The following is a 57,671-nucleotide window of genomic DNA, read 5'->3' as shown; positions in this document are numbered from 1 at the left end:
GTGCGGACGGCACTGCGCGGTCGCCCACAGCTCCTTGCCGTCCATCGCCTCGGTGACGGTCGTCGACAGCACGCCGTCGTACGAGGTGATCTTGCCGTCGGTGATCTGGAGCAGCTCGGTGGACATCCCGAACTTGTGCGCGAGGGGCTGCAGCAGCTGCGTACGGACCATCTTGGCGGCCCGTTCGACGGCGCCGCCCGACACCCAGGTGTGCCGGCCGCGGGCGCTGGGGCCCGCGGGGGGCTGGTCGGTGTCCACGGAGGCCACGTGGACCTCTTCGATGCCGAGCGTCTCCTGGACGATCTGCCGGGCCAGCGTGGTGAAACCCTGGCCGGTCTCCACGGCCGCGCAGAGCACGGTGGCGATGCCGTCGTGGACCTTCACGGTGGCCGTCGAGACCTCGTCGGTGCCCTCGGCGCCGAGCATGTGGACCATGCCCAGGGCGTAGCCGACGCCGCGCCGCACGGCGCCCGGTTCGCCGGCGCCCTCGGGGCCGCCCGGGAGCAGCCACTCGTCCTCGGGGGTGTCCTTGGGGAGGGCGGGCAGCGGGAAGTCCTGGACGGCTTGGAGCAGTTCGGCGACGGGGGCCGGGCAGGTGACCGTCTGGCCGGTGGGAAGCACGTCCCCCGTAGCCAGCACATTGCGCAGGCGCAGCTCGGCCGGGTCGACGCCGAGCTTCTTCGCCAGCTTGTCCATCTGGGCCTCGTAGGCGGCGCACACCTGCATGGCGCCCTCGCCGCGCACGTGCCCGGAGGGCGGGTTGTTGGTGCGCACGGCCCAGCCCTCGATGAAGGCGTTCGGGACGACGTACGGGCCGCAGGCGAAGGAGACGGCGGCGGCGAGCGCCTCCGAGGAGGTGTCCGCGTACGCGCCCGCGTCGAGGAGGATCTGCGCCTCGACCTTGATCAGTCTGCCCTCGGCGTCCGCGTGGTGGCGGTAGCGCAGCAGCGTGGGGTGCCGGTGGACGTGTCCGAGGAAGGATTCTTCGCGCGTCGCGGTCAGTTTGACCGGACATCCCGTCTTCAGGGCGAGCAGGCCCAGGGGGAGCTGGAAGCCCTGGTCCTCGCGGTCGGCGGTGGCGCCGGGCACGCCGGTGACGACGACCTTCACGCGTTCGGGTTCCAGGCCGTAGCAGGCGGCGGCCGTGTCCCGGTCGGTGTGCGGGTCGGTGGACGCCACGTAGAGCTCGACGCCGCCGTCGGGGCGGGGCACGGCGAGTCCGGCCTCGGCGCCGATCGGGGCCGGGTCCTGGCGGCCGATGCGGTACAGGCCCTCGACGACGATGTCACCGGCCGCGTCCGGGTCGCCGTGGCGCAGCGGGATGTGGCGGATGAGGTTGCCGTCCGGGTGCAGGGGTTCGGCCTCGAACGCCTGCTCCGGGTCGGTCACCGGGTCGAGGACCTCGTACTCGACGATGACGGCGGCGGCGGCCATGCGCGCGGTGTCGGGGTGGTCAGCGGCGACGGCCGCGATGGCCTCTCCGTGGTGGCGTACGACCTCGGAGGCGAACACCGGACGGTCGGGCCTGCCGCGGCCCAGGAGCGCGGTTCCGGGCACGTCCTCGTGGGTGATGACGGCCCGTACGCCGGGCATCTCGCGCGCGTGGGTGGTGTCGACGGACAGGATGCGCGCGTGCGGGTGCGGCGATCTCAGGACGGCCGCCCACAGCAGTCCCTCGGCCCACAGGTCCGCCGCGTACGGGAAGGTGCCCTCCGTCTTGGCGCGGGCCTCCGCGGACGGCAGGGACACGCCGAGGCCGTGCGGGGGCGGCTCCGGAGCGGCACCGGGCTGCGCGGTGGTCGCGGTGGCGGTGTCGTTGCTCACGCCTGGCCTCCGTCCTGGCCGTACGGCTGCTCGTGGGGCTGGTGGGGCTCGAACGCGGACGGATTGACGCCTCCGGCGCCGGGGCCCGCCTGGTGCGGGATACGGGCCTCGTCGCCGTCCCCGGCGCTCTCCGCGGCCGTGTGGGCCTCGCGCTCGGCCACGACGTCGCGTACGGCGTCCAGGACGCCCCGGTAGCCGGAGCAGCGGCACAGGTTGCCGCACAGCGCCTGGCGGGTCTCCAGCTCGGTCGGTGCCGGATTGCCCTCAAGGAGGTCGTGGACGGTCATGGCCATGCCGGGGACGCAGAAGCCGCACTGGACGGCGCCGCACTTGGCGAGCGCCCGCTGGACGTCCGAGGGCTGCCCGTCGGCGGCGAGCCCTTCGACGGTGCGGACCTCGCTGCCGGCCGCGGTCACGCCGGGCACCAGGCAGGACGCCACGAGCCGCCCGTCCACCTGCACGTTGCAGGCGCCGCACTCGCCCTGCGAGCAGCCGTCCTTGGCGCCCGCGAGGCCGAGCCGCTCGCGCAGTACGTACAGCAGGGATTCACCGATCCAGGCGTCGGTCACGGGCCGTTCGACGCCGTTCACCCGCAGGACGTACGAGGCGAGGGGGTGGTCGTTGTGCGGCGGGACGCCCTGGGAGTCGTCGGCGGGTTCCCCGTCGGCGCCGGTGTCCGTGGCGTCCGCGCCCTGTTCGTCCGGCTCCTGCGAAGCGGCCGCTTCCGGCGCGTCCTCGGAGCCGTCCGCGAACTCCCCGCGGCCTTGCTCCTGGTGGTCGTGGCGGGCCGGGGCCGGCTCGTCGTGCCCCGGATCGCGCTCCACGGAGACGGCGATCTCGTCGGCGTGCTCTCCGGAGACGTCGATGATCTCGGCGGCGCCGTGTCCCGCGGAGGGCTGCCCGGGGCCGCCGTGCCCGTCCCGGGGCGCGGTCCCGTCGGCGGGCTGCTGGGCCCAGGGCTCGTCGGCCCAGGGCGCCGCCGCCCCGCCCGGCAGCGTGGCGGGCGGGTTCCCGCCGCCCCACTGCTCGACCAGCGCGGACGTGGTGAACTCGCCGGACTCGTCCGGCAGGTCCCCGTCGGCGACCGGAATGGACCACTGCCCGGTCACGTCGTGTCCGGGCGCGCCCTGACCGCCCTGGCCGTCCTGTGCGGGCTGGTCGAAGGTCCACTGGCCCGTGGTGCCCGGCCGGTACGCGAAGGAGTCCTGGGCGGGCTCCCGGTGCTCCTCGGGCAGGGCGTTCGGGTCGGGCCACCGCACGTCTCCCGGCTGCCCGGGGCCGGCCGCCTCGGGCGGCAGGGCCCAGGAGCCGGTGGACGGGTCGGTGTCGGCGCCCGGGGCGGGCGTCACCGTGATCTGCGGCGGTACGTAGCCGTGGCCGGGCGCGGCGAGCGGTGAGTCCGCGAGGAGGGCGTCGATGCCGCCTTCGGGGAGCTCGACGAAGGCGGTGGCGCCGTCGTCGTAGTCGCCCTGGGGCAGCGGGTCCCAGCGGCTCCCCGCCTGGGGCGTGCCCTCTCCGTGCTGGTCGTCGGTCACGACAGTGCCCTCCCCAGTGCTCGTCGGGCCAGCGCGGCGACGGTGCGCCGCAGGTGCAGTACGGCGGGCGGCAGCGGCGGTACGGAGCCGTCCTCGGCGGGGGCCGGATCGGGGATGCAGGCCGCGGCGACGTACTCCCCGAAGGCGGCCAGCGCCTCGGGCACGATCGCGCGGTTGTTGTCCCAGTCGATCAGCGAGGCGACCCACTGCTCGGCGTCCAGGGGCCGCAGCGGCATGGGCGCTATGGCACCCACGGCGCACCGCACTCCGCGCCGGGCGGGGTCCAGGACGAGCGACACGGACGCGATGGCGCGCCCGGGGCCGGTCCGTCCGGTCGCCTTCAGGAAGACCTGCGGCGCGTGCAGCAGCGGCACGCGCACGTAGCCGATGAGTTCACCGCCGCGGAGCATCTCCATGCCCGCGAGCAGGTGCGAGACGGGGATCTCGCGGCGGGCGCCGCCCGGGCCTGCGACGATGAGGGTCGCCTCCAGGGCGGCCAGCACCGGAAGCGCGTCCCCGGTGGGGCTCGCCGAGGCGATGTTGCCGCCCAGGGTGCCCGCGTTGCGGATCTGCGGTGGTCCCGCGGCCCGCGCGGCGGCCGCGAGGGCGGGGATGAGCGCGGCGAAGTCGGGACGCCCCATACGGGCGTGCGTGAGGCCCGCGCCGAGGAGCGCGTGGCCGTCCTGGTACTGCCAGCCGCGGATCTCGCTGATCCGGCCGAGGCCGACGAGCGCGGCGGGCCTGAGCTGCCCGGAGTTGACGGCGGCCATGAGGTCGGTGCCGCCGGCCACGGGAACGGCGGCGGGCATGGCGGCCAGCGCCGCCACGGCCTCGTCGAGTGAGGCGGGCAGCGTCACGGCCTGCGCCGCCTGCGGTGCGTGCGTGGTCAAACCGGCTGCCCCTTCCCGCTGCCCCACCTGGTCCCACCTGTGTTGCCGTACGGTACGTGCTGACAGGGCGGACGTGGCAACTCTGGCACATCTTCCCCGTTCCCCGACGCGGGGGTCCGCTAGGAGGCATTCCTACCCGCCATCAGCGGATGGTCCGTTTTCGCACCACATCGCCCGTCAGCGTGAATTGACAGTTTTCGATGTCCATTGGGGTCCTTTCTCCGCAGGGGCCACCGTCCCAGCCGGCCGCGTCGGGCGACACCCTCCGAGAGCGGCCTCACACGTTCGGGGGCGGTCCCTCGATCGGGCGTCCGAGCACTCCGGGGCGCCGCTGCCACGGCAACGGCCCGGCGGGTGGCCGGTAGGCGACCCCCAGGGCGTCAAGTCGCGGGTAGTGGGCGGTCATCCGCCGCTCGAAGTCGGCGAAGTCGCGTTCCGCGGGCGCCGGCAGGGTGCTCCAGGCGACCTCCGCGAGGGCCACGAGCCGCGGGAACGCCTGGTAGTCCACGCGGGCCCGGTCCTCCATCACCTCGGTCCACAGGTTGGCCTGGGTACCGAGCACGTGCCGCGCCTGAGCGGGCGTCAACTCCGGGGGTACGGGCTCGAAACGGTAGACGTCCTCCAGGGTCCGCACGAAACCGATGGGCACCGGCTCGTCCGGGCCGTCGGCCTGGCGGTGGTCCAGGTAGACCTGCTGCTCGGGGCACATGACGACGTCGTGGCCCGCCCGCGCGGCCGTGATGCCGCCCCGGTAGCCGCGCCACGAGGAGACGGCGGCGCCGGGGGCGAGCCCGCCCTCCAGGATCTCGTCCCAGCCGATCAGCCTGCGTCCTCGCGCGGTGAGCCAGTGGTCGAAGTGGCGGATGAACCAGGACTGCAGCCCGTCCTCGTCCGCGAGGCCCAGTTCGCTGATCCGTGCCTGTGCGGAGGGGGACGCCTGCCACTGGTCCTTGGCGCACTCGTCGCCGCCGACGTGGATGAACTCCGAGGGGAACAGGCCGAGGAGTTCCTCGAAGACGCCCTCGTAGAAACGGAGGGCGTTGTCAGTGGGGGCGAGTACGTTTTTCGAGACGCCCCAGGTGTCCCAGACGGAGAGGGAGAGCGTGTCGACGACATCGGCGTTGCCGAGTTCCGGATATGCGGCGATGGCCGCCTGCGAGTGCCCTGGGATGTCGATTTCGGGGACGACCGAGATATGCCGCTCGGCGGCGTACGCGACGATCTCGCGGATGTCGTCCTGCGTGTAGAAGCCCCCGTGCGGCTTCTCCTCCCACAACGGCGAGGCCCGATGGCCGAATTTGGTGCGCGCCCGCCATGACCCGGTCTCCGTGAGCTTCGGATACCGCTTGATCTCGATGCGCCAGCCCTGGTCGTCCGTGAGGTGGAAGTGGAAGACGTTCAGCTTGTGCGCGGCCATCAGGTCGAGATGGCGCAGGACGCCGTCCTTCGGCATGAAGTGCCGCGAGACGTCGAGCATGCAGCCGCGCCAGCCGAATCGGGGGGCGTCCTCGATGGTCAGGTGCGGGACGGTGTGGGTGGCTCCCGGGCGGACGGGAGCGCGCCGGAAGGCGTCCGGGCCAATGAGCTGACGCAGTGTCTGCGCGCCCCAGAACACTCCGGCCGGGTCACCGCCCCTGATCTCGACGCCCCGTTCGGCGTCGGCGTCGAGTACGTACGCCTCCGGCCGCAGGGACTCGTCGATGAGCAGCCGCACGCGGTCCGGGGTGTTCCGCGCGCCCCGCGCCCTGTCGGCGCCCGGTGGCAGCGGAAGTCCGAGGGCGGGGCCGAGGGTGTGGCGCAGCCAGCGTTCGGCGGTGCCCGTGCCGGGCCCGCCCCACAGGGTGGTGTCCGCGCCGAGCGGGACGCCCGGGCGCGCGGACTCCCGTACGGAGCGGGGCGCCGGGATCACGCCGGGCGACGCCGGGCTCTCACGTGTCGCGTCGTTCACGTCAGTCCTTCACCGCGCCGCCCAGTCCGGAGACCAGGCGCCGCTGCACGAGTACGAAGAAGATCAGCACCGGGATCGTCATCACCGTGGATCCGGCCATCACGCCGCCCCAGTCCGGGTCGTCGGGCTTGTAGAAGACGAGGAGGGCCATCGGCAGCGTCGACTGCGAGGTGTCGCTGATGATGAAGGACTTGGCGAACAGGAAGTCGTTCCAGGCGGAGATGAAGGAGAACACGCTGGTGGCGACGAGTCCCGGAAGGACCAGCGGGAAAAGGATCTGCCACAGGAACCGGGTGCGGCTCGCCCCGTCGATGTAGGCGGCTTCCTCCAGCGCCTCGGGAACGGCCTTCACGAATCCCCGCAACATCCAGATCGCGAAGGGCAGCGAGAAGGCGATGTGGGGCAGGATCAGCGCGCCCAGGGTGTTGAGCTGCCCGAAGTCCCGCATCTGGAAGAAGAGGGGAATCGTCAGCGCCTCGATGGGCACCATCTGCGCGATCAGGAACATGATCAGCAGGGTGGTGCGGAAACGGAAGCGGAATCGGGTCACGGCGGTCGCCGCGAGAAACGCGATGAGCGCCGAGACGGCGACCACGGTGACCGCCACGATCAGGCTGTTGAGAAAGTACCGGCCGAATTCCTGCTGCCCGAAGACGCGCCGGAAGGAATCCAGTGAGGGGGAGAGCGTCCAGGGCCGCGGGCTGGTCGACTCGATCTCCCCGGCCGGTTTGAAGGCGCTGAGCACCATCCAGTAGAGGGGAAATGCGACGACCGCCGCCACCAGCAGCGCCGAGATCTCCGCGGCGAGCCGCCAGGGCCGCCGCACGGAACGGCGTACGAGATGTCGTACGAATCCCGGGGGCCGGGTGGAGCGTGCGGGAGAAGGGGTTTTCGCGGAACTCGCCGCTGTCACGGAATGACCGGACGTCACCGAACTCACAGTTCTTCCCCCTGCCTTCGCAGCAGCCTCAGATAGACGAGCGTGACCGCCAGCAGGATCAGCAGCATCACCACTCCGATCGCCGACCCGAGGCTGTACTGGGAGGACGCGAAGGCTTTTTGGTAGGCGTACACGTTCAGGACGAGGTTCTGGCCGGCGATACCGCCGCCGTTCGTCATCACGTAGATCTGCGTGAAGACCTTGAAGTCCCAGATCACCGACTGGATGGTGACGACGACGAGGATCGGGCGGAGCATCGGCGCCAGCACCGAGCGCCAGATCCGCCACTGGGAGGCGCCGTCGAGGGAGGCGGCCTCCAGGACCTCGGAGGGCACGGCGCGGATACCGGCGTACACCGTGACCATCACGAACGGGAAGGAGCACCACACCACTTCGAGCAGGACCAGGGCGAAGGCGCTGAAGCGGTCGTACGTCCAGGAGTGGTCGCCGAGTCCCAGGACCCGGTTGACCGGCCCGAAGTCGGGGTCGAACAGCAGCAGCCACACCGTCGACCCGGTGACCGCGGGGGTCGCCCACGCGCCGAGCGCGGCCAGCATCAGGGCGAGTCGCGGCACGGCACGGACACGTGTCAGGAGGACGGCGAGCGCGCAGCCGACCGCCAGGGTCGACACGACACACGCCGCCGCGAACACCACGGTGGCCAGCAGCACCTGCCAGAACTGCTCGTCCCGGAAGAGCGTCGCGTAGTTCCCGAAGCCCTGGAAGGTCGTCGGCTCCCCGCCGCTGACCTGGGCCTGCGTGTACTCCAGGAAGGAGATCAGCCCGAGCTGGTAGACGGGGTAGACGAGCAGCCCGCCAATGACGACGAGCGCGGGGGCGAGGTAGAGCCAGGGCGTCCAGCCGCCGCGGGCGAGCGGGGACCTGCGCCCCGGCCCGCCGCCACCGCGGCCCGCCCGGGGCCCTTGACGTGCGGCCCCGGACGTCGCGCTCTTCACCGGCTCGGTCCCGGCGGCCGGCCGTCCCGCCGCCGCAACCGACAAGGCCACCCCGGGAACAGCCGGTCCAGAGACACCGGGTCCAGTGGCACCCGGTCCAGAGACACCGGGTCCACTGGCACCCGGTCCGGGGACAGCCAGCCCTGAGACACCCGGCCCGGGAACAGCCGCCCCAGAGACAGCCGACCCAGAGACGCCCGGTCCGGGAGCAGCCGGCCCAGAGGCACCCGGCTCGGGAGCAGCCGGCCCAGGGGCACCCGGCCAGGACGCGGCGGCCGGCCCGGAGGCGGCACCCGGTCCGGAGGCGGTGGCCTGGTCGGATTCCGGGAGGCCGGGCGGTGTTCCCGCCATCCCGGGCCGGCCGGCCGCCGCGGGTGTCCGCTCGGCGCCGGGCGGCGGGACGGGTCCCGGCAGGCCACGGTTCGTCATCCGGCTCATCCTGCGGAGCACCCCGCTCATCCCGCGGAGCTGAACGCGGCGTTCATCTTCTTGGCCGCGTCCTTGGAGGCGGCCGCCACGTTCTTGCGTCCGCTGACGACCTCCTGGAACATCGTCGGCAGGACCAGGGACGCGTCGATCTGCGACCAGGCGGGCGAGGCCGGGACGAACTTGGCGCCGGCGCCGAGGGTCTTCACGAAGGGCTCGACGAACGGCTCACGCTTCGCCACGTCCTGGCGCACGTCCGTGAACGTCGGCAGGAAGCCCATCGCGTCGAACAGCGCCCCCTGTGTCTTCTTCCCCGCGAGCTGCTCCATCAGGTCGACGGCGAGCGTGCGGTGCGAAGTGCTGTTCAGTACGCCGAGGTTGTTGCCGCCCGCGAACGCGGGAGCGATGTCACCCGACTTCACCCCCGGCAGCGGTACGACGGCGTACTTGCCCTTGACCTTGCCCGCCTCGATCGCCGCGTGGCTGAAGTCGCCGCCGATGGCCATGCCGGCCTTGCCGGAGGCGAACGCCGTGACGGTGTCGTTGCCGCCCATGCCCGCGCACTTGTCGGCCGGACAGTTGTCGTCGCCGAAGAGCGAGGTGTACGCCTTGATGCCCTTCTGGGCCTGCGGCGCGTCGATCGTCGAGGCGTACGAGCCGCCCTTGCCCTGGGCTATCTCGCCGCCGTTGGCCCAGATGAACGGCATCGCGCCGTAGGTGTACGCGCCGCCGACCGCGAGGCCGTACAGGTCCGGCTTGGCCTGCCGGATCTCCTTGGCCGTGCTGATCAGCTCGTCCTGCGTCTTCGGTACGTCGAGGCCCAGCTCGTCGAAGATGTCGGTGCGGTAGTAGAGGGCGCGGACGCCGACGAAGTACGGGGCGCCATAGATCTTGCCGTCGACCGTGACGGACTGCTTGGCGGTCGGGTCGGTGTCCTTGGACTCGCTCCAGTCCGTGAACTCCTCGGTGACGTCCGCGAGCCCGCCGTCCTTGACGTAGCCGGCGGTGTCCGTGTTGCCGTACTCGATGAGGTCGGGCGCGCTCTTGGGGTCGTTGAAGGCGGCCTTGATCTTCTCGGCGCGGGTCTCGACGGGGATGTACTGGACGTCGACCTTCGTGCCCTCGTGGGACTTCTCGAAGGCGGTGACGACCCGGTCGACGACCTTCTCCTTCGGCGCGTTGCCGACCTCCTGGAAGAGCCACACGCGCAGGGTGCCGCTCTTCTCGTCCTTGCCACCGGAGTTGTCGGAGGACTCCGGTGCGCAGGCGGTCGCCGTGAGTCCGGCGACGACGAGCGCGGCGATCGGGGCGGCCATTCGGGCAGAGAGCTGGGCGAGCTTCATGAGGGCGTCCTCCGGGGGCGCGTTGCAGCACGTGCAATGGTGGTTTTGCGCTGCACAACACACGGGAGGCTATGGAGTACATGAACATGCCCACAAGAGGTCTCAACCAGTCTGTGACCGGCTGAAGCACTCCATGCAACGGCCCGTCGGGACAAAGGCCCCGGATACGGCGAGAGCGCACACGACTCGGCCGCGGCACCCCGCACCGGGGCACCGCGGCCGTCCTGCGTCCACGCGGCGCACCGCACCCCCACGGCGTCGCGGGGCGCGGCGGGCCCGTGAGGCCACCGGGGACGCTACTTGTCGCCGCCCTTGCCCTTGCCGTCGTCGCCGCCGGAGCCCATGGACTCGTAGATCTCCTTGCACATGGGACACACGGGGTACTTCTTCGGGTCCCGGCCCGGGACCCACACCTTGCCGCAGAGCGCGACGACGGGCGTGCCGTCGAGCGCGCTCGCCATGATCTTGTCCTTCTGGACGTAATGGGCGAAGCGCTCGTGGTCCCCGTCGCCGTGCGACGTCTGCGGCGTCGGCTCTACGAGGGTCCCCGTCCCAGTGCCTCGCTGGGGCTGGGTCTCAGGCTCAAGAGTGCTCATAAACGCAAGAGTACTGAAGGTGGGGGGCATCAGTTGAGCGAAGGGTCGTCCGGGTACGTGGCCACCATCGCCAGCTCGTTGCGCTGACGGCGCAGCACCTCGCGCCACAGCCGTTCCGGAGCGGGCGAGGACACGTCACCGGGCTCGGACTCGACGACGTACCAGGCGCCCTCGACGAGTTCGTCCTCGAGTTGACCGGGGCCCCAGCCGGCGTACCCCGCGAAGATCCTGAGCGAGCCGAGCGCCGAGGCCAGCAGCTCCGGCGGCGCCTCCAGGTCCACGAGCCCTATCGCGCCGTGCACCCGGCGCCAGCCGAGCGGCGCGCGCTCCCCGGAGGCGCCGCCCGGGATCACCGCGACCCCCAGCGCCGAGTCCAGCGAGACCGGTCCGCCCTGGAACACCACCCCGGGCTCCACCGCGAGGTCCGCCCAGCCCGCGAGGATGTCGCCCACGTCCACCGGCGTGGGGCGGTTGAGGACGACGCCCAGCGAGCCCTCCTCGTCGTGGTCGAGGAGCAGCACCACCGCGCGGTCGAAGTTGGGGTCCGCCAGGGCGGGTGTGGCCACGAGCAGCCGCCCTGTGAGCGAGGACACCTCGGTCATGCCAGACATGATCTCGCATCTTCCCCGCGCGGGGGGAGCCAATACCCGTACCGGGGTGAATGCAGCTCAGGGCTCACGGGAGCAGGTGGAGCGCACGGCCGCCACCGGTGACCCGGCGTGCCCGATTAGGCACGGTTCGTGTTGTGGCAAAGCTATGACGTCCCTGAGGACCCCTCGGGCTTACTCAAGGGGGGTGGGCGGCCATTACGCTTGCTTCTTCGCCCCTGTCCCACCAACCGGAACGCGAGATACATGACCGTCAACGGCTCAGACGACGTACTCCTTGTCCACGGCGGAACCCCGCTCGAGGGCGAGATCCGTGTCCGCGGTGCGAAGAACCTCGTACCGAAGGCCATGGTCGCCGCGCTGCTCGGCAGTGCTCCGAGCCGGCTGCGCAACGTCCCGGACATCCGTGACGTGCGGGTCGTGCGCGGCCTGCTGCAGCTGCACGGGGTGACGGTCCGGCCGGGCGAGGAGCCGGGCGAGCTCATCATGGACCCGTCGCACGTGGAGAGCGCCAACGTCGCGGACATCGACGCGCACGCGGGTTCGTCGCGTATCCCGATCCTCCTGTGCGGTCCGCTGCTGCACCGCCTCGGGCACGCGTTCATCCCGGGTCTGGGCGGCTGCGACATCGGCGGCCGGCCGATCGACTTCCACTTCGAGGTGCTGCGGCAGTTCGGCGCGACGATCGAGAAGCGCGCGGACGGGCAGTACCTGGAGGCTCCGCAGCGGCTGCGCGGCACGAAGATCCAGCTGCCGTACCCGTCGGTCGGCGCGACCGAGCAGGTGCTGCTGACCGCCGTCCTCGCGGAGGGCGTCACGGAGCTCTCGAACGCGGCGGTCGAGCCGGAGATCGAGGACCTGATCTGCGTCCTGCAGAAAATGGGCGCGATCATCGCGATGGACACCGACCGCACCATCCGCGTCACGGGCGTCGACAAGCTCGGCGGCTACACCCACGCGGCTCTGCCGGACCGTCTGGAGGCCGCCTCGTGGGCGTCCGCGGCGCTGGCGACCGAGGGCAACATCTACGTCCGCGGCGCCCAGCAGCGCTCGATGATGACGTTCCTGAACACCTACCGGAAGGTGGGCGGTGCCTTCGAGATCGACGACGAGGGCATCCGCTTCTGGCACCCCGGCAGCCAGCTCAAGTCGATCGCGCTGGAGACGGACGTCCACCCGGGCTTCCAGACGGACTGGCAGCAGCCCCTGGTCGTCGCCCTCACGCAGGCCACGGGCCTGTCCATCGTCCACGAGACGGTGTACGAGTCCCGGCTCGGCTTCACGTCGGCGCTGAACCAGATGGGCGCGCACATCCAGCTCTACCGCGAGTGCCTGGGCGGCTCCCGCTGCCGTTTCGGCCAGCGCAACTTCCTGCACTCCGCGGTCGTGTCCGGCCCCACGAAGCTCCAGGGCGCCGACCTGGTCATCCCCGACCTGCGCGGCGGTTTCTCGTACCTCATCGCGGCGCTGGCGGCCCAGGGCACGTCCCGCGTCCACGGCATCGACCTGATCAACCGCGGCTACGAGAACTTCATGGAGAAGCTGGTCGAACTGGGCGCGAAGGTCGAACTGCCGGGCAAGGCGCTCGGCTGACGGTCCGCGACCGACGGCTCACGGCCCACGGCTCGCTCGCGGTACGTACGCGATGGGGCGGTCACCCGACTCGGGTGACCGCCCCATTGGCGTTGCTCAGCCTCGTACGTCCCCGCGGGACCTACCGGAAGGCTACTTGCCCTTGGCGGCTTCCTTGAGCTTGCTGCCCGCGGAGACCTTCACGCTGTAGCCGGCCGGGATCTGGATCGGGTCGCCGGTCTGCGGGTTGCGCGCGGTGCGAGCGGCACGGTGGGTGCGCTCGAAGGTCAGGAAGCCGGGGATGGTGACCTTCTCGTCGCCCTTGGCGACGATCTCGCCGACGGTCTCGGCGAAGGCGGCCAGAACGGCGTCGGCGTCCTTGCGGGTCACCTCGGCACGGTCGGCCAGGGCGGCCACCAGCTCACTGCGGTTCATGTCGTTACTCCCGTGTTCTTCTTGCCGTTGAGGCGTGCCACGCGGCGGAGCCGCATCTCGGGCACGTCAAGCCGATGCTGCCAGGGTCCTCGGCGGTCCCCGGACCCGGGTCCGTGGCCGGACCCTCGCGCCCGAAGACGCATCCTGCCCCCACCTGCGGCGGGAAAGCCAATCCGGCACCCCTGGGAGTCACACGAAAAGCGCCACGGCCTCGAAATGGTGACGCTCCGTCCACTCCCGGCAGCGGACCGCAGGGCCGGTGAGGCCCTGGTGGGTCCGCGGGGATTCAGCCATGGGCGCCACCCTAGAGGCGGGCCGAGGCCGCGTGTCCGGCGACGCGCCGGGACAGACACCGGGTGGCAACCATCACAGTTGCCACCCATTAGGCCGCTTTCCCCACCCCACGCCCCCTATTCCTACCTGTTTCCACCACAGGAATCCGGAAGCCGGGGCGCAGCCCCGCTCTTAGGGGCGCGGGGAACTGCGCGACAAGCCCCCCCCCGGACCCGCACCGGACGACCACCAGCCCGCCGCGGGGCCCGGGGCGGCAGCCCCGGAAGGGTGGCACGGCCGTCAGACCGTGACGCCGGCCGCCTTCGCCGCGTTGCGAACCGCCCCCGCCACCGCCCCCGCGACCTTGTCGTTGAAGACGCTGGGAATGATGTAGTTCGGGTTGAGTTCGTCCTCGGTCACCACATCCGCCAGCGCCGTTGCGGCCGCAAGCATCATCTCCGTGTTGACCGTGCGGGACTGGGCGTCCAGGAGTCCACGGAAGACGCCCGGGAAGACCAGCACGTTGTTGATCTGGTTCGGGAAGTCCGAGCGGCCGGTGGCCACCACGGCGGCGGTCTGCCGGGCGATCGCCGGGTCGACCTCAGGGTCGGGGTTCGCGAGCGCGAAGACGATCGCGTCGTCGGCCATGGCGGCCACGTCGTCGCCGTCCAGCACGTTCGGGGCCGAGACGCCGATGAAGACGTCCGCGCCGCGCACGGCCTGCTTGAGCGTCCCCGTGACGCCCTCGGGGTTGGTGTTGTCGGCGATCCACCGCAGCGGCGAGTCGGCGGCGGCCTCCACCAGGTCCTCGCGGCCCGCGTGCACCACGCCGTGGATGTCCGCCACGACGGCGTGCTTGACACCGGCGGCGAGCAGCAGCTTCAGGATCGCCGTACCGGCCGCTCCCGCGCCCGACATGACGACGCGGATGTCCCCGATCGCCCTGCCGGTCACGCGCAGCGCGTTCTTGAGGGCCGCGAGCACGACGATGGCGGTGCCGTGCTGGTCGTCGTGGAAGACGGGGATGTCGAGGGCCTCGCGCAGCCGGGCCTCGATCTCGAAGCAGCGCGGGGCCGAGATGTCCTCGAGGTTGATGCCGGCGAAGCCGGGGGCGATCGCCTTGACGATCTCCACGATCGCGTCGGTGTCCTGCGTGTCCAGGCACAGCGGCCAGGCGTCGATGCCCGCGAAGCGCTTGAAGAGGGCGGCCTTGCCCTCCATCACCGGCAGGGCGGCCTTGGGGCCGATGTTGCCGAGGCCGAGCACGGCCGAGCCGTCCGTGACGACCGCCACGGAGTTGCGCTTGATGGTGAGGCGGCGGGCGTCCTCGGGGTTCTCGGCGATCGCCATGCACACCCGGGCCACCCCGGGCGTGTAGATCATCGAGAGGTCGTCACGGTTGCGGATGGGGTGCTTGGACGCCATCTCGATCTTGCCGCCGAGGTGCATCAGGAACGTACGGTCGGAGACCTTGCCGAGCGTGACGTCCTCGATGCCGCGCAGCCGCTCGACGATCTCTTCCGAGTGCGCGGTGGACGACGCCGCGATGGTGACGTCGATACGGAGCTTCTCGTGGCCCGAGGCCGTCACGTCGAGGCCGGTCACCGAGCCCCCGCTGGACTCCACGGCGTTGGTGATCTGGGAGACCGCGGTTCCGCTCGCGGGCACCTCCAACCGGACCGTGATCGAGTAGGAGACGCTGGGCGCCGTTGCCATGGCCGACTTCCTCTGCTTTCACCGAAGTACTGCGAGTGCTGCGAGTACTGCTGCTTCGCGGGTTTGCCGTCCGATCGTCGCACCTACCGCGGAGTACGTGGTAGCCGCCCCGGGTTGCGAACCTTTTGTTCATGACAGGACGACGACGGGCCGACGGCGGGACCACGAAACGGGACCACGAAAGAGGTCCACGTCACCGGGTGACGTGGACCTCTTTCGTACAGCGGCACGTGCCGCGGACGTTCAGTGACACCGACCCGCCATGCTCGCCTCGCGGCAAGTGGTCGCTCGTAGCGACGAAGGTTGGGCCCGGGGGCTTGGATCGGGCCGGTGTCACTGTCAACGGTAACAAACGATCCCCGTAAGGCAATTCCCGCACCGTGAGTTCACCGGGAAGCTTCACGAGGACGGCCCCGTCGGTTCACCGGGGGCGGGTCCACCGGGACCGTCACGCGCTCGGTCCCGCAGGAGACTCAGTCCCGCAGGAGATCCGGTACGCCGTCCGCGTCCGGCTCGTCACGGGCCACCGAGACGATGGTGAGCTGCTGCGTCGCCCGGGTCAGCGCCACGTACAGCACGCGCAGCCCGGCCGGCGACTCGTCGGCGATCTCCGCGGGCGAGACGACCACCGTGGCGTCGTACTCCAGGCCCTTGGCCTCCAGGCTGCCGAGGGCCACCACGCGCTCCCCGAGTCCGGCGAGCCACCGTGCGGCCTCGGCCCGGCGGTTCATGGCGACGACGACGCCGACCGTGCCGTCGACCTGGTCGAGCAGCCGGGCGGCCTCCTCCCGCACGGTCTTGGCCAGGGAGTCCCGGGCGACGGCGCTCTGCCGGGCCTCCTGGCCGTTCACCGCGGTCACGAAGCGCGGCCGTACGCCCGTGGAGCGCACCGCGGAGGGGGACTCGGAGCCGGGCATGGCGAGCGCCAGGACCTTGGCGGCGAGCTCGGCGATCTCGGCCGGGTTGCGGTAGTTCACGGTGAGCGTGAAGCGGCGGCGCGGGCGGCTGCCGAGGGCCTCGTCACGGGCCTCGGCGGCCTCGTCCGGGTCCGACCAGGACGACTGGGCGGGATCGCCGACCACGGTCCAGGTGGCGTGCCGGCCGCGGCGGCCGATCATGCGCCACTGCATGGGCGTGAGGTCCTGCGCCTCGTCGACGATGACGTGCGCGTACTCCGTACGCTCCTGGGCCAGCCGTTCGGCCCGCTCGCGCTGTGTCTCCTCGCGCTGGGGCATGAGCTCCTCCAGGCCCGTCAGCTGGTCGAGCGGGTCGAGGTCGCGCTTCCTGCGGGGGCGGACCGGGGTGCCGACGATCGCCTCCAGTTCGTCGAGCATGGCCACGTCGTGCACGGAGAGCCCGTCCCGCTTGAGGGAGCGGGCCACCCGCCGTACCTCGCCGGGGTTGAGGATCCGCCGCGCCCAGCGCCCGAGCCGCCGTTCGTCGGACATGGCGGCCAGTACGGCACGCGGGGTCAGCTCGGGCCACCAGGCGTCGAGGAACGCGATGAAGGTGTCCTCGGAGCTGACGTCCTCGTCGAACGACGAGCGCAGTTCGGCGGCCAGCTCGGGGTCGGTGTGCCGGCTGCCGGCGCCGGAGCGCGACCAGAGGGCGTCGAGCAGCAGTTTGCGGGCCCGCGGGCGCAGCAGGTTCACGGGGGCGGTGCCGGAGAGCGCGCTCTGCCGGATGCGGTCCAGTTCGGGCGCCTCCAGCTCCAGCCGGCGCCCGAAGGCGACGACACGGAGGCGGGTGGGCGTGGCGGCCGGGACCCGCGTACCGGATCCGCCGCCCTGCTGGTCCTCGTCCTCGTTCTCGCCCGCGCCCTCGTCGCCGAACGCGAGCTGTTCGGGGCCGCCGGACGCGGCGGGGGCGGTCCGCCCGGAGCCGGGCCGCCGGCCGGGGGCGCCCGACGTCTCCAGGGCCCCGCGGGCCGCCTTCCGCAGCACCTTCAGCATCCGGTGGGACCCCTTGGCCCGGGCCACCGCCGGTGCGTCGTACTGCGTGGCCTCCGCGCCGTCGACCAGGGAGCCGACCGCGCGGATGGCGACCTGGCCCTCCTCGCCGAGGGACGGCAGGACGCCTTCGGTGTACGCGACCAGCAGCGGTGTGGGCGAGACGATCAGGATGCCGCCCGCGTACCTCCTGCGGTCCTGGTAGAGCAGGTAGGCGGCCCGGTGCAGGGCGACGGCGGTCTTGCCGGTGCCGGGGCCGCCCTCGACGTAGGTCACGGACGCGGCGGGCGCCCGGATGACCTGGTCCTGCTCGGCCTGGATGGACGCGACGATGTCCCGCATGGTGTGGCTGCGGGCCTGGCCGAGCGCGGCCATCAGGGCGCCGTCGCCGATCACCGCCAGTTCGTTCCCGGCGAGGGTGGCCTTCAGCTCCGGGCGCATCAGGTCGTCCTCGACCCCGAGGACCTTGCGGCCCTTGGAGCGGATGACCCGGCGGCGTACGACCCGGCCGGGGTCGACCGGTGTGGAGCGGTAGAACGGCGCGGCCGCCGGGGCCCGCCAGTCGATGACCAGCGGCGCGTACTCCGCGTCGAGGACGCCGATCCGGCCGATGTGGAGGGTCTCCGCGATGTCGGCGGTGTTGTCGGGGCGGACGGCGCCCTCGGCGGGTTCGACCGCCGTGTACGCGCCGTCCGGGCCCTTCTTGCCGTCCTTGCCGAGGAGGAGGTCGATCCGTCCGAAGAGGAAGTCCTCGAACTCGTTGTTCAGCCGGTTGAGGTGGATCCCCGCCCGGAACACCTGCGCGTCACGCTCCGCGAGTGCTCCCGGTGTACCGACCTGGCCGCGCTGGGCGGCGTCGTTCATCAGGAACTCCGCCTCGTTGATCTTCTCCTCGAGACGCTGGTACACCCGGTCCAGGTGTTCCTGTTCGACGCCGAGCTCGCGGTCGCGCACGGAGTCGCCTACCGGATCGAGCGCCATTTCCTGCTGAACCTGAGCGGCCACCGGGCCCCCTTCTGACGTGCATGGCAGCCGTCAACCGTACGCGAAGGGAAGCCCGGCGGGCTACGTTTCCGCTCGTGATCCACCTACACGTCGACCTCGGTGAGCTTCTTGCCGTCGAAGGTGACGACCTCGAAGTGGTCGATGTCGGCGCTGTTCATCGCGACGGCGCCCTGGAGGTAGAGCGGGTTCCTGGCCAGCTCGGTGGCGGCGTCCTTGATGCCGTAGCCCCACTTCGGGACGGTCCAGGTCGTCGCCGTCTCCCGCTCGCCGTTCTTGCCCACGGCGATGAGGGAGCACTTCTGCGGGCCCTTGACGTTCTTCAGCTCCAGGGCCAGCCCGGTGCCGTAGGGCTTGCTCTCCATGCCGACCGCGGCGCTGACCTGCGTGCTCGGGTCCGTGGCCCGGACCTTGTCCTTCATGTCGGTGAACACCTGCTTGGCGGGGCTGACGGACTGCAGCGGCTTCCCGGCCTGCTGAGTCGTTTCACCCCCGGTGACGGCGATCGCGGTGACCGGGCCGCCGATGATCAGCGCGGCGGCGGCCGCGACCAGGTAGAAGCCGCGCCGGCGCTTCTTGGCGCGGCGCTCGGCCACCTCGTCGACCAGCCGGTCCGCGAGCCGTGGGCTCGGCCGGACGGCCAGCGTCTCGCCGATGGCGGGTGTGCCGCGGGTACCCGGCAGATCCGCGAGGGCGGCGAGCATCGGCTCCATGCCCGCGAGCTCGTCGAGCTGCTGCGCGCACCACTCGCAGGTCGCGAGGTGCTCTTCGAAAGCGGTTGCTTCGGCGTCGTCGAGGATGCCCAGCGCATAGGCACCCACCGTCTCGTGCAGATCGCCCTGCCCTTGCGAACTTTGCATGGAACCAGGACTACCCGTTCCGTATCCCCCGTATGTGCTCATGCCGTCACCCCCCGCTCCTCCAGTGCGAGCTTCATCGAACGCAGGGCATAGAACACCCGTGAGCGCACCGTGCCGCTGGGTATCCCCAGCGTCTCGGCGGCCTCGTTTACGGTACGCCCCTTGAAGTACGTCTCGACCAGTACCTCCCGGTGGGCGGGGGTCAGGTCGTCGAGCGCGTCAGAGAGTGTCATCAGCCACAACGCCTTGTCGATCTCGTCCTCCGCGGGAATGACCTCCAGCGGCGACGGGTCCACCTCCTGCGGCCGGGCCTGCCGGCTGCGGTGCCCGTCGATGACGATGCGCCGGGCGACCGTCACCAGCCAGGGGCGTACCGAACCGGTCGCTCGGTTGAGCTGACCGGCGTTCTTCCAGGCACGGATGAGCGTCTCCTGTACGACGTCCTCCGCCCGCTGCCGGTCCCCGGCGACCAGCCGCAGCACATAGGCGAGCAGGGGCCCCGCGTGTTCCCGGTACAGCGCACGCATCAGCTCCTCGTCGGGTTCCGAGGGCTGGGACATGCGATGTCGGGCCCTCGGCGATCGTTCATCGGCCACGGCGGAATCCTTGCGCACGCCTACCTCCGGTGTCCGGGGGATCCCCCAGTCGGTCGCTCATCTCCGGATACGGGCGCGGGCGTTGCGCTGTTCAAAGTGAATGGAATTCTTTGTGGGAGAGCTGAGGATTCTGTCTCCTCATGTGCTCCACAAGTCGTTCACGGGGGATCCATCGAGGATCCTAAGCCCGTGCGAGGGCTGCTCTGCGCCGGTGTCTGGCCACCCGTTCGCGGTTTCCGCACACCTCACTGGAGCACCACCTGCGACGACGCCCTCTGGACGTATCCAGGTACACGATCGGGCAGTTGTCTCCCTCACACTGGCGGATTCCCGCCCGGGCCACCGGGTCCGTGAGGAGTTCCACGGTGTCGCGGGCGACCGCCGCGAGGAGCTCCGCGCAGGTGGGCGGGGAGCACAGCGCGCGCACGAGGGACCCGCCCGGGTCCCACACCGCGGCGGGGACGGGCGGTGCGGTGCGGGCGAGTTCGTTGACCCGGTCCAGCGCGAGGGCGAAGGGCCGCGCGTCCCGGGCCGGCTCCCCGCGCACCAAGTGGCCGACATGGCCCCGGAGTTCGCGGAAGCCCGCGATCCAGGAGGAGTCGGCCGACGCGAGCGGCGTGCCCGCCGGGACGAGTCCGGACCCGGTGATCCAGGCCCGCAACGGCTCGGCCGAGTCGAGCCGTTCCTCCGGGTGCGTGGTCGCGAGGAGGTCGAGACAGATCCGCCCGGAGTCGAACCGCAGCTCGTACGGGGCCGTGGCCGTGCCCAGTGCCATGTGCCTGTCACCGCCTTGGGGTTGCCGCCAGGAGGGGTCGGTGAGGGTGCGTGGAGCGAGATGAGGGTGCGGGTGCGTGAGGGTGCGTGGAGCGAGGTGGGAGTCCGTGCGGGGGCCGCGCCGGGCCCGTACCCCCTACAGTGCCCTCCCCCGCGCGCGGCGGGAAGCCCCACGCCACCGCGTACCCGCCGGCGCGGGTCGGGCGCGCGTGGTCGGCGCGCGCCGGCCACGCGGGCGCCGGGACTTGGGGCGCGGCCGGCCTGGGGCGCGACAGGGCGGGCTCGGCCGGGCTGGCACGGCCGGGCTCAGGGGCAGCGGCAGCGGCAGCGGCAGGATCAGGATCAGGCGTCGGCGTACTTGGTGTCGGCGGCCGGGTCGAGGGCCAGCCGGTAGCCGCGCTTGACGACGGTCTGGATGAGCTTGGGTGTGCCCAGCGCCGTACGCAGCCGGGCCATCGCGGTCTCCACGGCGTGCTCGTCCTTGCCCGTGCCGGGCAGGGCCCGCAGCAGCTCGGCCCGGGCGACCACCCAGCCGGGCCGCCGGGACAGGGCGCGCAGCAGCGACATACCGGCGGGCGGTACGGGCCGCAGCGCGTCGTCCACCAGCACCGCGTGGCCCCGGATCTCCACCCGGTGCCCGGCGACCGGCAACGTCCGCGCCCGGGACGGCAGTTCCTTGCACAGCACCTGTACGAGGGGGCCGAGCCGGAATCGTTCCGGCTGGACCGTGTCGATGCCCCTGGCCTGCAGAGGCAGCGCGGTGACCGGGCCGACGCAGGCGGGCAGCACGTCGTGGGTGAGGGCGGCGAGGAGTTCGGGCAGCAGCCCGCGGTCCTCGGCGCGGCCCAGCAGCGAGGCGGCGGCCGGGGCGCTGGTGAACGTCAGCGCGTCCACTCCGCGGGTGACCGTGGCGTCGAGCAGCCGGTCCATGGGCCCGATGTCCTCGGGAGGCATCCACCGGTAGACGGGAACGCCGACGACCTCCGCGCCCGCGGCCCGCAGCGACTCGACGAAGCCGGGCAGCGGCTCGCCGTGCAACTGGACCGCGATCCGGCGCCCCTCGACCCCTTCGTCCAGCAGCCGGTCGAGCACCTCGGCCATGGATTCGGAGGACGGGGACCATTCCTCGGTCAGCCCCTGGGCACGTACGGCACCTTTGACCTTGGGTCCACGGGCGAGCAGTTCGACCCGGCGCAGCACGTCGAGCAGTTGCTCCCCCAGTCCCCATCCGTCGGCGGCCTCGACCCAGCCGCGGAATCCGATCGCGGTGGTGGCGACCACGATGTCCGGGGCCTGGTCGAGGAGCTGCTTGGTCGCCGCGAGCAGTTCGCTGTCGTCGGCGAGGGGCACGATGCGCAGGGCGGGGGCGTGCAGGACGGCGGCGCCGCGGCGCTGGAGCAGCGCGCCGAGTTCGTCGGCGCGCCGGGCGGCGGTCACTCCGACCGTGAACCCGGCCAGCGGCCCGTGATCCTGCCGGTCCTCCTGCCGCACCGGCTGGTGGTCTGGTTGCCGCACCGGCTGGTCCGATGGCTGTACCGGTCCGTCGGGGTGCTGCTCCGGTAGGTCGGGGTGCTGCTGCGATCGGTCGGGTTGCTGTTGCGGTTGCTCGTACATGGATGGCTCTCGTCCCGCTCGAGTGGTGTTCGTCCGCGTCACCCTCTGGGTTGGGGCGTCCTGCTGTTCGGAGTACCCGGCTACCCGTCCCAGGTCTCCGGGCCTTCGGGGGCGTCCTCTGTACGCCCCGTGCCCGCCTCACGACGGACGACCGAGCCTGTCAATCATGCGTGACAGGCTCGGTTCCGCTTGATGTCGCCCGTGTTACGTCACACCTCGGCATAGCTGAGCTGCGGCTTCGCCTCCGATGCGTCCGATGCGACGGCGGCGGGCGACGCGGCGGTCGCCGGGCGGCGAAGGTATACGGCCCAGGTGACCGCGAAGCAGACGCCGTAGAAGGCGAGGAAGGCGAGGAAGGCTCCGGTGCCGGACCCGACCGTCAGGAACGACTGCCGGAACGCCAGGTTGATCCCGAGCCCGCCGACCGCGCCCACGGCACCGATGAGCCCCATCGAGGCCCCCGACAGCCGCCGCCCGTACGACGCGGCCTCCTCCCCCGTCAGCCCGAGGGCCGTGGCCTTGGCCTGGAAGATGCCGGGGATCATCTTGTACGTGGAGCCGTTGCCGAGCCCGGTCAGCACGAAGAGCACGATGAACGCGGTGGTGAACAGGGCCAGTGACTTCTCCATGGAGGCGACCACGATGACGGCGGTCGCGGCGCCCATGCCGACGAAGTTCCACAGGGTGATGCGGGCGCCGCCGTACTTGTCCGCGAGCCAGCCGCCCACGGGCCGGATCAGCGAGCCGAGCAGCGGTCCGATGAAGGTGACGTACGCCGACTCCAGCGGCGTACGCCCGAACTGTGTCTGCAGCACGAGCCCGAACGCGAAGCTGTACCCGATGAACGACCCGAACGTCCCGATGTAGAGGAGGGACATGATCCAGGTGTGCGGGTCCTTGACGGCCTCGCGGGCGGCGCCGGTGTCGTTCTTCACGGACGTGATGTTGTCCATGTAGAGGGCGCCGAGGACCGCTGCGACGACGATGAGCGGGATGTAGATCCCGAGCAGCAGGCGCGGTCCGCCGCTCGCCCCGATGACGGCGAGCCCGACGAGCTGCACGACGGGGACGCCGATGTTGCCGCCGCCGGCGTTCAGCCCGAGCGCCCACCCTTTCTTCCGCAGGGGGAAGAAGGAGTTGATGTTGGTCATGGAGGAGGCGAAGTTCCCTCCGCCCACCCCGGCGAGCATGGCGCACACGAGGAAGGTCCCGAAGGACGTGCCCGGCTCCATCACCGCGAAGGCGGCGATCGTCGGGACGAGGAGCATGCTCGCGGCGATGATGGTCCAGTTCCGGCCGCCGAACCGGGCGACCGCGAAGGTGTACGGCACGCGGACGATGGCGCCGACCAGCGTGGCCATCGAGATGATGAAGAACTTGTCGGCGGGGGTCAGACCGTACTCGGGCCCCATGAAGAGCACCATGACCGACCAGAGGGTCCAGATCGAGAACCCGATGTGCTCGGAGAGCACGGAGAAGAGCAGATTGCGCCGGGCGATCTTCTCCCCCGTCTCCTTCCAGAACACCTCGTCCTCCGGGTCCCACTGCTCGATCCAGCGGCCTCCCTTGCGCGGTGCGATGCTGCTGCTCGGGGCTGTCATCTCACGCCTCCACGATCTTTCCGTGATCTCTCCGCGATCTCTCCGGGTGCTGTTCTCGAAGGTAGGGACGACGCGTTTCCACCCTGTGGCTGTGGGTGACCACGTTGGAACGTTGCTCTCACGTGGGGGTGGGGGGTGCGGTGAGGGTTTTCGGCGGGGGGAGACTTTTCACTTGGCCTGACCGCGGCCGTGGATCCAGGGCCGGGGCTGAGTTCAGGGGCCGCGGCCCTGGCTCTAGCCCTGGCCCCGGACCTCGAACCACAGCAGCTTCCCGGCGCCGCCGCGTCCGGGCAGGCCGTCGCCGAGGGACCAGCCGCCCCAGGAGTTCGCGCACTGCCGCAGCAGCAACAGCCCTCGCCCTCCTTCGGCGTCCGGCGGAGCGGGCCGGACGCCGGCGCCGGCCCCGGGAGGCTCGTCGAAGGGCGCCGGGACGTGCGGGCTGCTGTCCCACACCCCCACACGCAACCGCCCGTCTCCCAACGCGGTCAGCCGCAGCGAGGCGGGCCCCTTCGTGTGCCGGTACGCGTTGGTGACCAACTCGGACGTCAACAGCTCGACGTCGTCGAGGGTTTCGGCCATTCCGTGCCCGGTCAACGCGGCTCGCACGGTCATACGTGCGACACGTGCGGCACGGGGGTCATGGGGCAGCCGAAGGGCGTACGTCCAGGTGTCGGGCAGGGCTACGGTGACCATGCGTGCCTCCAGGAGGAAGGGTGGGGGAAGAAGAGGGGGATGAAGAGATTCGGGCTCGCTCAACGCCGGCGCCGTGCGGTGGCAGTGCCTGGCGGGGTGCGCTTCCGGCTTGGGGGCGGGGCAGTTGGCGGTACTGTCTCAAGCTAGTGCAGCTCGGGAGATACATCTCCCAGTTCGCCCAAAATCATCTCCTATTCCCTCGTGTGGGGTACCCGAGCGCCGCGACGCGGCCGGAAGGAGGCGTCTTGCCGCCCACCAGCACTCCAACTCTTCGCCAGCGGCGTATGGGCGCCGAACTGCGCAAACTCCGCGAGCGGGCCGGTCTGACCGTCACTGGCGCCGCCGCACTGCTCGGCGTCAACCAGGGCCGCGTCAGCATGATCGAGACCGGCCGCAGCTCCCTCAGCGCCGACCGAGTCCACGCCCTGGCACGCGCGTACGACTGCGCGGACGAACGACTCGTCGACGCTCTCGCCGCCATGACCGGTCGGCGGACACGCGGATGGTGGGAGGAGTACAGCGATGTACTCCCCTCCGGCCTACTGGATCTGGCCGAGCTGGAGCATCATGCCCATGCGCTCCGCGTGGCCGTCACGATCCACATGCCCGGCCTGCTGCAGACCACTGAACATGCCCGCGCCACGATGCGGGAAGCTGTTCCACCACTGCGGCCGTACGAGATCGAGCACCGCGTCTCCCACCGCGTGAAGCGCCAGGCCGTTCTCTTCGAGGGAATCAGGACCCCATACACGGCTATCGTGCACGAGGCAGCACTGCGTATGGGATTCGGCGGCCCCGAGATAAGCCGCGCACAACTCGATTACCTGCTGGAGATGAGCGAGCAGCCCACAATCACCATCTTGGTGATCCCGTTCGGGCAAGCGGGGTTCCCGGCGTCCGGCCAGCCCATCACCTGTGCCGTGGGACCGACCCCAGGACTCGACACTGTCGTCCTGGACACCGACCATGGCTGCGAGTTCCTGGACGCGGACGCGCAGTTGGAGCGCTATCGCTCGGTTCTGGACCGCATGGAATCACGGGCCCTGCCCGAGCCGAAGTCTCGAGACCTCATCCAGCGCATCGCACAGGATCTCTGAGGAGCCCTCATGCCCGATCTCACCTGGCAGAAGTCGTCGTACAGCGCCGAGGCAGCCAATTGCGTCCATGTGGCGGCCACCCCTACGGGCCAGGTCCACCTTCGCGAGAGCGACGACCCCGAAACCGTCCTCATGACAACCCGCCCACGCCTGCACGACCTGATACGCAGCCTGAAAGCTTCGTCGCCGAGGACGTCGGTCACCCGATAAACGGGTTGTCGAAGCTGACCGACTCGGCGATCTGCCGGAGAATCGCGCGGTAGTACCCGCGATGGACAACGGCTGTCGTACTCAACGTGAGAACGACCAGACGCTTGCAGTCCGGGTGCGGCAGGTGGGCATGGACCTGAAGGAGCGCCTGCGCGGGAAGCCCACTGCCGGCTGACGGCATACGCACGGTCTCGCTGAGGGTGGCGGGGCCGCAGGACAGTTCGTGGTACTCGATGCCCGTGTGGCCTTCGGCAGAAGCCACCGCGCGGGCTGCTGTGGCGGCGCGTGACGCCACGGCCGTGTCACGCCAGGAGAGAGTGAAGAAGGACAGCAGAGGCTGCCCGTTGCCGTTGCCGTCCAGGTCACCGATGTCGTCCCGGTGCAGACCGACGGAGCAGTGCACCGTACCGACTTCGCGCAGCGTGGCCAGCAGACGCTGCCCTTCAGCTACTTGAGCGACGAACCGCTGACGGGTCACGTCATCGGGTGCCGCTTCGAGGAACGGGGCGAAGGCGACACGCAGCTCTTCGGCGGCCGGGGAGCCCGGCGCGGCGAGCAGCAGGTCGAGAGGAAGCGGGGTGTAGGCCGCGGGTTCGGCGAACCAGATGTCGGCGTGGGGGTCCTTGGCGGAATCGTCCACGGCGAGGTGGGGCGTGGCAGTCATGAGCTCCTGTCCGGTACGCGAGCCTCGGCGTCGGCGCTGTCACTGAGGCGACGAGTCGGGCACGTGAGCGCCGGCACGGCGGGCACGTTCGAGGGCGGCGGGGCTGGCGTTCCAGTCGGTCGGGGGGATTCCGCGGCGACCGGTGGCTGTCCGCTGGTAGAGGAGGTGCAGCCGCTTCGGGGCCTCGCCTCCCCGGCCGGTAGCGGCGACGACAGCGATGAAGCGGGGGTCACCGGCGAACCAGAGAGGTTCGATCTGGGCTTTCAGCTCCGGCTTGGTGCGGGTGGTACCGAATCGCCTCATCCACCAGAAGGTACGCATGTTCGCCAGGAAGAGGAGAGGGACTTGTTCCTCTGGCTTCTCAGGGTTGGGGAACTCGAACCACATCTCGTCTTCTTGGACCTGCGGATGCTTGTTTCGCCCACGGGGGACGTCTGTGAGGAACTGCCAGGGGTACTGCTGGAGGACACGTGTGATGTACAGGGACGGGCTGAAAAAAGCGAGTTGAAGAGCAGCACGGAAGGTCGCGTATACGAGGACGAGAAGAAAGATCCAAGCAACCCAGGAGGGCGTCGTCACGATGAGAGAGAGGGATGCGAACCAGACAGCAATCCACCCGATCAACCGCACGACGATCATAATCATGTGCTGATGACAAGCCCTTCGGGTCGGCGGATGATTCCAAGCTGTCGAGTAGTCGGTGGGATGCATGAAAGAGCTCTCTCTATGCCTGGGGCTCAGAAAACATGTCGGGCGATGTTGAGAAGCGCGCCACCGTCAATGCCGAGCCTCGCGCCGTCGATTCCGGCCACGGAGCCGTCCTTGATCCCATCGTCGTCGGCATCCACGGCCTTCATGACCAGACCGAATCCCGCAGTGGCCACTCCGACTGACGCAGAAGTCAGCTCTACCGACCGGATGGTCTGCTCGGCCCGTGCGCCCCGGACGGTGAATTGCAGGAGAGAGTTGTCCAGGGTTGAGATGGATCTCGCATACTCCATACTTACGGCACCGAAAGTACCGGCTCGTTGGCCGTAAGCGGCGAATCCTCCCGCCTGACCAGTGACTCGTACAGCAGCCGCAGCACCTTTGCCCGCGGCTCCGATGCCTGGAAGCACGCCAAGGACATCGCCACCGGCCGTCACGAGATTGCTCCAGAAGTCGGTGTCGAACTCACCTTTGGTCAATCCATCTCGAAGTGAGGCGCGCATCGCTGGGTCTCCAAGCAAACGCGTGGCCAATGCCGTAGCACTCAAAGTGGCCGCGACGAGTAGTAGCACCCCAGCAGCCGTCCCACCCGACAGGACGAGCAAAGCCACCAGTCCGACCACCGCAGCCACTCCACTGAGAATGTCCGGGAGGTTCTCGCCGAGCCAGTTCAGGGCCTTGTCCAGTTGGCCCGGCTCGTGTGGGGCCAGCTTTCTTGTCGCGTCTCGGATCTTGCCTGCCCGGTACTGCGCCTGTCGTTCGTGTTCCTCTGCGAGGCTTCGCGCTCTGCTCAGGATCTTCTTGAGGTCGGCTTCCGCCTCGTCCACGGCCGTGTTGGCGCGCGTCAACGCCTTCTTGGCGTCGTCATGGGCCGTGCCCTTCTTCGCCAGGGCCGGGTCGTCGCCCGCCGTCGTCGCCCTGCCCCTGGCGGCGGCAACGACGTCACGCGCGTCCTTCGCCTCCCCCTCCAACCGCTTCGCCCGCCGCTGGAACTCGTCGAGCTCGCCCTCCCACAGGCTCAACTGCTTGGCGGCCTTGCGGAGGGAACGCGCGGCGTTCCTCAGATTGAGCGGCAGTGGGCCGCCGTCGATCTGCTCCCGGAAGGCGACCGCCGCATCGCCCTTCCAGTAACTCCCCTCCATCAGCCTGCCGACCAGCTCACGCGTGTCCTCAAGCGCCTTCGCGCACCCGGTGAGCTTCCTGTGCAGCCCGCTCACCGTCTCCGTACTGCCCGGCACGGGATGAAAACCCAGGTGCGGATAATCCGGGTTGGCCATCCGCGGCGAGGACTTCAGACCCTGCGGCAAGGGCGCGTCCTCGGCGGATCTGGACTCTGGCAGAGCCGACGGTTCGAGACCGGGGGTCACACTCACTTCCCGCCCCCACCCGGACCGCTGCCGCCGGCCTTCCTCAAAGCCTCTTCGAGCGCCTTGTCGACCTCGCGGTAACTGTCCCGGCTCTTGCCGATGATCTCGGCGAGGTCCTCGGTCTGCTTGCCGATCTCCTCGGAGCCGTACTTCCACTCCGTCTGGAACTCCTCGCACGCGGTGTCGAGATCGTCGGTCCCGAGTCCCGAGACGGTCGCCTCCGACAACGCCCGGCGGACGCCCTTGAGTGAATCCGCCGAATTGTTCAGGCTCTTCATGAAGCGCCCGAGCTCATCACCGTCGACCGCCAGTCGCTCCGCCACGCGTCTCGGCTCCCCCTCTGCCTGCACGGTTGCAGAGGGGCGACGTTAGTTGTTTCGCATCGTGACCGGACCGGTCACGATGCCCGGCTTGGACAGGAATTGACGGCCCTGCGCTCCGGGGACCACGTGCAGCCCGCCCTCGACGCACGTCCGCTTTCACTCGAAAGTTGCATGTGCGCGGCCGTCCCGGCGGGGCGGAGCCGGTCCATCACACGTGGCCAGCGCCCAGGGATCCGCCGTTCACACGAGGCGGATCCCCTGAGCGCTGTACTTCCCGCCGGACCGGTCAGCGGTTGATGGACTGGATCTCCTGGACGATCACTGCCTGGTCGCCCCCGAACTCACCGTCCGGCAGCGGCTGTTCGGCGTTCACGCCGGTGCCGGTCCAACTGATCTTCCAGGTGATCGTGGCCTGCAACTGGTACGAGTCGTCGCCCGACGAACGCAGGTACTTCACGCCGCACGGCGGGGTCTCGTCGGACTTGCCCTTCGCGTACGCCTCACCGATCCGGTCGCCGTTCAGCTCGCACACACCGGACGCGGGATACGTCGTCGCGTCGGCCGTGCCCGGCTCGATCTTCAGCGAGATCGGCTCGGCCGTGGTCGTCGCCTCAATCTGCAGCAGGGGGACGGACGCCGTCACCGAGACCGGCTTGAACTCCGCCGCGTCCAGCCACGCCCACGTCGGCAGGTTCACCTTCGTGGGGCCGTCCGGGGCCAGTTCGACCTTGGTCGACGGCACGCGGATCTCGGCGTACGCGAGCTGGGCCAGCATCTCGGGTGTGATGGCGTTCTCGATCTCGGGCGGCGGAGCGTCACCCGTGTCCACCCAGAAGATGTCCTTCGTGCAGTCGAGCGCGCCGGGGTCGCCTTCCCGGCCCTCGGTGACGTAGGAGTCCCAGAAGTAGCCCTTGCCGGTCTTGGCCTTGTTGAAGTCCTTGTACTCGCCGCCGCCCTCGAACTTCTTCCGCTGCTCGGCGTCCCACTCGTACCCCGTCGAACCTGCCTCCCAGATCGGCTTCAGATACTTCTCCAACTGCTCCGGGGTGTACTTCGGGGCGTAATAGCAGGCGGGCGGGGTCCAGTTCGACGCGGAGGAGGTGACGGGGCCGGCCGACTTCCCGGAGCCGTTCTTGGAACGGTCGAAGACGACGGCACCCGCCGTGGCGGAGAGGGTGCCTTTGCCGTCGCTGTTGCCGGACGGCCCCGTGGTGCCACTGCCCTGACCGTCACCGGGTCCGTATGCCACCGCGGTACCCGGCAGCGCGGAAACCCAGACGGCCACTGCCGCGCTCAGGGCCAACGCTCTGCCCTTCCCTTTTATCCAGCGCACGTCTTGTCCCCCCGCTTCGAAATCAGAACTGTGGTCTGCCACACGCCCTTCTCGCTCTTCTCCAGACGCGTGTTGTAGAGCACGTACGGGCTGTCATCCGAAGGAGTCCTGTCGACCTTGCCCGTCTTGCGGTTCTTGTTGAATCCCTTGCTCTCGTCCGCGCAGTAGACAACTGCAGCCGTAGTGGCACCGGACAGGGTGACCTTCGGGTCGTAGTAGCGGGTGGTCCCGGTGAACGAGAGATTGGCGTCCCGGTACTCCTGAACCCACTCCACCGCGCCGTTCAGTGCCTTGTCCCGGTAGTAGAAGGGAAGGCCGGGAGCGCTCGTGTCACCTCGGACGATGGCGTCGTTCGTCGCGTCGATGCGCGCCGCGGTGTCCGCGAGGACGGCGTCCTTCACGTCGTCGCCGGTCGTCCAGTCCTCGTACTTGTCGATGATGTCCGACGGCAGCTCGATCTTCGGGCGCCCGGCGGCAGCCGCGTCCGTCGCCGTCGGTGAAGCCGACTTCTCCGGGCCCGTGTCGGCGCCCGCGATCTTGTCGTTGTCCTTCGAATCGGCGCTGTCGCCGCCACCGCAGGCGGACAGCGACAAGGCCGCGGCGGCGGTCAGCGTGATCGCAGCTAGCAGGCTGGGACGGCGGTTCACAGTTGTCTCCCGGTGGGGCGAGGGCGTCCTGAGCGCAGCCACGCTACCCAGGGCACGGGAGACGGCACCAGAGCCAACCGCCGCAGCGCGGAGCTCGTGGCAGAACTGGAACGTCGGCGGACTTCGCGGCGGGCGCCCGCAGGACTACCCCGCCCTGGCTCGCGACCGCCCCTTCGAGCGTGGGCCGGAGCCGGCTCCCGGGCCCGGACGGGGGCCGGAGTGGGCCGGCTTCCTCGCGTCCGTCGGCCACAGTTGCGGGCGGCGCTTGGCCGCCAGGTCCTCCGCCCAGCCGAAGGCGAGGACGCAGAGCCCGATCAGGACCCAGGTGAGGACCAGGACCGGCCAGGGGCTCTCCAGGAGCCAGGAGTAGTTCTCCGACAGCACGTCGATGCTCCACAGGCGGTCCCACTGCGTCGCCGCGATGAGGATGCACGTGTTGTGCCAGAGGTAGATCGTCACGGCACGGGAGTTGAGGAGTGTGACCGGCTTGTCCCAGCGGCGCAGCCGGCGCGGCCACTGCGACCACGACGGGCTGAAGTGCAGCAGGAGCAGCACGGTTCCGCAGGACCAGAGGGCCTGGGCCAGCGGGATGCTGTCCAGGTCGTGGCCCTCGGAGAAGTTCTGGTTCGTGGCGTACCAGAGGCCGGCCAGGGCGATACCCGGCGCCACCGAGGGGATCACGTAGCGCGGGAGGCGCTGCAGGATGCCCTCCTGGTGGGCCATGCCGATGATCCAGCAGGCGCCGAAGGTGCTGAAGTCGGTGAGCGCCGAGGGGATCCGCTCCCCGGGGAGGGAGAGGTATTCGAGCTGGAAGGCGGCCGACAGCACGATCGGTGCCGCGATCGTCGCCAGCGGCAGCGCGCGCAGGGCCCGCAGCAGGAAGGGTGACAGCAGGACGTACCAGAGGTACGCGCGGACGTACCAGAGCGGGCCCGCGAGGTCCGCGGCCCAGTTGTCGCCGATGAAGCCGTGGATGCCGGGCAGGCCCTCCGCGTACGGCGGATCGCTGACGGGCAGGATCCAGAACGTGAGGTGGAGCAGCCACCAGCCCGGGTGGCCGTCCTCGTCCGGTCCCCAGCCCTGCAGCACCATGCCGGTGACACCGATCGCGCCCAGCAGCCAGATCGGCGGGATCAGCCGGCGGACACGGCTGCGGATGACCTGCGGGGCCGGCCGCTTCAGCGAACGCGCCATCAGGTTGCCGGCCAGCGCGAACATCACGCCCATGGACGGGAACACCAGCGGCAGCCAGGCCCAGCCGGTGAGGTGGTAGAGGACGACCCGGAAGAGGGCGATCGCGCGGAGCAGGTCGAAGTAGCGGTCACGGACGGGGCCGCGCTTGACCGGAGCCCCGGTCGCCGAGGACGCCGCGGTCCCCTCCGGCACCGCGGTCCCCGGTGCCGGGAAGTCCTCGGTCGTCGTCGTCACCGTCGGGCCGAGGCCGAAGCCCGGTGCCGCGAGCGGCGCCGCGCCCGGTGCCGAGGGCTGCGCGGGGACGTTCCCGCCGTACGAGTCGTGCATCACGTTGTCCTGTCCGGTCCACGAACCTGCGCCTGAACCCGCTTCCGGAGTGCCGGAGGCCGGTGTGCTCATCCGACGGGCCTCCGGTCCCTCTCCGGCTGCGGTGCGGGCGGGCCCGCCGCGCCGGGGAGTCCCACCGCGCCCGTGCGGCGGAGTTTCTGCCAGCGCAGCCGGCCGCCGGTTAGGGCGGTGATCCAGGACTGGAGCAGTACGACGTACATGAGCTGGCGGTACAGGATCTGCTGGAGCGGGAGGGAGATGAGGTGGGTCATGCGTTCCTTGTCCAGCCGGAACGCGTAGGCGGCGCACACCGCCTGCACCACCAGGACACCGAACCACGCGACGATCGTCTGCGCGGTGGGGCCGAACACCAGCCCGTAGAGGAGGAAGACGTCGATCAGGGGGGCCAGGAGCGGGGCCAGCACCATGAAGAGGGAGACCAGGGGCAGGCCCACGCGGCCGAAGCGGCCCGACGGGCCGCGTTCGACGACCGCCCTGCGGTGCTTCCAGATCGCCTGCATCGTGCCGTACGACCAGCGGTAGCGCTGGGACCACAGCTGCTGGACGGACTCGGGGGCCTCGGTCCACGCGCGCGCGTTCTCCGCGTACACGACCCGCCAGCCGTCGCGGTGCATCGCCATGGTGATGTCGGTGTCCTCGGCGAGCGTGTCGTCGCTCATGCCGCCCACGCGCTTGAGCGCGGACCGCCGGAACGCGCCGACCGCGCCCGGGATCGTCGGCATGCAGTTCAGCATGTCGTACATACGGCGGTCGAGGTTGAAGCCCATCACGTACTCGATGTGCTGCCAGGCGCCGATCAGCGAGTCGCGGTTGCCGACCTTCGCGTTGCCCGCGACCGCGCCGACGCTGGGGTCGCCGAACGGCTGGACCAGTTCGCGCACGGTGGACGGTTCGAAGACGGTGTCGCCGTCCATCATCACGATGAGGTCGTACCGGGCGTTCGCCACTCCCCTGTTGAGGGCCGCGGGCTTGCCGGCGTTGAGCTGGCGCACGACGCGTACGTTCGGCAGGTGCAGGTTCTCGACGATGCGCGCGGTGCCGTCGCTCGACCCGTCGTCGACGACGATCACCTCGATGGGGTGATCGCTCGCCACGAGCGAGTGGACCGTCTGCTCGATGCACTTGGCCTCGTTGTAGGCGGGCACGAGGACGGACACCGGTTCGGTGATGGGCCTGCCCCAGCTGAAGCCGCGGCGGCGGACCTTGCGGGCGTGCAGCACGGACAGGAGCAGCATCAGCCCGAAGCGGGCGATGACCAGGCCGCCGATGACGGCGAGGCCGACGACCAGGACCGACGTGGTGTTCTCCGATGCCTGGACCGCGAGGACCCATGCCTTGCCCTTCCACAGGTCGAGGCCCGAGACCTCGGTGTGGGCGCTGGGCGCCTTGAGGGCCGCGGTGAGCGTGTCGAAGCGGTAGCCGTCGTCCTGGAGTCCGGACACGAACCGGTCGAGCGCGGCCACGGTCTGCGAGCGGTCGCCGCCGGAGTCGTGCATGAGCACGACGGCACCCTTGCCGCCCTTGGGCATGGCGTTGCTGATGATCTGCTCGACGCCGGGCCGGCGCCAGTCCTCGCTGTCGGTGTTGTTGACGACCGTGATGTAGCCGCGGCTGCCTATGTACTGGGTCACCGGCCACGACTTGTTGTCCATCTCGCGGGCGAACGACGAGTACGGCGGCCGGAACAGCGAGGTCCGGATGCCGGCCGCGCCCGCCAGCGCGAGCTGGTTCTGCGACAGCTCCCAGTCGATGCGGCTGGTGGACTGCAGCGACAGGTCGGGGTGGTTGAAGGTGTGCAGGCCGATCTCGTGGCCCTCGTCGACCATGCGCTGGACGAGGTCCGGGTGGCGCGACGCCATGGTGCCGGTGATGAAGAAGACGGCGTGCGCGTCGTACCGCTTGAGGACGTCGAGCACCTTGGGCGTCCACTCGGGGTCCGGGCCGTCGTCGAACGTCAGGACCAGTTCGTGGTCCGGGACGTCCAGACTGTCGGTGCGGCCGTCCCGGGTGTCGATCACCGGGCCGCCCTCGAGTATCTCCTTGGGCACGCGGTCGGACGCGGCCGGTGACTGGACGCGGTGGTCGGCGAGGATCTCGCTGTGTACGAAGCCGCGCAGCATCAGCATCGCCATCAGGGCGACGAGGACGAGCAGGGGCAGCAGGTACCGCATGGGCAGGCGGCGGCGCCTGAGGGCGCCCCGCTCTGCGCCACGGCGGTTGGTGCGGGGTGCCATCAGAGAACGTTCTCCGGGGACGACGGGGACGAGGGAGCGGTGGTCGGGTCCGACGGCGGGGGGACCGGCTCAGGGCTGAGCTCGCCCCCCGCGACGGTGTCGGTGTCGCCCGCGCCCGGCGGGTCCGAGGGCTCCGGCGAGGGGTCGGTGTCGGTCGGTTCCGGGTCCTCCGGGGAGGAGGTGACCGGGTCCGGTGTGTCGGACTTGGTCGGCTTCGGGTCGGCCGGCTTGGTCCTGCTGGGCGAGGGCTCGGGGTCGGCGCTCTGCTCGGGGGCGGTGACGCTCGCCGACGGGTCGGACGAGACCTCCGCGCCGGGGGACCGGCTCGACGGGGTGTCGGCGGACGGGGTGGTGTCCGCCGTGGGGCTCGCCTCGCCGGACGGGTCCGCGGACTCGGCGGTCAGGGGCGGGGTGTCGACCCGGCCGGCCGGCGCGTCGTCCTTCTGCCCCAGTTCGGGGAGCCAGGGCGCGCTGGAGTTGCCCGACATGAGCGTGCCGAGGATGACCATCGCGTAGACGGCGCAGGCCAGTCCGACCGCCATGCCGATCCTGCGGTAGCGGCGGCTGCGGCGGCCCGTCTCGTCGACGAAGACCGGGCGGTCCGAGGGCTCCTGGGTGCTGGGGGCACCCTTGGCCTGCTGGACGAGCCAGTCCTCCATCTGCCGTCCGACACCGTCGAGCTGGACCGTGACCTCGTGCGGGTCGTGGGTGTGCTCGGGGTGCTCGGACTCCTCCCAGGAGTCGTGTCCGGCGTCCGGGTCGAACGCGGAGCCGGAGGAGGCGGCCACCTTGCCGGCGGAACCGGCCGGGTTCCAGGAGGGGCCCGGATTCCCGGCGGGGCCGGCCGAGGTGCCGGCGGCGGCACCTGAGAGGTCCGCCGAGTTGCTGGTGCGACCGGCGAAGCCGGAGGGTCCGGAGGCGTCCGAGGTGCCCGCGGAGGCGGCCCGGCCGGCAGGCCGTACGGAGTCGGTGGCGCCGGTGGCGCCCCAGACTATGCGGCCGGTCTCCAGCCTGGTGACGGCCTGGTCGTCGCCGCTCCGGGTCCCGCCGCCCGGCGGACCGCCGTTCGACCGCCCGGCGCTCGTGGGCTCGTCGCCCTGGGGCCGGGCGTCCTGGCGCGCGCCGCCCGGCCGTGCGGCGGCAGAGCGTGCGGCGCCCGGCCGGACGGTGGTCGGTTCGTCGTCTCTCTGCCGCGGTACGGCCGCGGCGGCCTCCCGGCGGAACCATCCGTCCGACGGGCCGCCGGCGCCGGAGGAACCCGAGGTGCCACCGGAGCCACCACCGGATGTACCGGAGGTGACGGGTTCGTCCAGGACGGCCGTGGCGTCGGACGCGTCCGAGCCGCCGGCAGCACCGGAACCGCTGCGGAACGGCTGATCAGGGCCATTTCGGACTGACTGGCCGGTCTCGTCGCGGGACGACCCGGCGGCCCCGCCCCCATCCGGCTGATCGGAATCGTTCCGACCCGGTTGAGCGTCTTCTGGCCAACTTTTCACGCGCACGTGCATCCCCCCACGGGACTCGTTCTGGGGTGGCGCGTGCGACCCGGATCCTCGCACGTCGTCGTCCGGACCGGACCCCCATCCGGCCCGAGCGCCCCCTTTATCACACTGCACCCGGGCCACGAATGTATCGCACGGAGCCATGCGTGAGGGTTGCGTGTCAGATCCGGCTCATCATGATGAGTGCATCTGTGGCCGGAATCCACCCCTCTGAGGGCCGCTCCAGCCATCCCTCGTCCGCCGAGAGCCGTGCCGCCGCAGCCCGCAACGCGTCAACTCCTCTATGCGTCAACCCCTTCCGCCACACCAAGGACACGGGTGACAGCGGAACGGGGTCGACGAGGGGCCGGAGCGTCGAACCGGGCATGGCCGGAAAGTCCACCAGGGCGAGGACGGGGGTCCGTGTCTTGGCCATGATCCTTCGGAACTCCTCGGTACCGACGGCGAGCGGCGCGGGTGCCGCGACCTCGATCCCGCGTCCCTCGAAAAGCTGACGGACCAGGTCGGTCCACTCCGGCGTCCGGGGATTACCGGCGCCCGCGTACACCCGCTGTCCCGCCAGGGCGTCGAGGGGTACGGCGTCCAGCGCGGCCAGCGGGTGGTCCTCGGGCAGCACGACGGCCATCGGTTCGTACCGTACGGGCTGCTGCTCCGGGCGGGCCCTCAGCGCCGGGGCGAGGCCCGCGAACCGCCCGAAGGACGCGTCGAGCCGTCCGGCGAGCGGCTCGGCCGCGGCGCCCGTGAGGCCGCTCTCGAAACGGGTCATCAATTCGCAGTCGGAAGCGGGTTCGCGCGCCAGCGTCAGGACCCGTCCGGAGACGAGGCCGGGGCTGTTCTCCCCGCGCCCCTGACGGGGCACGACCGCACGCCGACTGACCGTCCGCGGGGGTTGCCCGCGCCGTTCCCCGCGCCCCTGAAAAACAGGCCGCACGCCGGCTGACCGCCCGTGGGAGTTGCTCGCGCCGTTCCCCGCGCCCCTGGCGGGGCACGACCGCACGTCGGCTGACCGCCCGTGGGGGTTGCTCGCGCCGTTCCCCGCGCCCCCTGGCGGGGCTCGGGCTGTTTTTGGGGCGCGGGGAACTGCGCGATCAGCCCCCTCCGGGCGGCACCGTGCGGAACTGCCCGGTGGGGCGAATCGTGTGTGAGGCATTGACTCACCTCGGGCCCACCCATACCTTCCCCCGTCGAAGCGCTTCGACGGCGCTCGTCGAATCGGTTCGACGAGTACCGCGTGAGGTTCCGATATCCATCCGGCTCCCCTGGAGGCACAGGATGTTGACGGCACGAAGGCGTGTGATGGCGACGGCGGCCGCGGTGGTGGGCACCACCCTGCTGCTGGCCTCCTGCGGTGACTCGGACAGCGGGTCCTCCGACGGGAAGACCCTGAAGCTGTGGCACTACGAGGCGCCCAACAGCGCCATGGGCATGGCCTGGGACGCGGCCATCAAGGAGTTCGAGAAGACGCACCCGGGCGTCGAGGTGAAGTTCGAGGAGAAGGGCTTCGAGCAGATCCAGAAGACGGCCCCGATGGTCCTGAACTCCGACGACGCGCCCGATCTCATGGAGTACAACAAGGGCAACGCGACGGTCGGGCACCTCTCGAAGCAGGGGCTGCTCACCGATCTGTCCGCGGAGGCGACCGCGCGCGGCTGGGACAAGAAGATCGGCGCCGGTGTGCGGACCACCAGCCAGTACGACGCCGAGGGCGTGATGGGTTCCGGGAAGTGGTACGGGATCCCGAACTACGCCGAGTACACAATGGTGTTCTACAACAAGGACCTCTTCGAGAAGCACGGGATCGCCGAGCCGAAGACGTTCGACGAACTGACCGCCGCGATGGACGCGTTCGTCGACAAGGGCGTCACCCCCCTCGCCAACGCGGGCGCCGAATACGTGGCCCAGCAGTACCTCTACCAGCTGGCGCTCTCGAAGGCCGACCGCTCCTGGGTGGACTCGTACCAGCTCTACAAGGGCAGGCCCGACTTCCACGACGCCGCCTGGACGTACGGTGCCGAGACCTTCGCGGACTGGGTGGAGAAGGGGTATCTCAGCAAGAAGTCCACCGGTACGAAGGCCGAGGACGCCGGGGTCTCGTTCATCCAGGGCAAGAGCCCGATCCTGTTCTCCGGCAGCTGGTGGTACGGCCGTTTCACCGAGGAGAGCACCTTCGACTGGGGCACCTTCCTGTGGCCGGGCTCGGACCTGACGCTCGGCTCGGGCGGCAATCTGTGGGTGGTCCCCAAGGGTTCCGAGAACAAGGAACTGGCGTACGACTTCATCGACATCACCATGTCGGAGAAGATCCAGAACATCCTGGGCAACAACGGCGGCGTCCCGGTGGCCGCCGATCCCGCCGCCGTCAAGGACCCGCAGTCCAAGGCGCTGATCGCCGACTTCAACGCCCTCTCCGAGCGGGACGGCCTGGCGTTCTACCCGGACTGGCCGGCTCCCGGCTTCTACGACGTCCTGGTCTCCGAGACGCAGAAGCTGATCACGGGCAGTGCGAAACCCGACGCCTACCTGGACGCGGTGGAGGCCGCGTACGACAAGGGCGTACAGGACCGATGACGGTCACCGTCGAACGGGGCGGCCGGGGAAGCAGGGGAAGAGGCAGGGGCACGGGCCGAGGGGTCGTCGAAGCGCGTCACCCGGCGGAGCGACCGCGCCGGCCCCGCGACTCGTACGCCCTGTTCCTGCTCCCGGGAGCCCTCGCCTTCCTCGTGGTCGTCGTCGTGCCGTTCCTGATGAACACGGGCGTGAGCTTCACCGACTGGCAGGGCGTCGGCAGCCCGGAGTGGTCCGGGCTCGCCAACTACCGCGAGCTGATGGCCGACGCGGAGTTCTGGGCGTCGTTCCGGCACAGCCTGTTCATGGTCGTCGCGATGGCGCTCGTGCCGACCGTCGTCGGGCTGGTCCTGGCCGCCGCCCTGTTCGACTTCGTCGGCAAGCACTTCGGCAGCAGGACCGCCGCCGTGCTGCGGGCCTGTTTCTATCTGCCGCAGGTGCTGCCCATCGCGGTCGCGGGCATCGTGTGGAGCTGGATCCTCGCGCCGGAGAACGGTTCGCTGAACGAGGTGCTGGCGGCGGTCGGGCTCGGCGGCCTCCAGCAGGACTGGCTCGGCGATCCCGACCTCGCGCTCTACAGCGTGATGGGCGTGATGGTCTGGGTGCAGCTCGGCTTCCCGCTCGTCGTCTTCATGGCGGGACTGCAACGCGTGGACCCGCAGCTGTACGAGGCCGCCGAGCTGGACGGGGCCGGCTGGTGGCGGCGGTTCCGGCACGTGACGCTGCCGCAGATCAGACCGGAGATCTACGTCGTCCTGCTGTGGTGCACGATCGCCGCGCTCAAGGTGTTCGGCGCGGTGTACGTGCTCACGAAGGGCGGCCCGGGCGGGGCGACCGACGTGCCGTCGTACTTCTCCTTCACCACGTTCTTCGAGAAGACGCAGGTCGGGTACGGCGCCGCGATCTCCACCGTGCTGACCGTGATCGTCCTGGTGCTCGCCCTGGCCGGCCTGAAGCTCCAGACACGCGCCGAGGACGCCGAGCAGGGAGTCGTGCGATGAGCACCGAACAGGGAGCCGTACGTTGACCGCCCTCCGCCGCTACCCCGTACTGGCCGCCCTCGTCATCGGCGCCCTCTTCATGGTCCTGCCCTTCCTGGTCGTCGCGGTGAACGCGGTGAAGTCGCCCGCCGAGTACGCGGCGAACGGCCCGCTGAGCCTTCCGGAGGGCGTCTACCTCGACGGTCTGCGGGACTTCTGGGAGCGCGTCGACTTCGGGCAGAAGCTCGTGAACTCCGTGCTGATCAGCGGGTCGGTCGCCCTCGGTGCGGTCGTCCTGTCCGTGCTCAACGCGTACGCGATCGGCATCGGGCGGATCAAGGGGCGCACCTGGGTGCTCGCCTTCTTCGTGCTGGCCAACATGCTGCCGCAGGAGGCGCTGGTCTATCCCGTCTATTACCTGAGCAAGGAAGCCGGCCTGTACGACACCCGGCTGAGCGTGATCATCGTCTTCACCGTGATCCAGGCGGCGTTCGGCACGTACCTGCTCTCCGCGGTCCTCGGGCAGTTCCCGCGCGAGATCATCGAGGCCGCCCGGATCGACGGGGCGAACAAGTGGCAGGTGCTGTGGCGGATCGTGGTGCCCGTCAGCCGGCCCACCATCGGCGTGCTGCTGGTCTTCTTCTTCATCTGGACCTGGAACGAGTTCCTGCTCCCGCTCGTGATGCTGATCTCCAACGACAACCAGACCGTGTCGGTGGCTCTCGGCGTCCTCCAGGGCCAGCGCCTGATGGACGCCACGATGACGAACGCCGCCGCGCTCCTGGGCGTCCTGCCCGCCATCGTCTTCTTCCTCGTCTTCCAGCGGACGCTCACCCGCGGTATCGCCGTGGGCGCCGTCAAATGACCGACAGACAAGGGGTGTGCGCGTGAAGTTCACCGACGGCTACTGGCTGCTGCGCAAGGGCGTGACGGCCGCCCACCCGGTCGAGGTCCTCGACGTCACCGCCGGGGCCGGGGCCCTGGAGATCCACGCGCCGACCCAGCCCATCCGCCACCGCGGCGATCTCCTGAAGGGACCGGTCGTGACCATCGGCGCGCACGCCCCGATGCCCGATGTCATCGGCGTCACGTTCACGCACTTCGAGGGCGAGGAGCCGCGCGGGCCGCGGTTCGAGCTCGGCAGACTCGGCAGGGAGGAGTTCCAGGCGCACGCCGAGTACGACGACGACTCGGCGACCCTCACCGCGGGCGCCCTGTCGGTGCGGGTGAGCCGCACCGGCCCCTGGCACGTGGACTTCCTCGCCGACGGCCGCACCCTCACCGGCAGCGGTCCCAAGGGCATGGGCATCATGCGCGACGCGGGCAGCGGCGGCCACTACCTGCGGGAGCAGCTCGACCTCGGGGTGGGGACGCACGTCTTCGGGCTCGGCGAGCGGTTCGGGCCACTGGTGAAGAACGGCCAGGTCGTCGACATGTGGAACGCCGACGGGGGCACGGCCACCGAACAGGCGTACAAGAACGTGCCGTTCTATCTGACCGACGCGGGCTACGGCGTCTTCGTCGACCATCCGGGGCGGGTGTCGTTCGAGGTCGGCTCGGAGGCGGTGTCCCGGGTCCAGTTCAGCGCCGAGACCCAGCAGCTGACGTACTACGTCATCTACGGGCCCACCCCGAAGGACGTCATCCGCAAGTACACGGCGCTCACCGGCCGGCCGGCGCTGCCGCCCGCCTGGTCGTTCGGGCTGTGGCTGTCGACGTCGTTCACCACGTCGTACGACGAGGCCACCGTCAGCTCGTTCATCGACGGCATGAAGGACCGTGAACTCCCGCTCTCCGTCTTCCACTTCGACTGCTTCTGGATGCGCGAGTTCAACTGGTGCGACTTCGAGTGGGACCCGCGGGTCTTCCCGGACCCGGAGGGGATGCTGGCCCGCCTCAAGGAGCGCGGGCTGCACATCAGCGTGTGGATCAACCCGTACATCGCCCAGCGCTCGCCCCTGTTCGCGGAGGGCAAGGCGCTCGGGCACCTGCTGAGGCGGCCGGACGGCAGCGTCTGGCAGTGGGACCTGTGGCAGCCGGGCATGGCGCTGGTCGACTTCACCAGCCCGGCCGCCCGCGACTGGTACGCGGCGAAGCTGGAGGCGCTGCTCGCGCAGGGCGTCGACTGCTTCAAGACCGACTTCGGCGAGCGGGTCCCGCTGGACGTGGCGTACGCGGACGGCGGCGACCCGGAGCGGATGCACAACTACTACACGTACCTCTACAACCGGACGGTCTTCGACGTGCTGCGCAAGCACCGGGGCGAGGCGGAGGCCGTGGTCTTCGCGCGCTCGGCGACCGCGGGCAGCCAGAAGTTCCCCGTGCACTGGGGCGGCGACTGCGAGGCGACGTACGAGTCGATGGCCGAGTCCCTGCGCGGCGGACTCTCCCTCGGGCTGTCCGGGTTCGGCTACTGGAGCCACGACATCGGCGGTTTCGAGGGCACCCCGACGCCCGCCCTGTTCAAGCGCTGGCTCGCCTTCGGCCTGCTCTCCTCGCACAGCCGGCTGCACGGCAGCTCCTCCTACCGGGTGCCGTGGCTCTTCGACGAGGAGGCCGTGGACGTCCTGCGCCTGTTCACCCGCCTGAAGCTGCGCCTCATGCCGTACCTGTACGAGGCCGCCCGCGCCGCGCACACGAGCGGGGTGCCGATGATGCGCGCGATGGTCCTGGAGTTCCCGGACGATCCCGGGTGCGCGTATCTGGAGCGGCAGTACATGCTCGGCCCCGACCTGCTGGTCGCGCCGGTGTTCTCCGACGACGGGGACGTGTCGTACTACGTGCCGGAGGGCGTCTGGACGCACTTCCTGACCGGGCGGACGGTGGCCGGGCCCCGCTGGGTGCGTGAACGGCACGGCTTCTCCAGCGTGCCGCTCCTCGTCAGGCCCGGCGCGGTGATCCCGGTGGGCGCGGTCGAGGACCGCCCCGACTATCCGTACGCGGACGGGGTCACCCTGCACGCCTACGGGCTGGCGCGGGGCGCTCAGGTCACGGTGGCCGTGGACGGGGTGACCTTCACCGTCGTCCGGGAGGGCGACACGCTGCGGGCGTCGGCGAGCGGTCCGGGGGCACCCTGGGCGCTCGCGGCGGGCGACCGGCTCGCACGGGCGGCGGCGGGGACGGGGTTCCTGTCGCTGGAACTGGAACCGGGCTCGGAACCGGAACCGGAGTCCGGCGCGGGCCGGGGGCGGGGCTGACCATGGTGAAGATCACCGATGTGGCCCGGCACGCCGGGGTCTCCCCCAGCACCGTCTCGTACGCGCTGAGCGGCAAGCGTCCGATCTCCGAGGAGACCCGGCAGCGCGTCGAGGACAGCATCCGCGAGCTGGGCTACCGGCCGCACGCCGGCGCCCGGGCCCTGGCCAGCAGCCGGTCGAACGTACTGGCGCTGGTGGTACCCCTGCGGGCCGGCATCCACGTGCCGGTGGTGATGCGGTTCGCGGTGTCCGTGGTGACGACCGCGCGCCGCCACGACCACGACGTGCTGCTCCTCACCCAGGAGGAGGGCGAGGACGGCCTGCGGCGGGTCGCGGACACCGCCCTCGTGGACGCGCTGATCGTGATGGACGTCCAGCTCCACGACGCACGGCTGCCGCTGCTGCGCGGCCTGGACCTGCCGTCGGTGCTGATCGGGTTCCCGGCCGAGTCCGCCGGGCTGACCTGCATCGACCTGGACTTCGCCGCGGCGGGCGAACTGTGCGTCGAGCACCTGGCGGGGCTCGGACACCGAGTGGTCGCCCTGGTGGGCTCACCGCCCGAGGTGTACGTCCGGGAGACCGGGTTCGCCCAGCGGGTGGTCCAGGGTTTCACCGCCGCGGCCCACCGCAACGGCCTCGCCTCCTCGGTGCACCCGTGCGAGGCGGAGCCCGCGGCGGCCCGCCAGGTCGCCGAGCGGCTCCTGCGGGAACAGCCCGCCCTGACGGGGGTCGTGGTGCACAACGAGCCGGTCCTGGAGCCGCTGATCGACGCGTTCGAAGCACTCGGGTTACGGGTCCCGGGCGATCTGTCGGTCACCGCGATCTGCCCGGACGAGCTGGCCGGACGCGTCCGGGTGCCCGTCACCTCCGTGGCCATACCGGCCGACGAGGTGGGCGCCGGCTCGGTGGAACTGCTGATGAAGAAGCTGGACGGCACGCCCGTACCGCAGGCCACGCTGCTCCCGCCCCGGCTGACGGTACGGGTGAGCACACAGCCACGGCCCTGACCGCGCCCTCGTGCAAGGCCCCATGCACGGCCCTAGTCGAAGGAGCCATGACATGAAAGGCAAGAAGAGCAGGAGAAACAGGAGCAGCGGGAGGAGGCCGAGAACCACGCTCGTCCTCGCCCTCGCCCTGATCGCCGGCCTCGGCGCCACCGCACCGGCCACCGCCGGGCCGACCACCGCCACCGCCGACCCCGCGTACCCCTTCCGCGACCCCCGCCTCCCCGTGGAGCGCCGCGTCGACGACCTCCTCGCGCGGCTCACCCTCGACGAAAAGGTCTCCCTGCTCCACCAGTGGCAGCCGGCGATCCCGCGCCTCGGCATCCGGTCGTTCAAGACCGGCACCGAGGCGCTGCACGGGGTCGCCTGGCTGGGCGAGGCCACCGTCTTCCCGCAGGCCGTGGGGCTGGCGTCGACCTGGGACCCCGCCCTGGTCCGCCGGGTCGGCTCGGCGGTCGGCGACGAGGCGCGCGGCTTCCAGCAGGAGCGCCCGGCGGGCTGGGGCCTCAACCTGTGGGCCCCCGTGGTCAATCCGCTGCGCGACCCGCGCTGGGGCCGCAACGAGGAGGGCTACTCCGAGGACCCGTACCTGACGAGCGCGATGGCGACGGCGTACGGCACCGGTCTGACCGGCGGTGATCCCCGCCATCTGAAGACGGCCCCCACGCTCAAGCACTTCCTCGGCAACAACAACGAGGCCGACCGCACGACCACCTCGTCCGACCTGCGCCCGCGGGTGCTGAAGGAGTACGAGCAGCCGGCGTTCCGGCCGGCGATCGAGGCGGGCGCGGCGACGGGCGTGATGTCCTCGTACAACCTCGTCAACGGCCGCCCCGCCACCGTGAACCCGGCCCTCGACGAAGTGCGCGCCTGGTCCTCGCACGAACTGCTGAACGTCACCGACGCCTACGCGCCGAACAATCTGACCAGTAGCGGCAGTCAGAAGTACTACGACACCCTCGCCGAGGGGAACGCGGCCGCGCTGAAGGCGGGCATCGACAGCTTCACGACCGACGACACGAACTCCGCGCCGACCACGACGTCCCTCGCATCGGCGCTGACCGGCGGCCTGTTGGCGGAGTCCGACATCGACGAGGCGGCCGGTCACGTCCTCGACGTCCGGGTCCGGCTGGGGGAGTTCGACCCGGGCGGCGGGAAGTACGGAGCCATCGACAAGTCCGTGGTGAACAGCCCGGCGCACCGGAAGCTCGCACGGAAGGCGGCGGCCGACGCCGCCGTGCTGCTGAAGAACGCGGGCGGCGCCCTGCCGCTGAAGGACTCCGCGAAGGACGTGGCCGTCGTCGGCCCCCTCGCCGACACCCTCTACACCGACTGGTACTCGGGCACGCTCCCGTACGCGGTCACCCCGGAGGACGGCATCGCCGCACGGCTCGGTGCCCCCGTCGCCGGCAGCGAGGGCGTCGACCGGATCTCGCTGCGGAACACGGACAGCGGCGCGTACGTGACGGCGGGGACGGACGCCGACGGCGAGGCCCTGAGGGAGAGCGCCGGTACGGGGACGGCCGCCCAGTTCGACGTGTTCGACTGGGGCGCCGGCATCGTGACCCTGCGCTCGGCGGCGAACGGGAAGTACGTGGGCTACAACTGGTCGGGCTTCGTCAACGACCAGACACAGCCCAACGGCTGGTTCGTCCAGCAGCAGTTCGCGCTGGAGGAGCAGGCCGACGGTACGCACCTGCTGCGCTACGCGGGGTACGAGACCCGCGAGCCCTGGTGGTCGAACCCGGTCTACCTCGGCCCGACGGGCCCCGACGGCACCCTCGGCCTGGTCGCGAAGGCGCAGGCCGCGCACTACGCCAAGGACGTGGTCCGCAGCGGCACCGAGGAGGCCGTCGCGGCGGTGCGGGGCAAGGACGCGGCGGTCGTGGTGGTCGGTTCGATGCCCGCGATCAACGGGCGCGAGAACGACGACCGCGAGGACATGGGCCTGGCCCCGTCCCAGGAAGCCCTGGTGAAGGCGGTGCGCAGGGCCAATCCGAGGACCGTCGTGGTCGTCGAGAACAGTTATCCGACCACCCTGGGCGCGCTCCAGCGGGAGGTTCCGGCGCTCCTGTGGACCACGCACGCGGGCCAGGAGACCGGCAACGCCCTCGCCGACGTCCTCTTCGGCGACGTGAACCCGGCGGGGCGGCTCACCCAGACCTGGTACCGGTCGGAGGCCGACCTGCCCTCCATCCTGGAGTACGACACCATCAAGCACGACCGCACCTACCAGTACTTCAAGGGCGATCCGCTCTACGCGTTCGGCCACGGGCTGTCGTACTCCTCCTTCCGCTACGGGCAGGTGCGGCGCGTGGACGGCGGATACGAGGTCACGGTGACGAACACGGGCCGCCGCGCGGGCGACGAGGTCGTGCAGCTCTACACCCACCAGCGGGTGTCCCGCGACAAGCAGCCGCTGAAGCAGCTGGAGTCCTTCCGGCGGGTCTCGCTGGAGCCCGGCCAGACGCGGACCGTACGGCTGGGGCTGCGCGAGCGGGACCTCGCGCACTGGGACGTCACCCGGTCGAAGTGGGTGGTGGAGAGCGGGACGTACGACGTCCTGGTGGGCGCGTCCTCCGGGGACATCCGCGGCCGCGCCGCGCTGACGGTGCGGGGCGAGACGATTCCGGCGCGGGACCTGTCCCGGACGACCCGGGCGGAGAACTTCGACGACTACGAGGGCGTGCGCCTGGTGGACGAGTCCACGGTGCGGGGCACCGCGGTGGGGGCCTCGCGCGACGGCGCCTGGCTGAAGTTCGCCGACTCGCGGCTGGGCTCCGGCGGGGCGGAGTTCAGCGCACGGGTGGCCGGGGCGGCCGGGACGGTGGAGATCAGGCTCGGCTCCCCCACCGGGACGCTCGTCGGTACGGCGCCGGTGACCGGGACGGGGTCGCCGTACACGTACGCCGGGGTGAGCGCGTCGCTGTCGGCCGCCGCGAAGGGGCGTCAGGACGTGTACCTGGTCCTGGGGGACGGCATGCGGCTGTCGACGTTCACGGTCCGCTGAGCGGTGCGGCGGTCGGTCCAGGGCGTCCGCGGGCGCCCTGGACCGCGGTCCGGCCGGTCAGCACACCGCCGGTTTGCGCCACGAGCACTCCAGGTCGCCGGTCCGCTCGGCCGCCCGCGCGCTCGGCGCCTGCACCGTCACGGTCTCGTCCGCCGTGGACCGGGCGAGCGTCACCACGATCGCGTCCTCCAGCGGTTTCACGGACGGGGCGAGGTAGTTGTTGAGCACGATGCTGTAGACGAGTTCCCGTCCGTCCGCGTCCTTCACGTAGCCGGAGAGCGCGGACGCCCCCGTCAACGAGCCGGTCTTGCCCACGGCGTTGAGCGCCGCGGGGGTCCCGCACATCCGGGTGCGCAGCGTGCCGCCCTCGAAGCGGTCGGGGTCGCAGGCGACCGGCAGGGACGTGTACCAGTCGGCGTACCAGGGCTCGGACCGCACCGCGAGCAGCAGTTCGGCGAACTGCCCGGCGGTGAGGTTGTTCATGCGAGAGAGCCCCGACCCGTCGGCCTGCCGCAGTGTGCCGGTGTCGACGCCGATGCCCTTGAGGTAGCCGCTGACGGCGGCGAGCCCGGCGCTCCAGGTCCCCGCATCGGAGACCTCGCGCCCCATGGCCTTGACGAGGACCTCCGCGTGCATGTTGTTCGACAGTTTCATGAACGGGACCAGCAGGTCCTTCAGCGGCATGGAGGCGTGCGAGGCGAGCCGCCGGGCCGCCGCGGGCGTGGCGCGTCCGAGCCGCGTCGGCCCGGTCACCTTCACCCCGTGGGCGGTGAGCGCGTCGCGGAAGACGGCGGCGGCGTATCCCGTGGGCTCCCACACGCTCACCCATTCCTGGGTGGCGGAGGCGCCCACCGGCGTCGTACCGCTGACGACGATCGTGTTGCTGCCGTGTTCCCGTTCGACGGTGAGGTCGTTGGTCCCGCCGGCGGCGGCGGTCGTGGCCCGTACGTCGATGTCCACGTAGGTCGTCGGCGGGGTGACGGTGACCTCGGGCGCGGTACCGGCCGCCGGGCCCGGCGCGACCCGCACGATCACCGAGCCGGTGTCGTAGTCGGTGTCCGGCGCGACGCTGAGCGCGCTGATCTGCGCCGAGTAGTACGCGGACTCGTCGTCGGCGGCCCAGGAGCGGCCGAGACGGTTGCTGTCGAAGCGGGTGTCGTCGGCGAGGAGCCGCCCGTCGACGCGGGTGACGCCCGACGCGGCGACCCGTGCCGCGAGGGCGTCGTAGTCCTCGGCGAGGGCGGTCGGGTCACCGGTGCCGCGCAGGTACAGGTCGCCGCTCAGTACGGTGCCGTGCCGGCGGCCGGTCGTCAGGACGTCCGTCGTGAACGTGTGGTCGGGTCCGAGGATCTCCATCGCGGCCGCCGAGGTGGGCAGCTTGGTGTTGGAGGCGGGCATCAGCCGCGAGGTGGGCGCCCGCTGGTACAGGACGTCCCCGCCGGCGGCTTCGGCGATCACGACGCCAGCCACCCCGCCTTCGAGCCGGCTGTCCCCGAGGATGGTGTCGATGGCCTCCGGCAGCCCGCTGCTCCCGGGGTCGGCCCCGGCGGGCGCGCTCCAGCCGAGGCCGGCCGCCAGCATCCCCAGCACCACGGCCCAGATCCACCCGCGTCCGCGCGGGCCGTGAGATCTCTTGCTGTCTGCGAGTCGTCTCATGCCACAGCAGCATCCACGACGAAGGCCCCACTGCCTATGGCTGTGGGGCCTTCGCTCTCACTCTTCACTCTGAACATGGGAAAGTGGAGATGGCGGGAATCGAACCCGCGTCCAACGGTGCAGAATCAGGGCTTCTCCGAGCGCAGTTCGCTTAGATTTTCTCAGCCCCGGAGATCACGCGAACAAGTCTCCGACGGGCTCAGTCACTGTTTGATTTCCCGCCTCACCCCGTGACCGGGTCAGACGGTTTAGTTCCCTTGATTATGCCAGGATCCGGGTCGGGAACACCCCCGGGCTGACACCCATTTAGGGTCCTTCACTCACTGGTTATTAAGCAGCGAGGGCGAAGGACTGGGAATCGCTCTTGGAATTGGCGATTATTGGTTGCGACATATGGTTAACGAGATCATTGCCGCTTCCTCGGCTCGCTTCCCCTGCTTCGACAGCCGCTGTCGAAACCGATCATCCCCATGTTGTTTTTTCAAACCCTCCGAGGAGGGGTACCCGCACCCGCTGTGAGGTGCAGTGCCATCGTACGTGACCAACGTACTCGGATGCCACCGTATTCCGCGCGGCGGCCGACGGGCCGCCCTACTCGCCGCGCTGCTTGCGCTTGACCGCCGCGATCGCCCGGTCCGACTCGCGCCGGTCCTGCTTCTCGCGCAGGGTCTGGCGCTTGTCGTATTCCTTCTTGCCGCGGGCCAGCGCGATCTCGGCCTTCGCGCGCCCGTCCTTGAAGTACAGGACGAGAGGCACGATCGTGTGACCCGTCTCGTCGGACTTCGACGCCAGCTTGTCGATCTCCTCGCGGTGCAGCAGCAGCTTGCGCTTGCGGCGCGCGGAGTGGTTGGTCCAACTGCCCTGGCTGTACTCGGGGATGTGGGCGTTGTGCAGCCACGCCTCGTTCCCGTCGATCTGGACGAAGCCGTCGGCGAGCGAGGCACGCCCCTGGCGCAGCGACTTCACCTCGGTGCCGGTGAGGACGAGCCCGGCCTCGTAGACGTCGATGATCGCGTAGTCGTGCCGGGCCTTCTTGTTCTGCGCGACGATCTTGCGCTTGCCGTCCTTGGCGGCGGCCTTGGTGCCCCCTCCCTGCTTCGGCTGGGATTCCTTCGGTACGTACATGCCCTTGCTCATAGTGCTGGCCATTTTCGCACTAGAGGGGCCCCGGAGGGAAAGGCGATTACGGAAGGCGGCGGACGACCGGTCACGCGCGCGGCGCGCGGGCGGTCACGAGGGGTCCCCGAGCCCGCTGAGCACGGTCGCGGCGCGCTCCAGCGCGCCCTCCTCGACCTCCAGGTCGGGGGTGATGCCACGGGCGTCCACGCTGCGCCCGGAGGGGGTGCGGTAGTGCCCGACCGTCAGCTCGGCGACCGAGCCGCCGGGCAGCCGGCTCGGCATCTGGACCGAGCCCTTGCCGAAGGTCCTGGAGCCGACGACGACCGCACGGCCGCGGTCCTGCAGAGCGCCCGTCAGCAGCTCTGCCGCGCTCATCGTGCCGCCGTCGACGAGCGCGACCAGGGGTCTGGTGGTGTCGCCGCCGGGATCGGCGTGCAGGGCCCGCTGGTCGCCGTTCACGTCGTACGTGGCCACCAGGCCGGCGTCGAGGAAGGCGGAGGCGGCGGTGACGGCCTCGGTGACCAGGCCGCCGGAGTTGCCCCGCAGGTCGAGGACGATCCCGTCGTCCACGGGCGCGTCCGTCACGGCGGTCCGTACGAGGTCTCCGGAACCCTTGGTGAAGGCGGCGACCTTGATCACGGTGACGCCGCCCGGGAGTTCGCGCACGCTCACGGAGTCGGTGGACAGGCGGGCCCGGCGCAGGGTCTCGCTCCACGCGCGTGTGCCGCGCTGCAGTCCGAGGTCCACGGTGGTGCCGGCGTCGGCGTCGGTGGCATCGCCCCGCAGCAGGGAGACGACCTCCGTGACGGGCCTGCCGTCGACGCGGTGGCCGTCCACGCTGCGCAGCCGGTCGCCCCGGCGGATACCGGCGGTGGCGGCGGGCGAACCGGACTGGACCCGGGTCACCTCGATCCGTCCGTCGCGCTCGCGCCGGGCCCAGAGGCCGACGCCGGTGTACTGGCCGTCGAGGGCTTCCTCGAACTCCTCGTACTCGCCCTGCGAGTAGACGGCCCCCCAGCGATCGCCGCTGCGGCTGACGGCCCGCTCGGCGGCCTCCACGGGCGACTTGCCGTCGGCCATCGCCTCGGCGGCGGCGTCGGCGACGTCCTCCTGGTGGCCTGCCTGTGCGGTACGGCCCGGCGGGGTAGCGGATTTCCGGCCGGAGTCGTCGAACGAACCGGTCGCGGCGCCTGCCACGAGGACGCTCGCGAAGACCAACGTCAGGGCCGCCCCGCGGCCGATGCGGCGGGGCTGACAGAACAGGTCGCGGCCTGACATGCCGGTGAGTCTAGGACAACGACAAGGGCCGTACCGGCGGTTGCCCGGTACGGCCCTCTTGGCATGTGTCACACCTTCAAGTACTTGCGCAACGCGAAGAACGCGGCCAATGCGGGCATCAGAAGGCTGGTGGCGAGGATGAGCGGCAGCTTCGTGAGAACGGCGTCCCAGCCGATGAAGTTGATCAGATTCAGCTTCTCCGACAGGGCCAGGCCGTGGTCGATGATGAAGTACCGCGCGATCAGCAGGAAGGCGCAGGCGACACCGCCGCCGATGAGTCCGGCGACGGCGGCCTCCATGATGAACGGCGCCTGGATGTAGAAGCCGGAGGCGCCGACCAGGCGCATGATCCCGGTCTCACGCCGACGGCTGAACGCGGAGACGCGCACCGTGTTGACGATCAGCATCAGCGCGACGACGAGCATCATCGCCATCACCGCCCGCGCCGCCCAGTTCATGCCGTTGAGCAGCTCGAAGAGGTTGTCGAGGATGCCCTTCTGGTCCTGCACGGACTGCACGCCGTCCCGGCCGTCGAAGGCGGTCGCGATGACCTGGTACTTCTCCGGGTCCTTCAGCTTGACGCGGAAGGACTCCTGCATCTGGTCCGGGGTCAGCGAGGCCGCCAGCGGGGAGTCGCCGAACTGCTCCTTGTAGTGCTTGTACGCCTCGTCGCTGGACTCGTGCGTGACGTTGTCGACGGCGGGCATCTTGCCCAGGTCGGTCTGGATCTGCTTCCTCTGCTCGCTGGTGACCGCCCCCTTGGCGCAGTTGGGGTCGGACTCCGCGTCGCTCTTGTTGCAGAGGAAGATCGAGACGTTGACCTTGTCGTACCAGTAGCCCTTCATCGAGTTCACCTGGTCGCTCATCAGGAGCGAGCCGCCGAACAGGGCGAGGGACAGGGCGACGGAGACGATGACGGCGAAGGTCATCGTCAGGTTGCGGCGGAGACCGACACCGATCTCCGACAGTACGAACTGGGCGCGCATGGCGTCTTCTCAAGCCTTTCCGTGGACGGACGCGTGGGGGTCGCGGTCAGTGCTGATAGCCGTAGACGCCGCGCGCCTGGTCGCGGACGAGGCGACCCTTCTCCAGCTCGATGACGCGCTTGCGCATCTGGTCCACGATGTTCTGGTCGTGCGTCGCCATCACGACGGTGGTGCCGGTCCGGTTGATCCGGTCGAGCAGCTTCATGATGCCGACGGAGGTCTGCGGGTCCAGGTTTCCGGTGGGCTCGTCCGCGATCAGCAGCTTGGGCCGGTTCACGAAGGCTCTCGCGATCGCCACCCGCTGCTGTTCACCGCCGGACAGCTCGCCCGGCATCCGGTCCTCCTTGCCGCCGAGGCCGACGAGGTCGAGCACCTGCGGCACGGACTTGCGGATCTCGCCCTTGGACTTGCCGATCACTTCCTGCGCGAAGGCGACGTTCTCGGCGACCGTCTTGTTGGGCAGCAGACGGAAGTCCTGGAACACGGTCCCCAGCTGGCGGCGCATCTGCGGCACCTTCCAGTTGGAGATGCGCGCGAGATCCTTGCCGAGCACGTGCACCTGCCCCTGGCTGGCCCGCTCCTCGCGCAGGATCAGCCGCAGGAAGGTGGACTTTCCGGAGCCGGAGGAGCCCACCAGGAACACGAACTCTCCGCGCTCGACCTCCAGGGAGACATCCCGGAGAGCGGGGTGGGTCTGCTTGGCGTAGACCTTGGAGACATTGTCGAATCGGATCACGGATGCACCACAGGCCGTCGGGGATATCGAAGCTAGACGAGCGTGACCTTACGCGACCCGGGTACACCGGCGCAGTCGCCGAGACGGGTTGCTCAAGGGTTGTGCGCATTTGTACCGGGCACATACAAGGAGGGCCCCGTTCCGGACCCGCCCGGCAGGGGCGCGGGAGCTGCGCGACAAGCTCCCACCGGCCCGTCGCCGCGCACGAACCCGGAGCCGCACCCCGTCGGGCGCCCGACAGCCCCCTGCAAGGGAACCCGCGCACCCTCCGGAGGAACCTGGCACAGTGGGAGGGGAACGTATCCGTTCCCGAGCGCGTTGTGTACGTGGAACCGGTGCAAGGAGGGCGAGCGCATGACGTACGACCGGCTGGTGTGCGCGAACTGTGCCGCGCCCGTGAACGAGGGCCGCTGCCCCGTCTGCCGCGCGAACCGCGAGCGGCTTCAGCACGAGGGCCCCTTCGGCGGGCTCAACCCCATGGCGCTGATCGCCCTGCTCGCCGTCCTGATCGCGGCGGTGGCCCTGCTGGCCCACCAGACCGCGTAGGAGACGACCGCGCGGGAGACAAACGTCACACGACGAGCCGCGCAGAGCAGGAAGAAGGGCCCGGAGCAGGCGGCTCCGGGCCCTTCTCACGTCTTGCGGGGTCAGGCAGCGGTGCGGCCGTTCATGACGCGCGGCAGCACACGGAAGCCGATGCCGCCGGCGATCATCGTGGCGGCGCCGATCAGCAGGAACGTGATGTTCTCGGCGGCACCGGTCTCGGCGAGCTCGCCGCCGGTGCCCTGGGCGGAGGTGTCCGAGCCCGTGTCGGTCAGGCTCTCCTTGCCCGCGCCCTGCTCGACGGGCTTGGAGCCGGCGTTGTCGGGGTTGGTGTCGTTGCCACCGTTCCCGCCGTTGCCGCCGCCGTTCCCGTTGCCCGGGGTGGACGGGTCCTCGGTGGGCTCCTCGGTGGGCTCGGTCGGCTCCTCCGTGGGCTCGGTGGGCTCCTCGGTGGGCTCGGTCGGCTCCTCGGTCGGCTCGGTCGGCACCTCCGTCGGCTCCTCGGTGGGCTCCGTCGGGATCTCCGTCGGCTCCTCGGTGGGAGGCGGGGTGGTCGGGTCGTCGGCGTCGATGCCGACTCCGACGTCCAGACCGCCCACGTTGGCGCTGACGTCGAGCGCCGAAGCGGCACCGGCGGCGGTCAGCGAAGCTCCGGCGGCGATCACCGCGCCGGCGGCTATCCGCGCTATCCGGATGCGCGTCTTCTTGGTCATCTGGTTGCTACCCCCAGTAGGTCATCGTCAGTGGTGCAGCGTCCGGGGCCGCGACCGCGGGGGTGGCTCAGGGGAACCCCCGGTTCACACGCGCCCCACAAATACGCATGCCGCGCGTCAGCTTTCCCACTTTTCAAACCGACGTCAAGGTCGTTGCGACCGCGATGTCCAGATCAGGCTCTTTTGACCGGCACAGCGTCATGTGAGTGTGATGTAAAACCCACACATCGCCCGACAGAAAGGGCAACTGCCGCCCGGTGGACCGCAGTTGCCCTGTCGACAAAACGACGTACGCGAATGTCGATTACTTCTCCTGCTGCTTGCGCCAGCGAATTCCGGCCTCCAGGAATCCGTCGATCTCGCCGTTGAAAACGGCCTCGGGGTTACCGACTTCGCAATCCGTGCGGAGGTCCTTGACCATCTGGTACGGGTGCAGGACGTACGAACGCATCTGGTTGCCCCAGGAGTTGCCGCCGTCGCCCTTGAGCGCGTCCATCTTGGCCTGGTCCTCCTGGCGGCGCCGCTCGAGGAGCTTGGCCTGGAGGACGTTCATCGCGGTCGCCTTGTTCTGGATCTGCGAGCGCTCGTTCTGGCAGGAGACGACGATGCCGGTGGGGATGTGGGTCAGCCGTACCGCGGAGTCGGTGGTGTTGACGCCCTGGCCGCCGGGGCCGGACGAGCGGTACACGTCCACGCGCAGCTCGGACTCGTCGATCTCGACGTGGTCGGTCTTCTCGACGACGGGCAGCACCTCCACCCCGGCGAACGAGGTCTGGCGGCGGCCCTGGTTGTCGAAGGGCGAGATCCGGACGAGCCGGTGGGTGCCCTGCTCGACGGAGAGCGTCCCGTACGCGTACGGCACCTGGACGGCGAAGGTGGTCGACTTGATGCCGGCCTCCTCCGCGTACGAGGTCTCGTAGACCTCCGTCTTGTAGCCGTGCTGCTCGGCCCAGCGCAGGTACATCCGCTGCAGCTTCTCCGCGAAGTCGGCGGCGTCGACGCCGCCGGCCTCGGCGCGGATGTTGACGAGCGCCTCGCGGGAGTCGTACTCGCCCGAGAGCAGCGTCCGGACCTCCATCTCGTCCAGCGCCTTCTTGACGGCGACGAGCTCGGTGTCGGCCTCGGCACGGGTGTCGGGGTCGTCCTCCTCCTCGGCCATCTCGAACAGCACGCTGAGATCGTCGATGCGCCCGCGGAGCGTCTCGGCCTTGCGTACCTCCGCCTGGAGGTGGCTCAGCTTGCTGGTGATCTTCTGCGCCGCTTCGGGGTCGTCCCACAGGGACGGTGCCGCCGCCTGCTCCTCGAGCACGGCGATGTCTGCCCTCAGCTTGTCGAGGTCCAGGACGGCCTCGATCGACTCCATGGTCGAGGAGAGGGACTTGAGCTCTTCGGATACATCGACGACTGCCACGCCCCCCAGCGTAACGGCTCCGCCGACTTGGCCGGGTAGGTGTGCGGGGCCCCACACCGGGCTCCGCCCCGGCCCCGGCCTCCGTACGCGTCTGCGGGCCCTGTGGGGGCTGGTCGCGCAGTTCCCCGCGCCCCTAGGTGCCTAGGGTCGCGGGGAACTGCGCACCGGGGGTGCGGGGGCGGAGCCCCCGGGGCTAGATACCTAGGGGCGCGGGGAACTGCGCAGCGGGGTGCGGGGGGCGGAGCCCCCCGGGTCATGGGGTGGGCGGAGCGGAGCTCTTCGTGTCGGAGGGGGAGCCGCCGCCGTCGTCGCCCGAGGCGGCGAACCACGCCCCGCCCCCGACCGCGGCGACGAGCACCACCCCCGCCACCCCGAGCGTGATCCGCCGCCGCCGGGCGGACGACCGGTGCCGCGCGGACCCCGGCCGGGGCGCCCCCGCCGCCCGCGGCGCACGGGCCGTCCCGAGCGCGCCGCCCGCGAGCTCGTCCGGCCCCGGCACCCGCATCGACGTGTGCGTGTCCCGGTTCGAGTCCGGCTTGGCCCCCGGTACCAGCGGGACGGCCCCCCGCCGCACCCGCTCACGCGGAGCCTCCGGCTCGGCCGGCGCGTCCTCGGCGGCGGCGTCCGCCTCCCCGTCCGGCTCGTCCACGTCGAGCGGCGGCATCCCCGCCAGCAGGGGCAGCTGCTCCCGCAGCCGCTCCCCCAGCTCGGACGCCCGCAGCCGGGACGCCGGCGCCTTGGCGAGGCACTGCACGAGCAGCTGCCACAGTTCCTCCGGGATACCGGGCAGCGGAACGACGGTCTCGGTGACGTGCCGCCGCAGCACCGCCCCCGGATGCCCGCCGCCGAAGGGGGTGAAGCCCGCGAGGAGCTCGTACAGCACGGTCGCCAGCGCGTAGATGTCGACGGCCGCCCGCGGCGGCAGCCCCTCGATGATCTCGGGGGCCAGGTAGTCCGGCGTACCGATGATCTTCGTCGCCCGGGTGCGCCGCGGTGAGTCGATGAGCTTGGCGACACCGAAGTCCGTCAGCAGCGCGGGGTGCGAGCCGCCGGGTCCGAGCGGCCCCTGCATGTCGAGCAGGACGTTCTCGGGCTTCACGTCCCGGTGCACGACCCCCGCCGCGTGCGCCGCGGCGAGCCCGTCGGCGACGTCGGCCACGATCGCGACGGCCGCCTCGGGCGCGAGCCGCCGCTCCCGGTCGAGCCGGGTGCGCAGGTCCGTGCCGCGGACGAGGTCCATGACCAGCGCGAGGTCGTTGCCGTCGACCACGAGGTCCCGGACGGAGACGACGTGCGGGTGGTCGAGGCCCAGCAGGGCCGTCCGCTCCTGCACGAACCGCCCCACCAGCTCCTGGTCGGACGCCAGGTCCTCGCGCAGCAGCTTGATGGCGACGGGACCCTCGGGACCCTCACCCAGCCACACCGTGCCGGCACTGCCCCGCCCCAGGATCTGGTTGGCGGTGTACCGGCTGCCGATCTTCCGTACCAAGACTGCTCCTACGGGCGCGTGTTGGCGACAAAACTACGCGCCCGGAGCACCAACCTTCACTTCGGCGACGGAAATCACCCCCCAGGTGTCGACAAATCCCCAGGACCATGGTGCGGTCCTGGGGATTTCGGGGGGAGCAACCTCCCAAAACGACTACTGCTGGGTTCCGCCACCCAGGTCCTCGACCCATCCGGAGACGGTGCCGAACCAGTCCGTCAGCTGGTCCCAGTACCCCTTGCTCGTCCCGATCCAGTCCTGGAGCGGACTCAGCTCCCAGACCAGCCAGCCGGCCACGAACAGGATGACGACCGTGAACAGGCACCCCTTGAGGCAGCCCAGCCCGGGGATCCTCATCGGGTTGGCGCCGCGCTGCCGGGGCTGGCGGGGCTCACGCGGCGGACGCGGCGCGGGCTGCTGGGGCTGCTGCGGCGCGGGGGCGTACCGCTGGGGCCCCGGCGGCGGCTGGGGGGCGTACCCCTGCCCCTGCTGATAGCCCTGCTGTCCCTGCGGATAGCCGTAGCCGGACTGCTGGTTCCGCGGCTGGCGCTGGCGGCGCTGCTGGGGCTGCTGCGGCGGCGGCTGTTGCGGCTGCTGCTGGGGCGGCCGGGAGACCTGCCGCTGCGGACGGCGCCGCAGCGGGTCCTCGCTCGGGTCGAGGTACGACTGGACCTGTGTCGCCTCGTTGCGGTCGCGGGCCGCGCGCAGCTGGTTCTGCCAGGGGTGCGGGTCCTCGGGGTCGCCCCCCGGCTGGTTCGGCGGCACCGGCGGCATGACGGCGGTCGGGTCCGCCGCGCCGCGGTGCGGCAGTACGGCGGTGGGGTCCGCGGCGTTCGCGCCCGCGCCGGTGTGCGGCAGGACGCTGGTCGCGCCGTTCGGGTCGTAGGCGCCGGCGCCCTGCGGGAGCACCTGGGTGGGGTCGGCGGCACCGGGGAGGCCCGGCACGGCGGCGGGCGCGGGGTCCGGGGCGAGGAGCACGCCCACGGCCTCGGCGGCGGCGATCTGCGCAGAGTTCGCGTGCACCCCGATGCCCTCGGCGACCGTACGCAGGCCGCGGGCGAGGTTCTCGGCGCTGGGCCGTTCGTCGGGGTTCTTGCGCAGACAGCGCTCTATGACGGTCCAGAGCGGGTCGGGAACCGTGGAGGGGCGGCGCGGCTCGGCGCTCAGATGCTGGTGGAGGACTTCGAGGGCCGACCCGCCGCCGAACGG

At 70.7% G+C, this 57,671-nt stretch carries 46 protein-coding genes, 1 other RNA gene and 1 pseudogene (2 of these 48 cut by a window edge); 10 read left to right on the top strand and 38 right to left on the bottom strand.

Features of this window, described 5'->3' with window-relative positions:
* The 9 genes from ACFYXC_RS00435 to ACFYXC_RS00395 all read right to left on the bottom strand — a co-directional run.
* Positions 1-1,824: the 5' portion of a xanthine dehydrogenase family protein molybdopterin-binding subunit gene (locus ACFYXC_RS00435; protein ID WP_388922024.1), read on the bottom strand. 486 nt of this gene lie to the left of the window's left edge; the window shows 1,824 of its 2,310 coding nt (coding positions 1-1,824); the start codon lies at positions 1,822-1,824; its stop codon lies off the left edge, out of view.
* On the bottom strand, positions 1,821-3,359 hold the full coding sequence (locus tag ACFYXC_RS00430) for a 2Fe-2S iron-sulfur cluster-binding protein (RefSeq protein WP_389545142.1): 1,539 nt from the start codon (positions 3,357-3,359) through the stop codon (positions 1,821-1,823). Before ACFYXC_RS00430 ends, ACFYXC_RS00435 begins: the two co-directional genes overlap by 4 nt.
* Positions 3,356-4,249 carry an FAD binding domain-containing protein gene (locus ACFYXC_RS00425; RefSeq protein WP_389545139.1) on the bottom strand — a complete coding sequence of 298 codons (894 nt, stop codon included), beginning with the start codon at positions 4,247-4,249 and terminating at the stop codon, positions 3,356-3,358. Before ACFYXC_RS00425 ends, ACFYXC_RS00430 begins: the two co-directional genes overlap by 4 nt.
* Before the next feature lie 277 nt (positions 4,250-4,526).
* A complete protein-coding gene (locus tag ACFYXC_RS00420) occupies positions 4,527-6,197 on the bottom strand; it encodes a beta-N-acetylhexosaminidase (protein ID WP_389545136.1) in 1,671 nt (556 codons plus the stop codon).
* 1 nt (position 6,198) lies between these two features.
* Positions 6,199-7,023, bottom strand: coding sequence for a carbohydrate ABC transporter permease (locus tag ACFYXC_RS00415; RefSeq protein WP_389546691.1), 825 nt, complete (start codon positions 7,021-7,023; stop codon positions 6,199-6,201).
* Positions 7,024-7,133: 110 nt separating this feature from the next.
* Positions 7,134-8,093 (bottom strand): carbohydrate ABC transporter permease, encoded by a 960-nt coding sequence (locus ACFYXC_RS00410; RefSeq protein ID WP_389545133.1) that lies wholly within the window; start codon positions 8,091-8,093, stop codon positions 7,134-7,136.
* Between the two features lie 455 nt (positions 8,094-8,548).
* Positions 8,549-9,862 carry an extracellular solute-binding protein gene (locus ACFYXC_RS00405; protein WP_389545130.1) on the bottom strand — a complete coding sequence of 438 codons (1,314 nt, stop codon included), beginning with the start codon at positions 9,860-9,862 and terminating at the stop codon, positions 8,549-8,551.
* A gap of 296 nt (positions 9,863-10,158) precedes the next feature.
* The gene (locus ACFYXC_RS00400) at positions 10,159-10,458 is read right to left on the bottom strand and encodes a DUF3039 domain-containing protein (RefSeq protein ID WP_307539956.1); all 300 of its coding nucleotides are present in this window, start codon (positions 10,456-10,458) and stop codon (positions 10,159-10,161) included.
* A gap of 29 nt (positions 10,459-10,487) precedes the next feature.
* Entirely contained in the window at positions 10,488-11,060 is a 573-nt protein-coding gene (locus ACFYXC_RS00395; RefSeq protein WP_388922249.1) for a YqgE/AlgH family protein, read from the bottom strand.
* 252 nt (positions 11,061-11,312) lie between these two features.
* Here ACFYXC_RS00395 and murA point away from each other — a divergent pair, with 252 nt between their 5' ends.
* Entirely contained in the window at positions 11,313-12,659 is a 1,347-nt protein-coding gene (gene murA, locus ACFYXC_RS00390) for a UDP-N-acetylglucosamine 1-carboxyvinyltransferase (protein ID WP_388922043.1), read from the top strand.
* A gap of 132 nt (positions 12,660-12,791) precedes the next feature.
* Here murA and ACFYXC_RS00385 read toward each other — a convergent pair whose 3' ends face one another.
* The 9 genes from ACFYXC_RS00385 to ACFYXC_RS00345 form a co-directional block, all read right to left on the bottom strand.
* A complete protein-coding gene (locus ACFYXC_RS00385) occupies positions 12,792-13,073 on the bottom strand; it encodes an HU family DNA-binding protein (RefSeq protein ID WP_007382399.1) in 282 nt (93 codons plus the stop codon).
* Positions 13,074-13,646: 573 nt separating this feature from the next.
* Positions 13,647-15,062, bottom strand: a complete 1,416-nt coding sequence (locus ACFYXC_RS00380; RefSeq protein WP_388922046.1) for an NAD-dependent malic enzyme — start codon at positions 15,060-15,062, stop codon at positions 13,647-13,649.
* A 473-nt stretch (positions 15,063-15,535) separates the two neighbouring features.
* Positions 15,536-18,016 carry a HelD family protein gene (locus tag ACFYXC_RS00375; RefSeq protein WP_389545125.1) on the bottom strand — a complete coding sequence of 827 codons (2,481 nt, stop codon included), beginning with the start codon at positions 18,014-18,016 and terminating at the stop codon, positions 15,536-15,538.
* 83 nt (positions 18,017-18,099) lie between these two features.
* Positions 18,100-18,873, bottom strand: a complete 774-nt coding sequence (locus tag ACFYXC_RS00370) for a zf-HC2 domain-containing protein (RefSeq protein WP_388922052.1) — start codon at positions 18,871-18,873, stop codon at positions 18,100-18,102.
* Between the two features lie 38 nt (positions 18,874-18,911).
* Positions 18,912-19,433: a sigma-70 family RNA polymerase sigma factor gene (locus tag ACFYXC_RS00365; RefSeq protein WP_010039908.1), complete on the bottom strand. Its 522-nt coding sequence runs from the start codon at positions 19,431-19,433 to the stop codon at positions 18,912-18,914.
* 217 nt (positions 19,434-19,650) lie between these two features.
* Entirely contained in the window at positions 19,651-20,244 is a 594-nt protein-coding gene (locus ACFYXC_RS00360) for a CGNR zinc finger domain-containing protein (RefSeq protein ID WP_389545123.1), read from the bottom strand.
* Positions 20,245-20,585: 341 nt separating this feature from the next.
* Entirely contained in the window at positions 20,586-21,758 is a 1,173-nt protein-coding gene (locus ACFYXC_RS00355; RefSeq protein WP_389545120.1) for a uroporphyrinogen-III synthase, read from the bottom strand.
* Between the two features lie 308 nt (positions 21,759-22,066).
* Entirely contained in the window at positions 22,067-23,458 is a 1,392-nt protein-coding gene (locus ACFYXC_RS00350) for a nitrate/nitrite transporter (RefSeq protein ID WP_389545117.1), read from the bottom strand.
* A gap of 234 nt (positions 23,459-23,692) precedes the next feature.
* Positions 23,693-24,151, bottom strand: a complete 459-nt coding sequence (locus tag ACFYXC_RS00345; protein WP_389545113.1) for an ATP-binding protein — start codon at positions 24,149-24,151, stop codon at positions 23,693-23,695.
* Between the two features lie 245 nt (positions 24,152-24,396).
* On the opposite strand from ACFYXC_RS00345, the gene ACFYXC_RS00340 reads away from it, so the two are divergent.
* Positions 24,397-25,248, top strand: coding sequence for a helix-turn-helix domain-containing protein (locus ACFYXC_RS00340; protein WP_389545110.1), 852 nt, complete (start codon positions 24,397-24,399; stop codon positions 25,246-25,248).
* Positions 25,249-25,257: 9 nt separating this feature from the next.
* Positions 25,258-25,458: a DUF397 domain-containing protein gene (locus ACFYXC_RS00335; protein ID WP_388922071.1), complete on the top strand. Its 201-nt coding sequence runs from the start codon at positions 25,258-25,260 to the stop codon at positions 25,456-25,458.
* Here ACFYXC_RS00335 and ACFYXC_RS00330 read toward each other — a convergent pair.
* From ACFYXC_RS00330 to ACFYXC_RS00285, 10 genes and pseudogenes are all read right to left on the bottom strand, one after another.
* Positions 25,448-26,122 (bottom strand): hypothetical protein, encoded by a 675-nt coding sequence (locus ACFYXC_RS00330; RefSeq protein ID WP_389545107.1) that lies wholly within the window; start codon positions 26,120-26,122, stop codon positions 25,448-25,450. The two genes, ACFYXC_RS00335 and ACFYXC_RS00330, sit on opposite strands and share 11 nt — an antisense overlap.
* Positions 26,123-26,161: 39 nt before the next feature.
* Positions 26,162-26,767, bottom strand: a complete 606-nt coding sequence (locus ACFYXC_RS00325; protein WP_389545104.1) for a hypothetical protein — start codon at positions 26,765-26,767, stop codon at positions 26,162-26,164.
* A gap of 92 nt (positions 26,768-26,859) precedes the next feature.
* Positions 26,860-28,137, bottom strand: a complete 1,278-nt coding sequence (locus ACFYXC_RS00320; RefSeq protein WP_389545101.1) for a hypothetical protein — start codon at positions 28,135-28,137, stop codon at positions 26,860-26,862.
* Positions 28,138-28,199: 62 nt separating this feature from the next.
* Entirely contained in the window at positions 28,200-28,520 is a 321-nt protein-coding gene (locus tag ACFYXC_RS00315; protein WP_389545098.1) for a hypothetical protein, read from the bottom strand.
* A gap of 286 nt (positions 28,521-28,806) precedes the next feature.
* A complete protein-coding gene (locus ACFYXC_RS00310) occupies positions 28,807-29,844 on the bottom strand; it encodes a hypothetical protein (protein ID WP_389546688.1) in 1,038 nt (345 codons plus the stop codon).
* Positions 29,841-30,500 carry a hypothetical protein gene (locus tag ACFYXC_RS00305; RefSeq protein WP_389545095.1) on the bottom strand — a complete coding sequence of 220 codons (660 nt, stop codon included), beginning with the start codon at positions 30,498-30,500 and terminating at the stop codon, positions 29,841-29,843. The genes ACFYXC_RS00310 and ACFYXC_RS00305 overlap by 4 nt, the downstream gene beginning before the upstream one ends.
* A gap of 144 nt (positions 30,501-30,644) precedes the next feature.
* Positions 30,645-32,021, bottom strand: a complete 1,377-nt coding sequence (locus ACFYXC_RS00300; RefSeq protein WP_389545093.1) for an acyltransferase — start codon at positions 32,019-32,021, stop codon at positions 30,645-30,647.
* Between the two features lie 68 nt (positions 32,022-32,089).
* Positions 32,090-34,276 carry a glycosyltransferase gene (locus tag ACFYXC_RS00295; RefSeq protein WP_389545090.1) on the bottom strand — a complete coding sequence of 729 codons (2,187 nt, stop codon included), beginning with the start codon at positions 34,274-34,276 and terminating at the stop codon, positions 32,090-32,092.
* On the bottom strand, positions 34,276-35,772 hold the full coding sequence (locus tag ACFYXC_RS00290) for a hypothetical protein (protein ID WP_389545087.1): 1,497 nt from the start codon (positions 35,770-35,772) through the stop codon (positions 34,276-34,278). The genes ACFYXC_RS00295 and ACFYXC_RS00290 overlap by 1 nt, the downstream gene beginning before the upstream one ends.
* A 166-nt stretch (positions 35,773-35,938) precedes the next feature.
* Positions 35,939-36,613, bottom strand: a pseudogene (locus tag ACFYXC_RS00285) (LysR substrate-binding domain-containing protein); the annotation flags it as partial.
* Between the two features lie 437 nt (positions 36,614-37,050).
* Here ACFYXC_RS00285 and ACFYXC_RS00280 point away from each other — a divergent pair.
* From ACFYXC_RS00280 to ACFYXC_RS00255, 6 genes are all read left to right on the top strand, one after another.
* Positions 37,051-38,346 carry an extracellular solute-binding protein gene (locus tag ACFYXC_RS00280; RefSeq protein ID WP_389545084.1) on the top strand — a complete coding sequence of 432 codons (1,296 nt, stop codon included), beginning with the start codon at positions 37,051-37,053 and terminating at the stop codon, positions 38,344-38,346.
* Positions 38,343-39,344: a carbohydrate ABC transporter permease gene (locus ACFYXC_RS00275; RefSeq protein WP_389545081.1), complete on the top strand. Its 1,002-nt coding sequence runs from the start codon at positions 38,343-38,345 to the stop codon at positions 39,342-39,344. Before ACFYXC_RS00280 ends, ACFYXC_RS00275 begins: the two co-directional genes overlap by 4 nt.
* A gap of 79 nt (positions 39,345-39,423) precedes the next feature.
* Positions 39,424-40,188, top strand: a complete 765-nt coding sequence (locus tag ACFYXC_RS00270) for a carbohydrate ABC transporter permease (RefSeq protein ID WP_389546686.1) — start codon at positions 39,424-39,426, stop codon at positions 40,186-40,188.
* A gap of 22 nt (positions 40,189-40,210) precedes the next feature.
* Positions 40,211-42,520, top strand: a complete 2,310-nt coding sequence (gene yicI, locus ACFYXC_RS00265; RefSeq protein WP_389545078.1) for an alpha-xylosidase — start codon at positions 40,211-40,213, stop codon at positions 42,518-42,520.
* 2 nt (positions 42,521-42,522) lie between these two features.
* Entirely contained in the window at positions 42,523-43,527 is a 1,005-nt protein-coding gene (locus tag ACFYXC_RS00260) for a LacI family DNA-binding transcriptional regulator (protein ID WP_389545075.1), read from the top strand.
* Between the two features lie 52 nt (positions 43,528-43,579).
* Positions 43,580-46,534 carry a glycoside hydrolase family 3 C-terminal domain-containing protein gene (locus ACFYXC_RS00255; RefSeq protein WP_389545073.1) on the top strand — a complete coding sequence of 985 codons (2,955 nt, stop codon included), beginning with the start codon at positions 43,580-43,582 and terminating at the stop codon, positions 46,532-46,534.
* 57 nt (positions 46,535-46,591) lie between these two features.
* Here the strand turns inward: ACFYXC_RS00255 and dacB are convergent, their stop codons facing one another.
* The 6 genes from dacB to ftsE all read right to left on the bottom strand — a co-directional run bounded on the left by dacB (position 46,592) and on the right by ftsE (position 52,309).
* Positions 46,592-48,190, bottom strand: a complete 1,599-nt coding sequence (gene dacB / locus ACFYXC_RS00250; RefSeq protein ID WP_389545070.1) for a D-alanyl-D-alanine carboxypeptidase/D-alanyl-D-alanine-endopeptidase — start codon at positions 48,188-48,190, stop codon at positions 46,592-46,594.
* An 81-nt stretch (positions 48,191-48,271) separates the two neighbouring features.
* Positions 48,272-48,660: a transfer-messenger RNA gene (ssrA, locus tag ACFYXC_RS00245) on the bottom strand.
* 121 nt (positions 48,661-48,781) lie between these two features.
* Positions 48,782-49,315 (bottom strand): SsrA-binding protein SmpB, encoded by a 534-nt coding sequence (smpB, locus tag ACFYXC_RS00240; RefSeq protein ID WP_388922261.1) that lies wholly within the window; start codon positions 49,313-49,315, stop codon positions 48,782-48,784.
* A 105-nt stretch (positions 49,316-49,420) separates the two neighbouring features.
* Positions 49,421-50,587 carry a S41 family peptidase gene (locus tag ACFYXC_RS00235; RefSeq protein WP_389545067.1) on the bottom strand — a complete coding sequence of 389 codons (1,167 nt, stop codon included), beginning with the start codon at positions 50,585-50,587 and terminating at the stop codon, positions 49,421-49,423.
* Positions 50,588-50,655: 68 nt separating this feature from the next.
* Positions 50,656-51,573 carry a permease-like cell division protein FtsX gene (gene ftsX, locus ACFYXC_RS00230; protein WP_388922119.1) on the bottom strand — a complete coding sequence of 306 codons (918 nt, stop codon included), beginning with the start codon at positions 51,571-51,573 and terminating at the stop codon, positions 50,656-50,658.
* Positions 51,574-51,619: 46 nt separating this feature from the next.
* The gene (gene ftsE / locus ACFYXC_RS00225) at positions 51,620-52,309 is read right to left on the bottom strand and encodes a cell division ATP-binding protein FtsE (protein ID WP_149514170.1); all 690 of its coding nucleotides are present in this window, start codon (positions 52,307-52,309) and stop codon (positions 51,620-51,622) included.
* Between the two features lie 354 nt (positions 52,310-52,663).
* On the opposite strand from ftsE, the gene ACFYXC_RS00220 reads away from it, so the two are divergent.
* Positions 52,664-52,855, top strand: coding sequence for a hypothetical protein (locus ACFYXC_RS00220; RefSeq protein WP_190039344.1), 192 nt, complete (start codon positions 52,664-52,666; stop codon positions 52,853-52,855).
* Between the two features lie 101 nt (positions 52,856-52,956).
* Here ACFYXC_RS00220 and ACFYXC_RS00215 read toward each other — a convergent pair whose 3' ends face one another.
* From ACFYXC_RS00215 to ACFYXC_RS00200, 4 genes are all read right to left on the bottom strand, one after another.
* Positions 52,957-53,565 carry an LPXTG cell wall anchor domain-containing protein gene (locus ACFYXC_RS00215; protein WP_389545061.1) on the bottom strand — a complete coding sequence of 203 codons (609 nt, stop codon included), beginning with the start codon at positions 53,563-53,565 and terminating at the stop codon, positions 52,957-52,959.
* Positions 53,566-53,869: 304 nt separating this feature from the next.
* Positions 53,870-54,976 carry a peptide chain release factor 2 gene (prfB, locus tag ACFYXC_RS00210; RefSeq protein WP_389545058.1) on the bottom strand — a complete coding sequence of 369 codons (1,107 nt, stop codon included), beginning with the start codon at positions 54,974-54,976 and terminating at the stop codon, positions 53,870-53,872.
* A gap of 253 nt (positions 54,977-55,229) precedes the next feature.
* Positions 55,230-56,465 carry a serine/threonine-protein kinase gene (locus ACFYXC_RS00205; RefSeq protein ID WP_389545055.1) on the bottom strand — a complete coding sequence of 412 codons (1,236 nt, stop codon included), beginning with the start codon at positions 56,463-56,465 and terminating at the stop codon, positions 55,230-55,232.
* A gap of 153 nt (positions 56,466-56,618) precedes the next feature.
* Positions 56,619-57,671, bottom strand: the 3' portion of a protein-coding gene (locus ACFYXC_RS00200; protein ID WP_388922136.1) for a serine/threonine-protein kinase. The gene runs 657 nt beyond the window's last position; the window shows 1,053 of its 1,710 coding nt (coding positions 658-1,710); its start codon lies beyond the right edge, outside the window — the gene reads right to left on this strand; the stop codon is at positions 56,619-56,621.

Origin of the sequence: Streptomyces sp. NPDC002701 (genome assembly GCF_042889045.1) — a bacterium.
Classification (GTDB): domain Bacteria; phylum Actinomycetota; class Actinomycetes; order Streptomycetales; family Streptomycetaceae; genus Streptomyces.
Note: the sequence above shows the minus strand (reverse complement) of the source record. Positions and strands in the feature narration are given on the sequence as shown.

Excerpts from the sequence above, each read along its gene's own strand:
- smpB (WP_388922261.1), bottom strand. The coding sequence starts at position 49,315 with ATGTACGTACCGAAGGAATCCCAGCCGAAGCAGGGAGGGGGCACCAAG.
- ACFYXC_RS00255 (WP_389545073.1), top strand. The coding sequence starts at position 43,580 with ATGAAAGGCAAGAAGAGCAGGAGAAACAGGAGCAGCGGGAGGAGGCCG.
- ACFYXC_RS00385 (WP_007382399.1), bottom strand. The coding sequence starts at position 13,073 with ATGAACCGCAGTGAGCTGGTGGCCGCCCTGGCCGACCGTGCCGAGGTG.
- ACFYXC_RS00300 (WP_389545093.1), bottom strand. The coding sequence starts at position 32,021 with ATGCACGACTCGTACGGCGGGAACGTCCCCGCGCAGCCCTCGGCACCG.
- murA (WP_388922043.1), top strand. The coding sequence starts at position 11,313 with ATGACCGTCAACGGCTCAGACGACGTACTCCTTGTCCACGGCGGAACC.
- ACFYXC_RS00400 (WP_307539956.1), bottom strand. The coding sequence starts at position 10,458 with ATGAGCACTCTTGAGCCTGAGACCCAGCCCCAGCGAGGCACTGGGACG.
- dacB (WP_389545070.1), bottom strand. The coding sequence starts at position 48,190 with ATGAGACGACTCGCAGACAGCAAGAGATCTCACGGCCCGCGCGGACGC.
- ACFYXC_RS00360 (WP_389545123.1), bottom strand. The coding sequence starts at position 20,244 with ATGGCACTGGGCACGGCCACGGCCCCGTACGAGCTGCGGTTCGACTCC.
- ACFYXC_RS00280 (WP_389545084.1), top strand. The coding sequence starts at position 37,051 with ATGTTGACGGCACGAAGGCGTGTGATGGCGACGGCGGCCGCGGTGGTG.
- ACFYXC_RS00405 (WP_389545130.1), bottom strand. The coding sequence starts at position 9,862 with ATGAAGCTCGCCCAGCTCTCTGCCCGAATGGCCGCCCCGATCGCCGCG.
- ACFYXC_RS00270 (WP_389546686.1), top strand. The coding sequence starts at position 39,424 with ATGGTCCTGCCCTTCCTGGTCGTCGCGGTGAACGCGGTGAAGTCGCCC.
- ftsX (WP_388922119.1), bottom strand. The coding sequence starts at position 51,573 with ATGCGCGCCCAGTTCGTACTGTCGGAGATCGGTGTCGGTCTCCGCCGC.
- ACFYXC_RS00235 (WP_389545067.1), bottom strand. The coding sequence starts at position 50,587 with ATGTCAGGCCGCGACCTGTTCTGTCAGCCCCGCCGCATCGGCCGCGGG.
- ACFYXC_RS00380 (WP_388922046.1), bottom strand. The coding sequence starts at position 15,062 with ATGGCAACGGCGCCCAGCGTCTCCTACTCGATCACGGTCCGGTTGGAG.
- ACFYXC_RS00275 (WP_389545081.1), top strand. The coding sequence starts at position 38,343 with ATGACGGTCACCGTCGAACGGGGCGGCCGGGGAAGCAGGGGAAGAGGC.
- ACFYXC_RS00370 (WP_388922052.1), bottom strand. The coding sequence starts at position 18,873 with ATGCAAAGTTCGCAAGGGCAGGGCGATCTGCACGAGACGGTGGGTGCC.
- ACFYXC_RS00335 (WP_388922071.1), top strand. The coding sequence starts at position 25,258 with ATGCCCGATCTCACCTGGCAGAAGTCGTCGTACAGCGCCGAGGCAGCC.
- ACFYXC_RS00350 (WP_389545117.1), bottom strand. The coding sequence starts at position 23,458 with ATGACAGCCCCGAGCAGCAGCATCGCACCGCGCAAGGGAGGCCGCTGG.
- ACFYXC_RS00215 (WP_389545061.1), bottom strand. The coding sequence starts at position 53,565 with ATGACCAAGAAGACGCGCATCCGGATAGCGCGGATAGCCGCCGGCGCG.
- ACFYXC_RS00325 (WP_389545104.1), bottom strand. The coding sequence starts at position 26,767 with ATGATTATGATCGTCGTGCGGTTGATCGGGTGGATTGCTGTCTGGTTC.
- ACFYXC_RS00260 (WP_389545075.1), top strand. The coding sequence starts at position 42,523 with ATGGTGAAGATCACCGATGTGGCCCGGCACGCCGGGGTCTCCCCCAGC.
- ACFYXC_RS00220 (WP_190039344.1), top strand. The coding sequence starts at position 52,664 with ATGACGTACGACCGGCTGGTGTGCGCGAACTGTGCCGCGCCCGTGAAC.
- ACFYXC_RS00345 (WP_389545113.1), bottom strand. The coding sequence starts at position 24,151 with ATGGTCACCGTAGCCCTGCCCGACACCTGGACGTACGCCCTTCGGCTG.
- ACFYXC_RS00330 (WP_389545107.1), bottom strand. The coding sequence starts at position 26,122 with ATGACTGCCACGCCCCACCTCGCCGTGGACGATTCCGCCAAGGACCCC.
- ACFYXC_RS00295 (WP_389545090.1), bottom strand. The coding sequence starts at position 34,276 with ATGGCACCCCGCACCAACCGCCGTGGCGCAGAGCGGGGCGCCCTCAGG.
- ACFYXC_RS00365 (WP_010039908.1), bottom strand. The coding sequence starts at position 19,433 with ATGTCCCAGCCCTCGGAACCCGACGAGGAGCTGATGCGTGCGCTGTAC.
- ACFYXC_RS00395 (WP_388922249.1), bottom strand. The coding sequence starts at position 11,060 with ATGACCGAGGTGTCCTCGCTCACAGGGCGGCTGCTCGTGGCCACACCC.